Genomic DNA, 40509 nt, shown 5'->3' on the forward strand with positions numbered 1-40509 from the left:
CAGGCGGCACATACGACCGGTCGGTGCCGTCGGATTCGCGGTACCTGCTGACGTCGTCGCTGTTCCACATCACGAGCCTGCACAACACGATCGTTCCGCGCCTGGCGACCGGCAGCACCGTGGTGATGAACCAGGGCTGGTTCGGTGTGCGTCCGGTGCTCGAGCTCATCGAGGCGGAGCAGGTGACGCACTGGATGGCCGTGCCGTCGATGGCGGCGCGGATGCTCGAGGACGAGGATCTCGACCGCTACGACCTGACCTCCCTGAACCGCTTCACGTTGTCCTCGGAGCCGTCGACACCGGAGTTCAAACAGCGCCTGCGCGAAGGGCTCCCGTTCGGCAAGCACGCGATGGTCGACAGTTACACCATCACCGAGTGCAGCACGTCGATCGCCGTGGCCTCCGCCGCGGAACTCGAGGAGTATCCGGGCACGGTGGGGGCACCGATCATCACGGTGAGCCTGGAGATCCGGGACCGGACGGGCGCGTGGCTTCCGGACGGCCAGGTGGGCGAGGTGTGTGTGCGCAGCCCGTTCGTCATGTTGGGTTACTGGGACGACGAGGCCGCGACGGCCGAGGCGATCACTCCCGACCGCTGGTTGCGCACAGGAGATTTCGGCGTCGTCGAGAACGGCCGGCTGCGATTGGTGGGCAGGCGGGCCGATCTGATCGAACAGAACGGCGAGAGCGTCTACCCCTCGGAGGTCGAGGGCGTGCTGTCGCAGCACCCGGCAGTGCGCGAGTGCATGGTCACCGGCTCGCCGCACCCCGAGTGGGGACAGGAGGTCGCCGCGGTGGTCGTGCTCGTCGAAGGCCGTTCGGTCACCGCCGAGGAACTGACGACCTTCGCCTCCGAGCGGCTCGCGTACTTCAAGGTGCCGACGCAGTGGACGTTGACCCGTGAGATGTTGCCGCGCAACGCGACCGGGAAGATCATCCGCAAGGGCTGGCGCGACACGTCCGGACCCTGGTAGCCGCACGCATCCCTCTCACGAGCGCCGCCGGGTGGACCGGACCGGAGTCCGGCCCACCCGAACGGAATTCGCTCAGCTCAACCGCTCGAGCACCATCGCCATGCCCTGACCGCCGCCGACGCACATCGTCTCGACGCCGAACTGCTTGTCGTGGGTCTGCAGGTTGTTGATGAGTGTCGCGGTGATGCGGGCACCGGTCATGCCGAAGGGGTGACCGAGGGCGATCGCGCCACCGGAGACGTTGAGCTTGTCCTCGTCGATCTTCAGCTCACGCGCCGAGCCGAGCACCTGCACGGCGAACGCCTCGTTGATCTCGAACAGGTCGATGTCGTCGATGCCCATGTTCGCCTTGGCGAGAGCCTTGCGGGTCGCGTCGATCGGTCCGAGGCCCATGATCTCCGGCGACAAGCCCGAGACACCGGTGGAGACGATGCGCGCGAGCGGGGTGAGCCCGAGTTCCTTCGCCTTCGTGTCGGACATGATCACCAGAGCGGCCGCACCGTCGTTGAGCGGGCACGCGTTGCCGGCGGTCACCGTGCCGTCCGGGCGGAAGACCGACTTGAGCTGACTGACGGCCTCGTAGGTGGTGCCCGGGCGCGGACCGTCATCGGTGCTGACGACCGTGCCGTCGGCGAGGGTCACCGGGGTGATCTCCCGCTCGAAGAAGCCGCTCTTGATGGCTTCCTCGGCGCGGTTGTGCGACCGCACGCCCCAGCGGTCCTGGTCCTCGCGCGAGATGCCGGTGTGGGACGCGACGTTCTCGGCGGTCTGTCCCATCGCGACGTAGACATCGGGCAGCCGGCCCTCGGCGCGCGGGTCGGTCCACGGCACTCCGCCCTCGGCGAGCTTGGCGGTGCGCGCCTGGGCGTCGTCGAACAGCGCGTTCTTGGTGTCGGGCAGGCCGTCGGCATTGCCGGTCACGAAGCTCGACACCGATTCGACGCCGGCGGAGACGAACACGTCGCCCTCGCCGGCCTTGATGGCGTGCAGCGCCATGCGGGTGGTCTGCAGCGACGACGAGCAGTACCGGTTGACGGTCACGCCGGGAAGGAAGTCGTAGCCGAGCTGCACCGCGACCACGCGGGCGATGTTGAAGCCGGACTGTCCGGCGGGTTGGCCGCAGCCGAGCATGAGGTCGTCGATCTCGGTGGGATCGAGATCGGGGACCTTCGCGAGCGCCGCGGCGACCATCTGGGTCGCCAGGTCGTCCGGGCGGATCGACGCGAGCGAGCCCTTGCGTGCTCGCCCGATCGGCGACCGTACTGCGGACACGATTACTGCTTCGGGCATCTTTTCTCCTCGATGATCGGTCGTACTTCGACCCTACGGCGCTTCGACCCTCTGGGTCCGGCGGCTATCCTGTGCTAACTTACCAAGCAATCGCTTGGTTCGGTACAGACGTTAGGAATATGCCATGGGCATCACCTCGACCTCCGACAGCGCCGGTATCACCACGATCACCGTCGACTTCCCGCCCGTGAACGCTCTTCCCTCACAGGCCTGGTTCGACCTGGCCGAGGCGATCACCACGGCCGGGCGCAGCCTCGACACCCACGCGGTGATCCTGCGCGCCGAAGGCAGAGGCTTCAACGCGGGTGTGGACATCAAGGAAATGCAGGCCACCGAAGGGTTCGACGCCCTGATCGCCGCCAACCACGGGTGCGCCGCCGCATTCGCCGCCGTCTACGACTGCGAGGTACCGGTGATCGTCGCCGTCAACGGCTTCTGCGTCGGAGGCGGCATCGGTCTCGTCGGCAACGCGGACGTCATCGTCGCCTCCGACGACGCCGTCTTCGGCCTGCCCGAGGTCGACCGCGGTGCACTCGGCGCCGCAACACATCTCGCGCGCCTCGTCCCCCAGCACATGATGCGCACCCTCTACTACACGGCGCAGAACGTCACCGCGCAGCAGCTCGAGCACTTCGGCTCGGTGTACAAGGTCGTGCCGCGCAGCGAACTCGACACCACCGCACGCGAGGTCGCCGAGATGATCGCCGCGAAGGACACCCGCGTCATCCGCCGTGCGAAGGAAGCCATCAACCGCATCGACCCCGTCGACGTGAAGACGAGCTACCGCCTCGAGCAGGGTTTCACCTTCGAGCTGAATCTCGCCGGCATCGCCGACGAGCACCGCGACGAGTTCGTCGCAACAGGAAAGCCGCGCAGCAACAGCTGACGCCACACACACCACCAGGAGTTCGGAACACCATGCGTGACAAGAGAATGTCGCTCGACGACGTGGTCGGCGAGCTGCGCAGCGGAATGACCATCGGCCTCGGTGGCTGGGGGTCGCGCCGCAAGCCCATGGCCCTCGTGCGGGCGATCCTCCGCTCGGACGTGAAGGATCTGACCGTCGTCACCTACGGCGGCCCCGATCTGGGCCTGCTGTGCTCGGCGGGCAAGGTGAAGAAGGCCTACTACGGATTCGTCTCGCTCGACTCGGCACCGTTCTACGATCCGTGGTTCGCCAAGGCCCGTACGGGCGGCGAGATCGTCGCCCGTGAGATGGACGAGGGCATGATCAAGTGCGGCCTCGAGGCCGCCGCGGCACGCCTGCCGTTCCTGCCCATCCGCGCAGGCCTGGGCTCGGCCGTCGTCGACTTCTGGGAAGGCGAACTGAAGACCGTCACCTCGCCGTATCCCGGCCCGGACGGCACCGAGACCCTCATCGCCATGCCGGCGCTGAACCTCGACGCGGCGTTCGTTCACCTCAACATCGGCGACAAGCACGGCAACGCCGGCTACCAGGGTGTCGACCCGTACTTCGACGACCTCTACTGCATGGCCGCCGAACGGCGCTACGTCTCGGTCGAGAAGATCGTCGAGACCGAGCAGCTCGTGAAAGAGGTTCCGCTCCAGCAGCTCCTGCTCAACCGCATGATGGTCGACGGGATCGTCGAAGCACCGAACGGGGCGCACTTCACCCTCGCGGGCGACAGCTACGGCCGCGACGAGAAGTTCCAGCGCCACTACGCCGAGTCCGCCAAGGACCCCGAGGCATGGCAGGCATTCGTCGACCGCTTCCTCTCGGGCAGCGAGGACGACTACCAGGCCGCAGTCCAGAAGTTCGCACAGGAGCAGGCATGACCACCACCGAGACCGTGACCCGCGCCGAGTACTGCGCGATCGCATGCGCCGACATCTTCTCGGGTGCCGGCGAGATCATGGCGAGCCCGATGGCGACACTGCCGCAGATCGGTGCACGCCTGGCCAAGCTCACCACCGAGCCCGACCTGCTGATCACCGACGGTGAAGCACTCATCCTCGCCGACGTCCCGGCACTCGGCGCGAAGGCACCGATCGAAGGCTGGATGCCGTTCCGCAAGGTGTTCGACGTCGTCGCGTCGGGTCGCCGCCACGTCGTGATGGGCGCCAACCAGATCGACCGGTACGGCAACCAGAACCTGTCGGCCTTCGGTCCGCTCCAGCAGCCGACGCGTCAGATGTTCGGTGTGCGTGGGGCTCCCGGCAACACGATCAACCACGCGACCAGCTACTGGGTCGGCAAGCACTCCTCGCGTGTCTTCGTCGACACGGTCGACATCGTCTCGGGTGTCGGATACGACAAGGTCGATCCCGAGAACCCGGCGTACCGCTTCCTGGACATCGCGCGGGTCGTCACCAACCTCGGTGTCTTCGACTTCGGCGGCCCCGGCCACAGCTTCCGGGCGCTCTCGTTGCACCCGGGTGTCGAGGCCGAGACCGTCGCCGAGAACACGTCCTTCGAGGTCGCCGGTCTCGACGAGGCCGGTGTGACCCGCGAACCCACCGCCGAGGAACTGCGTCTGATCCGAGAGGTGATCGACCCCAAGGGACTCCGCGACCGTGAGGTTGCGCTGTGAGCACCCTGCGCACAGCACTGACGGAGCTCGTGGGCATCGAGCACCCCATCGTTCAGACGGGCATGGGCTGGGTGTCCGGCCCGCGGCTGACCGCCGCGACGTCGAACGCCGGTGGCCTCGGCATCCTCGCGTCGGCGACGATGACCTATCCCGAGCTCGAAGCGGCCGTGGCAAAGACGAAGTCGCTCACCGACAAGCCGTTCGGTGTGAACATGCGCGCCGACGCTTCGGACGCCGGCGAGCGCATCGACCTGCTGATCCGCGAGAAGGTCAAGGTCGCGTCGTTCGCGCTCGCACCGAAGAAGGAGCTGATCGCCAAGCTGAAGGATCACGGCATCGTCGTGATCCCGTCGATCGGTGCCGCCAAGCATGCCGTGAAGGTCGCCTCGTGGGGTGCCGACGCGGTGATCGTGCAAGGTGGCGAGGGCGGTGGCCACACCGGTCCCGTCGCGACGACCCTGCTGCTGCCGAGCGTCCTCGACGCCGTCGACATCCCCGTCGTCGCCGCCGGTGGTTTCTTCGACGGCCGCGGCCTGGCCGCCGCACTGTCCTACGGCGCGGCCGGCATCGCGATGGGTACGCGATTCCTGCTCACCAGCGACAGCGCCGTTCCGGATTCGGTGAAGCAGCAGTACCTTTCGCGGGGCCTGCAGGACACCACCGTGTCACTCAAGGTCGACGGCATGCCGCACCGCGTCCTGAACACCGACCTGGTGAACAGCCTCGAGAAGTCGAGCTACGCGAAGGGACTGGTCGCGGCCGCGCGGAACGCGACGAAGTTCAAATCGATGACGGGCATGAAGTGGTCGACCATCGTCAAGGACGGCCTCGCCATGAAGAAGGCGAGCGACCGCACCTGGCAGCAGATCATCATGGCCGCCAACACCCCCATGCTCCTCAAGGCCGGCCTGGTGGAGGGCAACACCGAAGCCGGTGTGCTCGCCTCGGGCCAGGTCGTCGGCATGCTCGACGACCTGCCGAGCTGCCAGGAGCTGATCGATCGCATCGTCGCCGAGGCCGTCGAGCGCATCGACGCCCTCTCGGCCCTGCGCGATCAGGGGCGTCCCGCCGCCTGATTCCGAGCTCTCCCTTCGACCCCGCCCATCCGCTCGCCGATTCATCATCCGCTACAGCGAATTTCCGTAGCGGATGGCCGGAATGCGAGCGGATGGGCGGGGTCGCTGCTATTCGGTGGTGAGCGCACTCAGCAGAGCCCTGGTGCGACGGAGCGAGGCTCGCTGGTCGTCGCCGACGGGGACGATCGCCGCCCAGACGTCGGTGACACCCGCATCGAGCAGTCCCTGCAGCTGCCGGCGCACCGACTCCTCGTCGCCGACTACGGCGATGTCCGCCGGGGTACTCGCGCCCGCCTCCTCCAGGACCCGCCGGTAGCTGGGCATTCCCGCGTAGGACGTGGCGGTCGCGGCGACCGCATCCCGCGCGGCGTCCGCGTCGTCGTGGACTGCGACGGGCAGTCCCGCCACGATGCGCGGCTCCGGTCGGCCGGCCCGCGCGGCGGCCGCGTGGATCGCAGGGGCGATCCGCGATTCGATCACCTTCGGCGCCGCCATCCACAGGACCGTCCCGTCGGCGTACTCCCCCGCGACCCGCAGCATCCGCGGCGACATGGCGGACAGCAGGACGGGCACCTCGTGCGCGACGGCGACCATCCGTCCCGCGCTGCGGGTGGACCATGCCTCGCCCCGGAAGTCCACCTCCTCACCGCGCAGGAGTGCAGTGATGATCCGGATATACTCCTCGGTGTTCTGTCCCGGGGTGTCGTACGACAGTCCGTAGACGTCCCGGACCAGTCGCTCGTGCGACGGTCCCAGCCCGAGCGTGAATCCCGGCCGGCCCATGGCCTCGGCGACGGCCGCGGCGCGGTTCGCTTGCAGCAGCGGGTGGCACGGGTAGGTCTGGAGCACGGCGGTGCCGAGCTCGATCGATCCGGTCTCCCGACCGGCCACCGCGAGAGCCGCCAGCGGGTCGCCCGCGACGGTGCTCGCGAACCACAGGGACGTGAATCCCTCGGCCTCCGCCTGCTGTGCCTGCTTCACGATCCTGTCCGTGGACGACGCTCCGCCCGTGAGCCCGATTCGCATCGACACCTCCGTGATCGCGTCCCCATTCGATGGGGAGAACAGTACTCTCAAACAAAGAGAGTATGGATTCCCGGCGGAAACTGTGATGGCCGAGTCCGGATAGTTCCCACGATCGGAACCGACGTTGTTGTCGATCCTTCCCGGGATCAACGACAACAACATCGGTTCCGATCCGACTGACTACGGTCGTTGACGGATCCGCCGAGCTCGCGTTACCGTGCGCGGAACTGTTTACCGCAGGCATGGGGGCCCGGTGAGATCACGCACGGTCGCATTCGTCGTGGCGGCAATGGCCGCCTGCACCATCACATCCACAGCACCGGCGACCGCCGATCCCACCGGTGGCGCCTCCGGCGCATCCTGGCAGAGCCTCGTCGATGCCCCCGACGCCTATCCCGACACCGCCGTCGAGTGGGACGTACCCATCACACTGAGCGACGGGACGGTGCTCCGCGCCAACGTCTTCCGTCCCGCACACGCCGACGGCACGCCGATCGACGAACCCACACCGGTCGTCCTCGGTCTCACGCCGTACACGAAACTGTTGTCGACGCTGGCGTCGGTGGCGATGGAGGACCCGCAGTTCGCCCCACTCGTGGACGAACTCGGATCCGTCCTGAACTTCGGTGCCCCCTTCGACGGCATCACCGAACTCGCCGCCCCGGCATCCCAACTCGGCCGCGCCTTCGGACTCAACCGCGATCTCGTGCAGAACGGGTACACGCAGGTGATCGTCGACGTGCGGGGCACCGGTTTCTCCCACGGACAGTGGGACGTTCTCGGTCCGCGCGAGCAGCAGGACACCGTCGAGGTCATCGACTGGGCGGCGAAGCAACCGTGGTCGAACGGACGCGTCGGAACGACCGGCGTGTCCTATTCGGCGATCAACCAGATCCAGGCCGCCGGCCTACGACCTGAGGCACTCGACGCGGTCTTCGCCGTCGAACCCGGCAACGACCTGCTGCGCGACATCGTGGGCACCGGCGGCGCCGTGGGCGTGGGCTTCATGCCCGCCTGGCTCGGGCTCGTCAACGGGCTCAAGTGGATTCCCGATATGCAAGCCCTCCTCCAGGGCCGGTTCGACGCGCAGTGGTTGCGCGACAGGCTCGCCGACCCCGCCACGAAGATCCCCGAACTCTTCGAGGTCCTCACCGCGCCGAGCATCGACGGTGTCTCCCCCGATGCCCTCGCGGTCGCTCAGGACGGCCCGTTCTACCAGGAACGGCAGGCCCGACTCGAGTCGATCGAGGTGCCCACCTTCGTGTTCGGGAACTGGCACGACATCTTCGCCAACAGCGAGCCCGACATCTACAACCGGATTCCCGTCGAACCCGGCCGCAAGCAACTGGTGATGGGCGACGGCTACCACGCGATCCTCGGTACCGGATTCGGCACCCCGGGACATCCGCCGAACATCACGGCGCTCCAGCACGCCTGGTTCGACCGCTGGCTCAAGGACATCGACAACGGCATCGACGAGTACGGCCCGGTCACCCTGCTGCAGCAGGGCGGCGGTTGGGTCACGAACGACGAGTTCCCACGCAGCCCCGTCGACCACGAGAAGCTCTTCCTGTCGGCGGCTCCGAGCGGCACGGCCGGGCACGCTCTCCACGACGGCACACTCGCGACGTCGGCGCCCGAAACCGCGCAACGACTCACCGTCGCCCCGGGACTGCGCGGCTTCTGTTCCCGTGAGGCCGCACAGGGCACCGCCGGCATCGCGGTGCTGTTGGGCGCCGGATGCACGAAGGACGCCCGGTTCAACGAGGTCGAGGCCCTCACGTTCACGAGCGAGCCGGTCACCGAACCGACCGTGTTCTCGGGACCGGTCAACGTGCACCTCGAGACCGTCCTCGACGCCACCGACGGATTCTGGTCGGTCTCCGTGAACGACGTGGCTCCGGACGGACGGTCCACCGTGCTCACCACCGGTTCCCTCGTCTCGTCGCTGCGGGCGATCGACGATTCGAAGAGCACGTTCACCGCCGACGGCGACTACGCGCAGGCACATCCGGTGCTGACCCTCGAGTCCCGGCAGCCGATCGTCCCGGGGCAACCGACGGCCCTCGACATCAGCACGCCGCCGACCGAGGCGGTGCTGCAACCGGGCCACCGCATCCGGGTGGACGTCTACGCCGCGAGCGTCCCGCGCTCGTTGCCGCTCGGCCCGATGCTGGTCGAGAGCGGACTGCGGCCACAGCACCTCGAACTGAACCCTGCCGCACCGAGTTTCGTAACGCTTCCGGTAGCGAAGTAGCCGGCGGGACGTTCCGCTCGGGAAATCGGGATCAGGAGAACGACCCGTGCCGACCCTCTCCGGACGCGAAGCGGGCGGCCCCACCGGCCGCATCGCTCTCGAGGGACTCCATGCCGACCGTGAACTCGAATGCGATCGCCTCCGATTCGGAACGGCCGGACTGGGCGCGGACCGACCGGCGATCGTTGCGCATACACGTCTGAGGGAAGCCGGCGATCTCCCGCGCCATGTCTTCGGCGGCCTCGCGCGCGGTTCCCGGTTCGACCACGCGGTTGGCCAGACCGAAGTCGAGTGCTTCCGCGGCATCGACCGGGCGGCCGGTCAGGATCATGTCCATGGCCCGGCTCTCGCCGATGAGGCGGGGCAGCCGAACGGTCCCGCCGTCGATCAACGGCACGCCCCATCGTCGGCAGAAGACACCGAACACCGCATCGGCGGACGCCACCCGCAGATCGCACCAGATCGCCAGTTCGAGTCCGCCGGCCACCGCGTAGCCCTCCACCGCCGCGATCACCGGTTTCGACAGCGCCATGCGTGTCGGTCCCATCGGTCCGTCGCCGCCCTCATCGAGGACATTCTGCTCCTCGGTGCCGATGGCCTCGAGATTCGCACCCGCACAGAAGTTCCCGCCCTCTCCGAAGAGGACTGCGACATCGGCGTCGGGGTCGGTGTCGAAGGTCCGGAACGCGTCGGCGAGTTCGGCGGCCATCGGACCGTCGACCGCGTTCCGGCGCTCGGGACGGGCCATGATCACGGTCGTCACCCGGTCGCGTGTCTCGACGCGGATCGACTCGTACTGCGTCATCCCTGCCCTCTCCCGTTCAGCAATCCCGGAGTTCAAAAGGTCTCGAATCGAACTCTGCTGCAACAAGTTTCGTGACGGTACCTGTCACCGGTCGCCGGGCCGACGCTCGAGAGCGTCCCGATCCCACGCACCGAGGCGGGCAGCGGCCTCGTAGGTGCTGTGCAGGAAGTCCATCAGTTCCGCATCGGGATCGGCCGCGGTCCGCACCGCCTCGTAGGGCAACACGAACTCCCCCAGCTCGGCGGAATAGTGGGCGGCGTCCGGCCGCACCGGGGAATCGTCGAAACCGTCGAGCCCCGGATAGACGTAGGAATAGAACGCTCCTTCGTCCCCACCACCCGGCCAGAACCCGCAGCTGCTGAGCTCGTGCGAGTAGGCCTCCGTCATCACCCGGTCGGGGCAGTTCGGGATCCCGCCGGGGTGCGGCGGGGCGGTACGTCCGGAGAACCGGGTGCACGCGAGGTCCATCGCTCCCCAGAAGAAGTGCACCGGACTGACCTTGCCGAGGAACTCCGCCCGGAACACCTGCAGGACGCGATGAGCCTGCACGAGCTGCCGCCAGAAGAGGTGAGCGGCCTCGCCGTCGTAGCTGTCGTGCTCACGGTCCCGAGCGAACGGGATCGCCGGATCCACCTCGTTGGGTGTGCCATGGATGCGGGTCGCGATGCCCAGTTCGTCCAGCGCTTCGAGGGTGCGGGTGTAGAACTCCGCCACCGGCTGTGCGACGAGAGGCACCGAACGACTGCGACCGTCGCCCGCACGGATGTGCAGACGGTGTTCGAAGAGGTCGAATTCCATGTCGAAGACGGTGCGCCCATACGGAATCGACGAGGTGCCCAGACCTCGTGGTGTGACGTACAGCGTCGTCTGCCACCAGTGGTTGACCGTCGGCGCATGCGCCATGCGGATCTTGCCGACGATCTGCAACCACATGTGGAGGGTGTCGCGTGTGTCGGCCCATTCCACCGTCCGCAGACTCGGCCACGCATCACCGGAAACAGGTACTGATTCGTGCACAACGCCTCCCACAGTGTCGAGGAATCGGGTCAGGAGAACGAACCGTGTCCACCTTCCCCTGGACGCGAACCGTGCGGCACCACCGGCCGCGTCGCTGCCGAGGGAATCCGTGCCGACCATGAATTCGAATGCGATCGCCTCGGGTTCGGAACGACCGAACTGCTCGTAGGCAGATCGACGATCGTTGCGGATACAGGTCTGTGGAAATTCGGTGATGTCACACTCGCGACGTTCCGATGCTCGGGGCGGGCCATGATGACGGTCGTTACCCGATCGCGCGTCTCGACGCGGATCGATTCGTACTTCGTCATGTCCGTCCTCCCCCGCTCAACAGCATCGGCTTCCCGGGTTCGCGTCGGCCGCGGCGTGCCGCTCCCGCCAGTAGTCGCGTTCGCTCAGCGGTGGTCGATCGGGATGCTGCCGGCGGTGCAGTTCGACGTACCGCGCGTAGTCGTGGTCGCCCATGACGGCACCGATCCACCACCACGCGCGGCGCAGCACGGCGATCACGACGGCCCTCCGTCCCCGTGGTGCGAGGCATGGGTGTGCGCGGCACCCGGAGCCCGGACCTTGCCCGACGCGATCAGCTCGTCCCACTCCTTCTGCAGTTCCCGCTCGGCCGGTGTGGGCACGAAACCGGCGGGCGCGAAGATCTTCGACGGGACGTCGGGTGTCTCGGTGGTGGGCATACCTCCGGCGCGGATCGATCTGATGCACACCACCACCCCGGCCACGACGACGATCAACACGAGGCCCGCGAACACGATCGACAGTGTGCCCTGGATGAACGTGTTGCGGATGACGGCATCGATCTCGTCGACCGTCTTCGCCGAACCGAATGTGGTTGCGCCGGAGTTCTTCGCGTCGACGAAGGCCCGGTGTTGGGCCCAGTACCCGACCGCGCGGTCGCCGGAGAAGATCTTCTGCCACGACGCCGTCATCGTCACGATCAGATCCCACACCAACGGCACACCTGGGATCCAGGCCCACTTCACCAATCCCTTCTTCACGACGATGGTGAGCACGACCGTCAGGGCGATCGCGGCGAGCAACTGGTTGGCGATGCCGAACAGCGGGAAGAGGGTGTTGATGCCACCGAGCGGGTCGGTGACGCCCATCAGCAGGATCGCACCCCACAGGCCGACGACCACGGCGGAGCACAGCCACGCACCGGGACGCCAGGACGGATCCTTGAAGCGACGGGCCGGGCCACCGAAGTTGCCGAGCGAATCCGAGAGCATGAACCGCGCGACACGCGTTCCTGCGTCGACGGTCGTGAGGATGAACAGCGCCTCGAACATGATTGCGAAGTGGTACCAGAACGATTTGAGGCTGTCGCCGCCGAACAGGTCGCTGAGTACCTGGGACATGCCGAACGCGAGCGTCGGTGCGCCACCCGTACGGGAGATGATCGACTCCTCCCCCACGCCCTCCGCGGCGGCGGAGATCTGCTCGGGCGTGATGTCCGGCGATCCCAGTCCGAGACCGTTGACGTAGGCGGCGGCGGTTTCCGGGGTGCCTCCGGTGACGGCGACGGGAGCGTTGAGCGTGAAGTACAGGTGCTGGTCGATGATGCACGCGGTGACCAGCGCCATGATCGCGACGAACGACTCGGTGAGCATGCCACCGTAGCCGATGAGCCGGATCTGCTTCTCCTTCTCGATCAGCTTCGGAGTGGTCCCCGAGGAGATCAGCGCGTGGAATCCCGAGAGCGCACCGCACGCGATGGTGATGAACAGGAACGGGAACAGCGATCCCGCGAACGCCGGACCGTCGCCGTCGATCGCGAACGACGTGATGTCGGGCATCTCCAGACTCGGGCGTGCGATGAGGATCCCGATGGCGAGCAGGACGATCGTGCCGACCTTCATGAAGGTCGACAGATAGTCGCGCGGGGCGAGCAGCAGCCAGACCGGCAACACCGACGCCGCGAATCCGTAGGCGATCATCAGCCACGAGATCGTCACCGGTGAGAGGGTGAACCAGTCGGCGCCCCAGTCGGTCTCGGCGACCCAGCCACCCGCGATGATCGCGACGAGCAACAGCACGACGCCGATCAGCGACACCTCCGCGACCTTGCCGGGACGCAGATACCGGAGGTAGACCCCCATGAACAGCGCGATGGGGATGGTCATCGCGATGGAGAACAGACCCCACGGGCTGTCGGCGAGCGCGTTCACAACCACCAGCGCGAGCACCGCGATGAGGATGATCATGATGACGAAGACCGCGATGAGTGCCGCGACACCACCGATCGGCCCGAGTTCCTCACGAGCCATCTGACCGAGGCTGCGTCCGCGGCGGCGCGACGAGATCCACAGGACGAGGAAGTCCTGGACCGCCCCCGCGAAGACCACACCGACGATGATCCAGATCGTGCCGGGCAGATAACCCATCTGCGCAGCGAGAACCGGACCGACGAGGGGGCCGGCGCCGGCGATGGCGGCGAAGTGGTGGCCGAACAACACCCGACGGTCGGTCGGCATGTAGTCCTTGCCGTTCTCCAGTTCCTCGGCGGGTGTCGCACGATCGTCGCGCGGCTGCACGATCCTGCGCTCGATGAACTTCGCGTAGAAGCGATAGGCGACGAGATAGGTGCAGACCGCAGCGATGACGAACCAGACGGCGTTGATCTCCTCGCCGCGTACCAGCGCGATGATCGACCAGGCGACCGCCCCCAGAATCGCGAGTACGAGAAAGACGATCCGCGCGGTGGGTGATATCGGTGTCCGGTCGACGACACCGACCGGTGGAAGATCGGGGTCGGTCCGGAGATATTCCACTTCGCTGCTGGTCGGCGGCGCCGGGTCCACGGCCATATCGGCTCCTCACCAGGCTCGCCGCGGATCCGCGGAGGTCGCGACGGGCCTCGAACGTGCTCGAATCTCGACCAGCGTCACGCTACCCGCGCGCGTCGATGAAGGAACCGGAATCGATCAGCCGCGTGCGGCGATCCTGGCTTGCACCTCGGGCCGACGCAGCGGTGGAACCGTCGGCGGTGGCTGCCGCCGTTCGGGAAGGGACTCGAGCAGTCTCGTCGTCGTTGCGGTCACTTCGGCGACGGCCTGTTCGAACGGCTCCCGGGTGGCGTCGGAGAGTTTGTGGATCCCGCTGACCTTACGGACGTACTGCCGCGCGGCCGCCTCGATCTCCTCGGCGGTCGCAGCCGGCTCGAGTCCGCGCAGCTCCGTGATGTTCCGGCACATGCTTCGAGGGTAGACGCCGCTCGAGGGCCGGACCATACAGTGCCGAACAGAACATCCGCGCGCCCGCCGTCCACCCGCTACCGCAATTGCTGCAGCGGATGACGAACGGGCGCGCGGATGTGAAGGGGTGGATCAGACGCGTTCGATGATGGTCACGTTGGCGGTGCCGCCACCCTCGCAGATGGTGAGCAGGCCGTAGCGGCCACCGGTGCGCTCGAGCTCGTTGAGCAGCGTCGCCATCAGCTTGGTGCCGGTCGCGCCGAGCGGGTGGCCGAGGGCGATCGCCCCGCCGTTGACGTTGACCTTCGACGGGTCGGCGCCGATCTCCTTGATCCACGCCAGGACGACGGGGGCGAAGGCCTCGTTGATCTCGATGAGATCGATGTCGTCGATCGTCAGACCGGTCTTCTCGAGGGCGTACTGCGTCGCCGGGATGGGAGCGGTGAGCATGAAGATCGGGTCGTCGCCGCGGGCGCTGAGGTGGTGGATGCGCGCGCGGGGCTTCAATCCGTACTTCTTCACGGCCTCGTCGGAGGCGAGCAGCACCGCGGACGCACCGTCGGAGATCTGGCTGGCGACGGCGGCGGTGAGACGACCACCCTCGACGAGCGGCTGCAGCGACGCCATCTTCTCGAGGCTGGTCTCGCGCGGGCCCTCGTCGACGGCCGCATCACCGAGCGGCACGATCTCGTTCTCGAAGCGTCCCTCGGCGATGGCAGCCTTGGCGCGCTCGTGGCTCTGCAGCGCCCACTTCTCGAGTTCCTCGCGGCTGAGGTCCCACTTCTCGGCGATCATCTCGGCGCCCTTGAACTGCGAGACCTCGTCGCTGCCGTAGCGCTCGGTCCAGCCGGTCGACCCGCCGAAGGGGGTGTCGAAGCCGTACTGCTGTCCGACGATCATGGCTGCGGAGATCGGGATCTGCGTCATGTTCTGCACGCCGCCGGCGACGATGAGGTCGGCGGTGTTGCTGAGGATCGCCTGGGCGCCGAAGTGCAGGGCCTGCTGGCTCGACCCGCACTGACGGTCGACGGTCACGCCGGGTACGTGCTGCGGGTAACCGGCGGCCAGCCACGCGGTGCGGGCGATGTTGCCGGCCTGGCCGCCGATGGCGTCGACGCAACCGAACACCACGTCGTCGACGTCGGCGGGGTCGATGCCCGTGCGCTCGACGAGCGCCTTGATCACGTGCGCGCCCAGGTCGGCCGGGTGCACGTCCGCGAGCCCACCCTTCTTCTTGCCGATGGGGGTGCGCACCGCGTCGACGATGTAGGCCTCGGTCATGATGTCTCCTTAGGAAGAATTCTGGTTCGACAGTCCGTCGAGAACGATGGAAAGGTATTGCTGGGCAACCTGGTCGATGCTGAGCGCGCCCCCCGGGCGGTACCAGCGGACCGCGACCCAGACCGTGTCGCGCAGGAACCGGAAGACGAGTTCGACGTCGAGATCCGGACGGAAGGAACCGTCGGCGACGCCGCGTTCGATCACGCCCACCCACAGGTCGCGGAACTCGATGTTGAGTTCACCGATGTAGGCGAAGCGGTCGCCTTCGAGATGCTTGGCCTCACCCTGGTAGATGGCGACGGCGGCGTGCGACCGGTCGATCGCCTCGTAGGAGGTCGTCACCAGCGCTGCGAGCGTGTCACGCGACGGCAGGTCGGACGCGACGATCTTGCGGTAGCTGTCGAACAGGTCGCCGAGGAATGCGCGCAGGATCTCGTCGACCATCGACTCCTTCGAATCGAAATGGTGGTAGAGGCTGCCGGAAAGGATGCCGGCGGCATCGGCGATGTCGCGCACGGTCGTGGCCCGCACACCGCGCGACGCGAACAGGTCGGCTGCGATGTCGAGCAGTTCCGCGCGGCGTCCGGACTTGCTGGAGGTGTCGTCGCGTGAGGGAGTCATGACGGACATCCTTTCAAGCCGACCGAGGGCGGGGTCATGCGCGCTGCGAGGAGACCGACACGACCTCGCCGGTCAGATAGGTCGTGTAGTCGCTGGCGAGCATCGCGATGGTCGCCGCGACCTCCCAGACCTCGGCGGCGCGGCCGTAGGCCTCACCGGCGGCGAGGTTGTCGAGCAGTTCCTCGCTGGTGACCTTCGCGAGGAAGGGGTGCCGGGCGATGGACGGGGCGACGGCGTTGATGCGCACGCCGTATTCGGCGGCCTCGATCGCGGAGCAGCGGGTCAAGGCCATGACGCCGGCCTTCGCCGCCGCGTAGTGCGCCTGCGAGTGCTGCGCGCGCCAGCCGAGGACCGACGCGTTGTTGACGAGCACTCCGTTGTGGTCGACCGAACGGAAGTAGCGCAGCGCGGCGCGGGTCGCGCGGAAGGTGCTGGTGAGGGTGATGTCGAGGACGCGATCCCATTCCTCGTCGGTCATCTCGACGACGGGCGTCTCCCCGCCGAGTCCGGCGTTGTTGACGAGCACGTCGATGCGGCCGAGCTGGTCGGCGGCGCCGGCGATGAGGGCGTCGACCTGCTCGGTGGACGACACGTCGCACACGATCGTCGCGACCTGCTGTTCGGGGAACTCGGCCGCGAGCTTCTCCGCGGACTCGCCGAGCCGGCGCTCGTGGAAGTCGGAGACGAGCACGTCGGCGCCCTCGAGCAGCGCGCGGCGCGCGGTGGCGAATCCGATGCCGGTGCCGGCGGCGGCGGTGACCACGACCTTCTTGTCGCGGAGCAGGCCGTGGCCGGGGGTCTCGACCGGCGGGGTCGCGAGCGGGGATGCGGGGCGGGGTGAAGCGGTCACGGACGTGCCTCCCGGGGAAGGCCGAGCACGCGCTCGGCGATGATGTTGCGCTGGATCTCGTTGGATCCGCCGTAGATGGTGTCGGCGCGGGTGAACAGGAACAGCCGCTGCCACTCTGCGAGCTCGAGATGCTCGGGATCGGTGATCTCGGAGGGATTTCCGGCATGGTCGTGATCGGGGCCGACGAGCGACGACGCACCCTGCACGTCCATGGCGAGCTGACCCAGATCGCGATGCCAGTTCGCCCACAGCAGTTTCGCGACCGACGCCTGACCAGGGTCGGCGTCGCCGAGGGTACGCAGGGCGTGGGCGCGCATGACCCGCAGTCCGATCCGCGCGCGGGCGATGCGCTCGCGGAGGTGCGGATCGTCGATCGCACCGTTGCTCTCGGCGACGGAGACGATGCCGTCGAGTTCGCGGGCGAAGCCGATCTGCTGCCCGAGGGTGGAGACGCCGCGTTCGAAGGTCAGCAGACCCATCGCGACCTTCCATCCGTCGCCGGGGGCACCGACGACGAGGTCGGCGTCGGTGACGGCGTCGTCGAAGAAGACCTCGTTGAACTCGGAGGTGCCGGTGAGCTGCTGGATGGGCCGCACCGTGACGCCGGGCTGGTCGAGGGGTACGAGCAGGAAGCTCAGGCCGTGATGACGGCTCGAACCGGGTTCGGTCCGCGCGACGACGAAGGCCCACTGTGCGACGTGTGCGAGCGACGTCCAGACCTTCTGGCCGTTGATCACCCACTTGTCGCCCTCGAGGCGGGCGGTGGTGGAGACGTTGGCGAGGTCGGAGCCGGCTCCCGGTTCCGAGTAGCCCTGCGCCCACAGTTCAGTGACGTTGCGGATGCCGGGCAGGAAGCGCTGCCTCTGCTCCTCGGTCCCGAACGCGATGAGGGTGGGCCCGAGCAGTTCCTCACCGAGGTGGTTGACGCGCGCGGGGGCGTTCGCCTTCGCGTACTCCTCGTGGAAGATCACGCGCTGATCCATGCTCGCGCCGCGACCGCCGTACTCGGTGGGCCAGCCGATGCAGGTCCATCCGGCAGCGGCCAGATGCCGGTCCCACGCGAGTCGCTGTTCGAAGAACTCGTGTTCGCTTCCGGGTCCGCCCTTGCCCCTGAGCTCGGCGAACTCGCCGGTCAGGTTGTCTTCGAGCCACTGCCGAACGGTGGCTGCGAACTCCGCATTTTCCTGGCTCTCGCTCTCGTGCACATCCGTACGATAACCTACCAAGCAATTGCTAGGTAGGGAGCTCTGTGAACACACGACCGAGAACCACTCCGGCCGCACTCGTACGTGCCGCCGACACCTGGCCGGACCTGCTCGCGATCGCCGACGGCGACACCCGGCTGACCTTCGCACAACTGCGCGACCACGTCCGCGATTTCGCCGCGGCGCTCGTCGCCCGCGGCGTCGAACGCGGTGCGCGCGTCGTCATCTGGTCGCCCAACACGTTCCACTGGGTGATCGCGGCCCTGGGCGCGCACTGGGCCGGCGGTGTCGTCGTACCCCTCAACACCCGCTACACCGGAAGCGAGGCCGCCGACGTCGTCGAGCGCGTCCGCCCCGAGGCTCTCGTCGTGGTCGGCGAGTTCCTCGGCAGCAACCGGTACACCGAACTGAGCAAGGCCGCGCCGGAACTGTCGATCCCGACGACCGTGCGGGTCCCGCTGGGCGGGAACGACGCGCCGACCGACGGGGTCGTCGAGTGGGCGGACTTCCTGTCCTCCGCCACCGACGCCGCCCGCACCGAAGCCGACGCGCGCGCCGCGGCCGTGACCCCCGACGACGTCTCCGACATCCTGTTCACCTCGGGCACGACCGGCCGCAGCAAGGGCGTGCTCAGCGCCCACCGTCAGTGCATCGGTGTCGCGCAGGCGTGGGCTGAGTGCGCCGAACTGACGACCGACGACAACTACCTGATCATCAACCCGTTCTTCCACAGCTTCGGGTACAAGGCCGGTTTCGTCGCCGCACTGCTCGAGGGCTCCACCGTCATCCCCCTCGCGACCTTCGACGTGGAGAAGGTCATGGCGATGGTCGCGGCCGAGCGCATCAGCGTGCTCCCGGGCGCCCCGACGATCTACCAGTCCATCCTCGACCACCCGCGTCGCGGCGAGTACGACCTGAGCAACCTGCGCATCGCCGTCACCGGCGCCGCACCCGTGCCCGTCTCCCTCGTCGAACGCATGCAGAACGAACTGAGCTTCGACGCGGTGCTCACCGCCTACGGGCAGACCGAGGCGGTCGTCGCGACGATGTGCCGCACCGACGACGATCCCGTCACCGTCTCCACTTCGTCCGGACGCGCCACCGCCGAGTTCGAGGTGCGCATCGGCGACAAGGGTGAGATCCTGCTGCGCGGCCCGAACGTCATGCTCGGTTATCTCGACGATCCCGAGGCCACCGCCAAGACCGTCGACGAGGACGGATGGCTGCACACCGGTGACGTCGGAACCCTCGACGAGCGCGGCTATCTCGACATCACCGACCGCCTCAAGGACATGTACATCAGCGGCGGATTCAACGTCTATCCGGCGGAGGTCGAAGCGGCACTGCTGCGTCTGCCGGGAGTCCACGAGGTCGCGGTGATCGGTGTCCCCGACGAGCGCATGGGTGAGGTCGGCCGGGCGTTCGTGGTCCCGCTGGACGGACATCCGCTCACCGAGGACGACGTGATCGCGTATGCCCGAGAGAAACTCGCCAACTTCAAAGCGCCGCGATCGGTTCGGTTCGTCGATGCGCTACCCCGAAATCCGTCCGGCAAGGTACTGAAGAACGTTCTGCGTGAGGAGAAGTCATGACCGTCCCGTTCGAGCCCGATGTCGTCACCTACGAGGTGCGCGACGGCGTCGCGATCGTCACTCTCAACCGACCCGACTACCGCAACGCCCAGAACTCGGTCATGACCTACGCGCTCGACGCCGCCTTCGAGAGGGCCGTCGAGGACGACGAGGTCAAGGTGATCGTGCTGGCCGGCAACGGCAAGCACTTCTCCGCCGGCCACGATCTGGGCACCCCGGGCCGCGACCACCACGTCCACTACGACAACAAGGCCGTGATGTGGTGGGACCACGTCGACAAGCCCGGCGGCGACCAGCGCTACGCCCGTGAGATGGAGGTCTACCTGGGGATGTGCCGCCGCTGGCGCGAGATCCCCAAGCCCACCATCGCGTCGGTGCAGGGCGCCTGCATCGCCGGCGGTCTCATGCTGGCGTGGGTGTGCGACCTGATCGTCGCGTCCGAGGACGCCTTCTTCTCCGATCCCGTGGTGCGCATGGGCATCCCGGGTGTCGAGTACTTCGCGCACCCGTGGATCCTCGGAACGCGCTTCGCGAAGGAGATCCTCTACACCGGCGACCGTTTCAGTGCCCAGCGCGCCTACGAGGTGGGCATGGTCAGCCGCGTCGTGCCGCGTGAGGAACTCGAGAACGAGACCCTCGCCCTCGCCGCCCGCATCGCGGAGATGCCGCGCTTCGGTCTCGCGCTCACCAAGCGCGCCGTCAACCAGTGCGAGGACCAGATGGGCATGCGCAACGGCATGGACTCGGTCTTCGGCCTGCACCACTTCGCACACGCGCACAACGCCGAGGTCGGAGCCGACTCGCTCGGCGGCATGAACGCCAAGTCGATGGCCGCGAGCGCCCGTCCGGTGGAAGGGGCGAAGTAGTGGATCTGCAGCTCGACGACACCACCCTCGCGTTCCGCGACGAGGTACGCGCCTTCCTCGCCGAGAACGTCCCCAAGACGCCGCTGAAGTCGATGGACACGGCCGAGGGCTTCGAAGAACACCGGCAGTGGGAGCGGACCCTCGCCGATGCACGCCTGTCGGTCGTCTCCTGGCCCGAGGAACTCGGCGGCCGCGACGCGACCCTCGAGCAGTGGGTCGTGTTCGAGGAGGAGTACTACCGCGCCGGTGCACCCGGCCGGGTGAGCCAGAACGGCATCTTCCTGCTCGCCCCCACCCTGTTCGAGCACGCCCACCCCGAGCAGCTCGCCCGCATCATGCCGCGCATGGCCCGGGCCGACGACATCTGGGCCCAGGCCTGGTCGGAACCCGAGTCCGGCTCCGACCTCGCGTCGCTGCGCTCTACCGCCACGAAGGTCGACGGCGGCTGGCTGCTCAACGGCCAGAAGACGTGGAGCTCGCGGGCGTCCTACGCCGACATGGGCTTCGGTCTGTTCCGCTCCGACCCGGAGGCCCAGCGGCACAAGGGCATCACCTACTTCATGTTCGATCTGCGGGCCGAGGGCGTCACCGTGCGACCGATCCCGCAGCTCGACGGTGAGCCGGGCTTCGCGGAGATCTTCCTCGAGGACGTCTTCGTCCCCGACGACCCGGAGCGTCCCGGTGAGTCCGGTGTGATCGGTGCGGTGAACGAGGGATGGCGGGTCGCGATGAGCACCGCCTCCAACGAGCGCGGTCTGTCGCTGCGTGCGCCGGGCCGTTTCCTGGCGGCCACCGACCGGCTGCTGCGCGCCTACGGCGAATCCGACCTCCACGGCGACACCGCGCTGCGCAACCGCGTCGCCGACGCGTGGATCGGGGCCCGCGCCTACGAGCTGTCGACCTGGGCGACCGTCACGCGCCTGACCGCAGGCGGGCAGCTCGGCGCCGAATCGTCGATCAACAAGGTGTTCTGGTCCGAGTGGGACATCGCCGCGCACGAGACGGCGCTCGACCTGCAAGGCGCGGACGCCGAACTCGTCGACGGCTGGACCGACGGTTATCTGTTCTCGCTGTCGGGCCCGATCTACGCCGGTACCAACGAAATCCAGAAGAACGTCATCGCCGAGCGGCTGCTCGGCCTTCCGAGGGGTGATCGATGAGATTCGCACTCGACGAGTCCCATGAGGACTTCGCGTCCAGTATCGACGCCCTGCTCACCAAGTCGGACATGCCGCAGGTGATCCGTGCATGGAACAGCGGCGACACGGCACCGGGTCTGCAGGTGTGGGAGCGACTGGCCGAGACCGGCGTCAACGGTCTGCTCGTCGCCGAGGAGCACGACGGCCTCGGGGCCGACGCGGTCGACCTCGTCGTCGCCGTCGAACAGCTCGGCCGCCACGCCGTACCCGGCCCGGTGGTCGAAACCGTCGCGGTGGCACCGGTTCTGCTCGCCGCCGTGGCACCCGAGCGTCTCGGTCCTCTTGCCGCCGGCTCGCTCGCCACCGTCGCGATGCTCCCCCACGCGCCGTACGCGGTCGACGCGCACGTCGCCGACCTCGCGCTGCACGTGGCCGGCGGCACCGTTTCGGTCGGCACCGCCGGAGACACGCGCGAGTCGGTCGATCGGTCGCGCACGCTCGCCTCGCTCACCGTCGGCGAGTCGCTCGGATCCGCCGATACCGCTGCGGCTTTCGACATCGGTGTCCTCGCGTCCGCAGCTCAGCTCCAGGGCCTGGGCCGGACCCTGCTCGACACCACCGTCGAGTACGCGCAGCAACGCAAGCAGTTCGGTCGCGCGATCGGCTCCTTCCAGGCGGTCAAGCACCATCTCGCCGAGGTGGCGGTCGCGCTGGAGATGGCACGTCCGCTGCTGCACGGCGCGGCCATCGCCGTCCGCGACGAGCTGTCCACCGCGTCCCGGGATGTCTCGGCCGCGAAGGTCGCGTGCGGCGACGCCGCCTATCTCGCCGCGCGTACGGCCCTGCAGGTGCACGGCGCCATCGGCTACACCCAGGAATACGATCTGTCGCTGTGGATCACGAAGGTCCGCGCGCTCGTCACCGCGTGGGGCACCCCCGACGAGCACCGGGCACGCGTGGTCGCGGCACTCGAGAGCGAGGCGTCGTGACGTTCGAGACGGAAGAGCGCGCCGCACTGCGGGACTCGGTGCGCACCCTGCTCGCCAAGCACTCCGATTCGGCTGCCGTCCGGCGGGCGATCACCACCGCAGGCGGGTACGACGACGAACTGTGGACGATGCTCGTCGAACAGGTCGGGGTCGCGGCCCTCGCCGTTCCCGAGGAATACGACGGTGTGGGCGCCTCGTGGGTCGAGACCCACGTGGTGCTCGAGGAACTCGGCCGCACGCTCACGCCGTCGCCGTTCCTGGGGTCGGCGGTGCTCGCGGCGCAGACCGTGCTGCTGTCCGGTGACGCCGACGCGGCGGCGCGTCTGCTCCCTGGTATCGCGGCCGGTGAGGTCGTCGCGGTGTGCTGGGCGTCGGCCGCCGGCTGGCAGCGTCCCGGCGTGAGCGCCGAGGGCGACGTGCTGACCGGGACCGCGCACTACGTGCTCGGCGGCGACATCGCGTCCACCCTGCTCGTGCTCGCCGCCGACGGTGACACGGTCGGCCTGTTCGAGGTCGATCCGGAGACCGACGGGGTGTCGCGGCGCCGCGTGCCCACGATGGATCCCACGCGTTCCCTCGCGGAGGTGTCGTTCTCGGCGGTGACCGGTCGTCGCCTGGCGTCGTCCGACGATCTCGTCGACCGGTTGCGGGCGTCCGCGGCGATCGCCCTGTCGGCCGAGCAGGTGGGCGCCGCGCAGGCCGTGCTCGACCTGACCGTCGACTACGCGAAGAACCGCAAGCAGTTCGGTCGCGCGATCGGGTCGTTCCAGGCGCTCAAGCACCGCATGGCCGACATGTACGCGCTCGTGGAGACGGCGCGGTCGATGTCGTATGCGGCTGCGTTGTCGCAGGATCCGCAGGACGCGTACGCGGCGAAGATCTACTGTTCGGAGGCCTTCCAGCAGGTCGCGTCGGAGGCCGTGCAACTGCACGGCGGGATCGCGATCACCTGGGAGCACGACGCGCAGTTGTTCTTCAAGCGGGCGCACGGCAGCGCCCAGTTGTTCGGGCAACCGCGCGAATACCTGAGCGCGGTCTCCGCCTGAGCAATATCGTCGGCGGCGATCCCTGCGAAAGATCGGTGATGCGCCTCCTCGACTCCTCGGTTCCACTTCCCGTTCGTCCCCGCCGCGTCCTCGTGGCGGGGACGTCCGGTTCCGGCAAGACGACCCTCGCCGCGAGGATCGGGGAGATCCTCGACCTTCCGCACGTCGAGATCGACGGGCTCCATCACGGTCCGAACTGGACGCCGCGTCCGTCCTTCCGCGACGACGTCGAGGAGTTCACCGCGCAGTCTCGCTGGGTGACGGAGTGGCAGTACACCGCGGTGCGGCCGCTGCTCGTCGAGCGCGCCGACCTGATGGTGTGGCTCGACCTGCCGCGGAGCACGGTGATGCGCCAGGTGGTGTGGCGGACGCTGCGACGCCGGGTGCGCCGGGAAGAACTGTGGAACGGCAACATCGAACCGCCCCTGCACACCTTCTTCCGCGATCACGACCACATCGTGCGCTGGGCGTGGCGCACCCACGGCGGGTATCGCGACCGCGTCCTCACCGCGCTCGCCGAGCGTCCCGAGCTGCCGGTCGTGCGGCTGACGAGCCGCCGGGAGGTCGAGGCGTGGGCGGCGCTGCTCGCGTCCCGTCCCCCGAGGTCCGGCGGATGAACTCGACGCCCGCCTCGACGCCCGCGGGCCGGAGAACACCTGATCGTCCGGGATTCCTCGCGCCCACCGCGGCGGCTCGCTAACGTCGGAGAGATGACACCTCCCACGATCACGCTGAATTCCGGAACGACGATCCCGCAGCTGGGCCTGGGAGTCTGGCAGGCCACCAACGACGAGACCGAACACGCGGTCCGATACGCGATCGACGAGGCCGGTTACCGGCACATCGACACGGCCGCGGCCTACGGCAACGAGGAAGGCGTCGGGCGCGCGCTCGCCGCGTCGTCGGTGCCGCGCGAGGACATCTTCGTCACCACCAAGCTGTGGAACTCCGATCAGGGTTACGAGCCGGCGCTGAAGGCCTTCGACACGAGCCTGAAGAAGCTGGGCACCGAGTACGTCGACCTGTACCTGATCCACTGGCCGCTGCAGGACCGCGAACGGATCCTGCGCACCTGGGACGCCCTCGAGAAGATCGCCGAGTCCGGGCGTGCGAAGGCGGTCGGAGTGTGCAACTTCGAACCGCACCACCTGCAGTTGCTGGTCGATCGCGGCGGGCTGCTGCCGGCGGTGGACCAGGTGGAGTTGCATCCGCACCTGTCGCAACAGGAGATCCGCCGGTTCGCGTCCGAACACGGCATCGCCGTGGAGTCGTGGAGCCCGCTCGGAGGCACGAGCAACTCGGGCTGGGGTCCGAACTCGAAGCCGAACACCCTGCTCGTCGACCCGATCGTCACCCGCATCGCCGACCGTCACAGCAAGTCGGCCGCGCAGGTGCTGATTCGCTGGCATCTGCAGAACGGGCTGATCGTCATCCCGAAGTCGGTGCACGAGCAGCGCATCTCCCAGAACATCGACGTCTTCGACTTCGAACTCGACGAGCTCGACCTCAGCGAACTCGACACGCTCGACGACGGCACGCGGGTGGGCGCGCATCCCGACGAGATGAATATCGGCGCCCCCGCCTGATCCCTTCCCTCCGGAACTGGAACGTGTTCTCATTGTCGGGGTACGCACGTCCGACTTCCGGAAGGCAGCGATGAGCGAGACGACGACGCATCTGGTGCTGGGCAAACCGGTCACGATGCCCGTGCAGGTCCGAACGGCCACGGCGTTCATGGGGATGTTCTCGGTTCCCGTGCGCCCCGCGCAGGAACTCGTCGCCCACACCGGGCTCGAGATCCTGCAGTACCGGCCGGGCCGCGGGATCTGCACGCTCGTCTTCGTGGACTACGTCGACGGGGACCTCGGCCCGTACAACGAGTTCGGGGTGTGCTTCCTCGTCCGCAACCATCACAACCGCGGCGACGGCATCGTCGGCGACTGGCGGAGTTTGGTCGGCGGGCAGGCCGGTGCACTCATCCACCACCTGCCCGTCGACGGAGACTTCACTCTCGCGGCGGGGCGCGGCATCTGGGGTTTCCCGAAGACCCTCGCCGACTTCGACGCCGACCACGACAGCAGCACCAAGCGCGGTTCGGTCTCCGCCGACGGAGCGCTGATCGCCGAACTGACCGTGGCGCCCGGACTCCCGGTGCCGGGCAAGGGTCTCGCCGCCTCGCTCGCTGCCTACTCGCACATCGACGACGTCACCCGGTGCACGACCTGGGAGATGAATCCGAGCGGGGTACGCACCCGGCTCGGCGGCGCGACCCTTCGGTTGGGGACGCATCCGATCGCCGACGAGCTGCGATCGCTCGGTCTGCCGCGACGCGCACTGGCCTCGTCGTCGATCCCCGATCTGCGGATGACCTTCGGCGACGCGACCGTCGTCTGACGATCCTCAGGACTCAGGAGAGCGCGCCCGAGACGGCGAGGACGATCACCGCGACACCCAGCAGGGTGTCGAGCACACCGCAGAACTCCGCCAGCGAGCGGGCGACCACGGTGTTCCGGCGGAAGTGGATGTAGTCCCACGCGGCGTGACCGAGCAGTCCGAACCCGACGATCACTCCCGCCGGGACGGGGGTGACCGTCACCGCGGCCACCGCGACGGCACCGAAACCCAGCATGGCCACGGCCGACGGCCTGACGAGCATCGCCCGGCCGGCCGGGGTGCGCACGAGTCCGTAGACGGCGCCGGCGGCACCGAGCGCGACCATCACGACGGTGATCTCGACCGGCACTCCGAACGCGACGACGGCGACCTTGCCGACGCCGATCAGCGCGACGGCGCCGAGGAACAGGGGCCAGGCCGCGCTGCGACGGCCCAGTACGGCGGCACCGAGATAAACCAGTGCCGCGCCGATGAGGATCGCCGGGAAATCGGTGCCCCCGTCCGCAAGGACGAACGCGGCGAGGGCGACTGCGACGAGGCTCGGCCACCGGCGCAGCACCCCTCGTAGCAGCGTCTTCGGGTCGATGCCGGTCGCAGGTCGATCGACGGGGACGGTGGTGATGTCGGAGCTCGTCATGAGGATCCGCCCTAAGTTGAACAGTGATGTTCGAGTTGATAGCCAGCGTAACCTGAACATCAGTGTTCGACAAGAGGAGGATCCGTGACCACCCACGAGGCATTCCCCCGTCCCGAATCCCCCCGTCCCGAATCCCCCCGTGCCAGGAAACGTGCGGACGCCGAGCGGAACATCGAGGCGATCCTCCACGCCGCGCGCATTGCGCTGAGCCGTGATCCCGACGCGAGCATCGGGGAGATCGCCAAGGCCGCCGGCGTCGGGCGTGTCACGCTCTACGGCCACTTCCCCACTCGCGCAGAACTCGTCACCGCCGTGGTGCAGCGCGCGCTCGCCGAGGCGGAGGAGACCGTGGACCGCATCGACCTCACGGGCGACCCCCGCGACGCCCTGCACCGCCTCATCGCGGGTTCGTGGTCGCTGACCGCCGACGCGGGGGCACTGCTCGCCGCCGCCGAACAAGCACTTCCCGCCGAGGACGTCCGCGCCGCCCACGACGGCCTGCTCGCACGCGCAACCGCCCTCATCGAGCGCGGTCGCGCCGAAGGGGCGTTCCGCACCGACCTGTCGTCGTCCTGGCTGGCGTCGGTCCTGCACAGCCTGGTTCATTGTGCCGCAACCGAAGTCGCGGCAGGACGGTTGTCGGCGGAGGACGCCGCCGACTACATCGCCGCAACGGCCCTGTCGTCGTTCACCCCGCCCGGCTGAGCGGTATCAGCCGGACGCGATCACGCCGTCGACGTTCTGACGCTCGCGGAGCCGGGTGACCGTGTCGTGCAGGTGCTCGTCGAGCAGGCGCCGCACCTCCTCCCGGTCGGCGGTGCGGATCGCCTCCCGCAGCACGACGTGCTCGTCCACCTGCACGTGCAGGTCGGGATAGGTGGTCTGCAACGCGCCGAGGCACATCCGCGTCTCGACGAGCAGCGTGCGGGCCGCCCGCACGAGCCGCGGACTGTCGGCACTGGCCACGAGGATCTCGTGGAAACGTCGGTCGCCGTCCGAGACACCGGTGGCGTCCTCGCGTTCGGCGGCCGTGCGCATCTCCTCGATCGCCGGTTCGAGGGCTTTCCACGTCTGTTCGCGACGGCCGTCCAGCACCAGGTCGAGGGCACCGCCCTCGATGACCCAGCGGCTGCGGTAGATATCGACGACGTCGTCGAAGGTGAGCTCGGTGACGAAGATGCCCCGGTTGCGGATGCTGTAGAGCAGACCTTCGGACAGCAACCGCTGCATGGCTTCTCGCAGCGGGCCCCGGGAGACCTGGAAGTGCGCCGCGAGTTCGGCCTCCCCCAGCTGTTCCCCGGGACCGAGCGCACCCCGGACGATGGCCGACCGGATCTGTTCGGCGATGAGCTCGGCCGTGGACGGCCGGGTGACAGGACGTAGATCTTCCAGATCACCGAGCACCATGATCGGTATCCTCCTCGAACAGTGAGCCCAGCTCCGGGCATTCCACTGTATATCCGGCGAGCTCCAGGCCGTGCCACACGGTGACCTGGTTGGCGGTCAGCACCGGCTTGCCGGTCTCCTTCCCGAGTTCCCGCATGATCCGCAGCGTGTGCATCGCGGTGTCGGGCACCAGGACCGCCTGCGCGTCGGGATGATCGTTGGTCCTCACGAATTCGAGGACGGCCTCGTCGGTCAGGGTGCCGACCTCGGCGGCGGTGTCGATGCCGGCGTCGGCGAGCGAGACGACGTCGACACCGGCGTCCGCGAGGAAGGCGACGAACAGTTCGGCGACGTCCCGCGGATAACTCGCCGCCACGGCCACCCGGCCGACTCCGAGCGCCCGTAGCGCGGCGACGAACGCGATGCTCGTGCTCGTCGTGGGCACGCCTCCCGCGTCCCGGGAGAGCTGCTCGACCTGGGTGCGTGCCCCCTCCGGTCCGTACACGAAGCTGCCCGACGTGCACGCCCACACGAGGGCGTCGAGGGGCTCGTCCGCGAACTGCGCCGCTCCCCCGGCGAGCTTGGCCGGACTCCCGAGGTCGAGGAGTTCCGGAACGGCGTGCAGATCGGTTCCGTAGATGTGGGCGACGGGCAGATTCACCCCCAGGAGTTCGGCGGCGAACGGGTAGTCGTCCTCGGCGGCATGATCCGGGTAGACGATCCCGACGGTCGTGCGGTCACGATGCATTCAGAACACTCCTCTCAACCACTTCCCCGGTCCGGTCATGGGCAACTTCATCCGTCCCAGGCACGCCCAGATGGTGAGCTGGTTGGCCGTGAGGACCGGCTTGCCGAGTTCCCGTTCGAGCGGCGCGATCAGGTCGTAGGTCGGCAGGTTGGTGCAACTGACGAAGATCGCCTGTGCGTCCGGGGTGTCGGCCGCGATGATGTGCTCGGCGATGGTGCGGTAGTTGACCTTCCAGATGCCGCCGCCGAGCCCGAGATGTGACGACCGGACGACCTCGGTTCCGGCCTCCTTCAGGAAGTCGTGCAGCAGGTCGGTGAGTTCCCGGTCGTAGGGGGTGATCACCGAGATGCGGGTGAGGTCGAGTTTGCGGAGGGCTTCGAGCAGCGCTCCGGAGGTCGTGACCGCGCACGATGCGCCCGCCTCGCAGATCGCGTCGCACAGGGCCTTCTCGTAGGCCACCCCGTTGACGAAACTGCCCGAGGCGCACAGATAGGCAACGACTTCCGGTTCCACCGACAGCACGTCACGGGTCGCGACCATCAGGTGCCGTCGGTCGGACACCAGCTCGGCCATGGCACGGCTGACCGGCACCGGCTCGTAGGGGGTTCGAGCGAGGTGCAGGGTGACCTCGAGCGGCGCCCATCGCCACAGTTCTCGTTCCAGGGCGAGATCGAAGGGTGCGATCACACCGATGCCCCGCTGAGCCAGAGGACCTTCGAATTCGGGAATGTTCAGTTCCATACGGTCCCTCGGCTTCGTCAAGAGTTCCCTCAGCCTTGAGGATTGTTGACAATAATACGAGGCACTCATACGGTGTCAACGTGGATGCCCAGCCGGTCGTTGCAGTGCTTCATGCCGAAGCCGTGCCGGATCGTGCGTGGATGGCCCCGGTGGCCGAACACGCCACGGTCCGCTACACCGACGCCGCCGGTCTGGCGGACGCGCTCGACGGCGCCGACATCCTCTTCGCGTACGACTTCCTCACCGACGCGCTGCCCGCAGCCTGGCACGCCGCAGCGTACCTGAAGTGGATCCATGTCGCCGCGGCCGGGGTCGACGCCCTCATGTTCCCCGAGCTGCGCGACAGCGACGTGGTCGTCACCAACTCCCGCGGAGTCTTCGACGGGGCGATCGCCGAATACGTGCTCGCCCAGATACTCTCCTTCGCCAAGGACATCCCCGAATCGCTGCGGCTCCAGCACGAGCACATCTGGAAGCACCGGGAATCCGAACGCATCGCCGGGCGCTCCGTGCTCGTCGTCGGCACCGGCCCGATCGGTCGCGCGATCGCCCGCCTGCTCTCCGCCGTGGGAATGACGGTCCGGGGCTCGGGCCGACGCTCTCGCGACGACGACCCCGATTTCGGCACCGTCACCGCGACCGCCGACCTTCCGGCCGCCCTGGCCGACGTCGATTTCGTCGTCGTGGCCGCACCTCTCACGGATCAGACCCGGCACCTGTTCGACGCCCGGATGTTCGCCGCGATGAAGCCGCAGGCGCGCTTCGTCAACGTCGGGCGTGGCGAACTCGTGCGCACCGACGACCTGGTCGAGGCACTGCGGTCGGGCACGATCGCCGGCGCCGCACTCGACGTGCTCGACGTCGAACCGCTCCCCGAGGGCCATCCGCTCTGGGACATGCCGAACGTCTCGATCACCCCGCACAATTCGGGGGATTTCGTGGGCTGGCGCGACGCGCTGGTGGACGTCTTCGTCGACAACTTCCACCGTCACCGCAGTGGCGAACCTCTTCGGAACGTGGTGGACAAGAAGCTGGGTTACGTGCCCGGCGCGTGAGAGTCGGCATCGTCCGACGAGAAGGAGGCACGATGGAGCCCACAGACATGACCGCCGTCGAACTCGTGTCGGCGTTCTCCTCGGGCGAGCTGTCTCCCGTCGAGGTGACGCGGGCCGTGCTCGATCGGATCGCGGCGCACGATCGCGAGATCAACTCGTTCTGCCTCGTCGACGAGGAGAAGGCCCTCGACCAGGCGCGCAGGTCCGAGGAGCGGTGGCGGACCGGCTATTCGAAGGGCCTGCTCGACGGGGTCCCCATCTCGATCAAGGACGTCTTCCTCACCGACGGATGGCCGACCCTGCGGGGTTCGCAGGCCATCGACGAGAACCAGGACTGGAACGTCGACAGCCCGGTCGCGGCCCGGCTGCGCGAGGACGGAATGGTGTTGGTGGGCAAGACCACGACCCCGGAGATCGCGTGGAAGGCGGTGACCGATTCGGCACTCTACGGGGTGACCACGAATCCCGCCGACACGACGAAGACCGCCGGTGGCTCGTCCGGAGGCAGCGCGGCGGCGGTCGCGGCCGGCTTCGGTCCGTGCTCCGTCGGCACCGACGGTGGGGGCAGCATCCGCATCCCCGCTTCGTTCTGCGGCGTCGTGGGTTTCAAGCCCACCCACGGCCGGATCCCGATCTTCCCCGCCAGCCCGTTCGGGCCGCTCGCGCACGCCGGGCCGATCACCCGGACGGTCGAGGACGCGGCGCTGCTCACTGACATCCTCGCGCTGCCCGACCCCCGGGACCCGACGGCCCTCGCGCCGCCGCTGACGACCTTCCGCGGAGGCCTCAACCGCGAAGTGGTGGGAATGGACGTCGCCTACTCCAAGACCCTCGGCTACGTCGACGTGGACCCCGAGGTCGGTGAGATCGTCGACCGGGCGGTCCGCGTCCTCGACGAGGCCGGACTGCGCGTGACCGCCGCCGACCCCGGTTTCACCGACCCGCTCGAGGCCTTCGAGAACCTCTGGGCGGCAGGCGCGGCCACGATGCTGAAGACCTTCCCCGAGGGCACGCGGGACAAGGTGGACCCCGGCCTCGGACGCGTGTGGTCCCACGGCGAACAACTCGGTGCCGTCGATTATCTCGAGGCCCGCGCGGTCGCCGCGGCGGTCGGCATCACGATGGGGATCTTCCACCAGAAGTACAACGTGCTGATCACCCCGACGATGCCGATCCCCGCCTTCGAGGCCGGCCACGACGTGCCTCCGGGTTCGACGTTGACCTCGTGGCCGCAGTGGACCCCGTTCACCTATCCCTTCAATCTCACGCAACAGCCGGCCATCAGCATCCCCGTGGGCACCACCTCGGCCGGTCTGCCCGTGGGTCTGCAGATCGTCGGGCCGCGGCATTCGGACGACCTGCTGCTCGCCGTCGCGCGGTTCGCCGAGTACGCGTTGAGCTGAGACGGGAAGAGCACCAAGGGAAACGGCACCGCACATTGTGTGCGGTGCCGTTTCCCCTGCAACGACCGTCTATGCGCGTGCGAAGCTCAACGTCTCCCCCACGACCCCCTGGATCCACAGGTCGTTGCACGCGACGGCAAGTTCGGGCAGGCCCTCCTCGATGGTCGCGAAGACGTTGCCCGGTACCCATCCCACATCGCCGTTGAGCAACAGATTGTTCCGGCCGTAGAACAACGCGAGGTCGGTCGCTCCCTGCTGCGCATGGGCCTGCGATCCGGGTTCGTAACCGTATGCGGGATTGCCGATCTCCCACGGTTCGAAGTCGAACAGGCACACATCCCCGGGGATCGGCGTCACCGTCGGGTTCTCCCGGTGCGGTGCCGCCGTGATCCTCGGGACGAGGGTGTAGAGCTCGTTGCGGGCGTACTTGGCGTGGAACGCCGAGCCGCTCTGCGGCAGGGCGTCCCACACCGCCGCGCAGGTCAGCGGCGCCTCGTCGTCGAGAAGCCGTGCTCTGCACGTGATGTCGCGCTTGTCGAGAGTGATCGTGATGTATCGGGGCACGCGGACTCCCTCGTTCGACGGATTATCGGACCTCGGCGAGGACCTCGGACCAGATCCCGAGCGCATCCTCGATCTGCTGGGTGGTGACGATCAGCGGTGGGATCATGCGCACCACGTTCATGTGTGCGCCGCAGGTCAACAGCAGCAACCCCTTCTGCGCGGCGAGTTGTTGCGCTGCGGTCGCCCGTTCCCGGTCGGGCGCTCCGTCGGTGGTGAACTCGAGGCCCACCATGAGACCGAGACCGCGCACGTCACCGATGAAGTCGGTCGTGTGCTCCCGTGCGCCGGAGAGCAGTTCACGCCCGCGCGCGGCGGCGTTGTCGACGAGCCCCTCCTTCTCGATCACGTCGAGAGTGGCGACGGCCGCCGCGCACGAAACCGCATTCGCCCCGTACGTGCCGCCCTGTGATCCCGGACGGGCGCGCTCCATGAGTTCCTCGGAGGCGGCGATACCCGACAGCGGGAAACCGCTCGCGAGACCCTTGGCGATGGTGATGATGTCGGGTCGCACGTCGAAATGCTGATGGCCGAAGAACTTTCCGGTCCGCCCGAATCCGGTCTGGATCTCGTCGAAGACGAGCAGGATGCCGTGTTCGTCAGCCCGCTGCCGCAGCCCCCGGAAGAACCGGGTGTTGCCGGGGATGTAACCGCCCTCGCCCAGGACCGGTTCGACGACGAAGGCCGCGATCTCGTCCGGTGCCACGAGGGTCGCGAACAGGTAATCCAGTTCCTGCAGGGCGAAATCGGTCGCCTCCTCTTCCGACCAGCCGTAGCGGTAGGCGGTGGGGAACGGAGCGACGTGCACACCGCTCATGAGCGGCGAGAACCCTGCGGAGAAGCGGGTTCCCGAGGTCGTCATCGTGGCGGCCGCAACGGTCCGGCCGTGGAATCCGCCGTGGAAGACGACGATTCCGGGTCGTCCCGTCGCCTGGCGGGCCAGACGCAGCGCCGCCTCGACGGCTTCACTGCCCGAATTGGCGAAGAACAGCGAGTCGAGTCCTTCGGGGAGCACCGCGCCCAGGCGTTCGGTGAGTTCGAGCAGGGGCCGGTGCATCACGGTCGTGTACTGCCCGTGGATGAGCGAGCCGATCTGCCGGCGGGCGGCCTCGACGACGTGCGGGTGACAGTGACCGGTACTCGTGACGCCGATGCCGGCGGTGAAGTCGAGATACCGACGTCCGTCGGTGCCGTGGACGTAACAGCCCTCGGCGTGGTCGACGGTGACGGGCGTTGCCTGCAGCAGGCGGGGTGAAAGACGGGTCATGACGATCCCTCCGAACAGCCGAGGGCGCGAACCCTCGTGCCGGTTGTCGGATTGTTGACAATATGGATAACACGTGGGGATGGTCGACGCAACGGCGAGCGGTGTAACGGCAGCGTTTCGTCACTCGCACTGGAGGGCATCCGCACAGCAGGAAGCCGCATCGCCCACGGATGAGGACATCATGATCAGCAACGACGACATCGACACCCTCGCTCGCGCCACCGCGTACGGACCGGACGGCGACAAGCTCGGACGAGTCGGAGAGGTGTACCTGGACAACGACACGGGCCGACCTGCCTGGATCACCGTCGTCACGGGTCTGTTCGGAACGCGCCGGCACTTCGCCCCCATCGACGAAGCCGAACTCGACAGCTCCGGAGTGCGCCTGCCCTTCGACAAGGACACCATCACCGGTGCGCCGAACATCGACGAGAACGGTGAGCTGACCCCGCTCGAGGAGGACGAGCTGTACCGCTACTACCGCCGGTTCGGGGACACCTCTGCCGAAGGTGGAACCACCGGCGACCGGGGCGGATTCACGGACGATCGGGGTGGACCGACCGACGACCGGAGCGGCCTCGACGAGCGGAGCGCGGCCGGTGGGGGTCTCGTCGGCGGCGCAGCCGGCGGTGGTCCGGCCGGTACCGGAGCACCGCACACCGGCGAGTCGTACGGCACCACCGCGCCGGTGGGAACCGGACAGTCGCCCACCGCGGGGACCGCGCAGTCGCCTACCGCGGGGACCGCGCACTCGCCGACAGCGGGCGCCGGGCATTCACCGACGCCGCCCGACGTCGCGCGTGAGGAGATCGCCGGGAACTACCGGCCGAGCGAGGGCCAGCGGGACGAATCGCTCGAGCACTCGATGCCCGGACATACCGCGTCGACGCCGTCCACACCCTCCGGCACCGCGCACTCGGCGGCGGACACCGCCCGCCACGCGGCTTCCGGCACCGGTACCGGCAGCGATCAGGAGATCGTCGGCCCGGGACCGACGGGACCGGCGCACTTCACGCCGCCGCAGTCGGCCGACACCGACACGAGCACAGCCGACGCGAAGGCTGACACGGCAGGCGGCGCGGACGCCGACCGGCCGCGCAAGCCGCGCCTGGTGCGCCGCGTCGTGACCACGGAGTACTACGAGGAGTCGCCGGACGACGCAACCGACACCGACCGTTCCTGATCCCCACACGAAGCCGGGACGACCACATCCGATGTGGCCGTCCCGGCTTCGTCGTGCGGTACTCACGGTCTACGATCTACAACCAGGTGTCCTCCGTGACAGAGGTGAGGAACGCTTCGAGATCGTCTCGCCAGGGCGCCGGAGTCGTCTTCTCCGGTTCGATCCCGGTGTACTGCCCGCGGTAGAAGAGCAGCGGGCGTTCCTTCTCGTCGCGCACCTCGCTCAGCGACGAGACGCGACCGAACACCACCCAGTGGTCTCCCCCGTCGTGCACCGTCTCGACCGTGCAATCGATGTGCGCGAGCGATCCCGTCAGGACGGGTGAGCCCAACGGAGAGGGTGTCCAGTCGAGTCCGGCGAACTTGTCGGGTTCGCGGGAACCGAACCGCGCGCAGGTCTCCTGTTGTTCCTCGGCGAGGACGTTGACGCAGAAGCGGCCCGCTCGTTCGATGGCCGCCCACGACCGCGACTGCTTCGTGGGGCAGAACAACACGAGCGGCGGGTCGAGCGACAACGCCGCGAACGACTGGCACGCGAATCCCACAGGCGTCCCGTCGTCCTCGGTGGTGGTGATGACGGTGACGCCGGTGCAGAACTGCCCGAGCACGGTGCGGAAGGCCCGCGGGTCGATCGCACCGTTCTCTCCGGCCTCCGGCGCGGTCATTACTGCATTCCCACCGAGAAGTCGTGGCCCCACAGGCTCACGGCCGTGGATTCACGGGCGATCCAGTCGTCGTCCTCGACCTGCAGCCCCTCGCAACCGAATTCGACGTCGAATCCGCCGGGGGTCTTCATGTAGAAGGACAGCATCTTGTCGTTGACGTGGCGGCCGAGCGTCGCCGACATCTTGACCTTCTTCCGCAGCGCGCGGTCGAGGGCGAGACCGACGTCGTCGGAGTTCTCCACCTCGATCATCAGGTGCACGATGCCCGACGGGGTGGGCATGGGCAGGAAGGCGAGGCTGTGGTGGCGCGGGTTGCATCCGAAGAACCTCAGCCAGGCCGGTTTTCCGTCGGCGGGCCGGCCGACCATCTGCGGAGGCATCCGCATGGAGTCGCGCAGGCGGAAACCGAGCACGTCGCGGTAGAAGCGCAGCGATTCCTCGTCGTCGCGGGTCGAGAGCACCACATGCCCGAGGCCCTGCTCACCGGTGACGAACTTGTGCCCGTACGGGCTGACCACGCGGCGGTGTTCGAGGGCGGCACCGTGGAACGCCTCGAGGGTGTTGCCCGACGGGTCCTGGAAGACGATCAGTTCGTCGACGCGACGATCGGCGAGCTGCTCGGCGGTGCCCTCCTTGAACGGGACACCCGCTGCGGAGAGACTGTCGCGAACCGACTGGAGGTCGGCGGCGTTCGCGGTCTCCCAGCCCGAGACGAGCAGCTTGTCGGACTCGTGCGGCTCGATGACGAGCCGGGCCGGGAAGTCGTCCATCCGCAGGTACAGCGCGTCGGTGTGGGTGCCCTTGCCCTCGATCATGCCGAGGACCTTGAGACCGTACTCGCGCCAGGCCGGGACGTCGGTGGCGCCGATCCGGAGATATGCCAGCGACCGGATACTCATCTATTCGACTCCATCCGTGAGGAAATCCACTGTCAGGCGGTTGAATTCGTCGAACTTCTCGAGCTGTGCCCAGTGGCCGCATCCACCGAACACGTGCAACTGTGCGCGCGGGATCATCTTCAGCGCGACGAGTGCGCCGTCGAGCGGGTTCACGCGGTCCTCGCGACCCCAGATCAGCAGCACCCGCTGACGGAGCTTGTAGGCGTCGCGCCAGAGCATCCCCTTCTCGAACTCGGCGCTGGAGAACGACTTCCCCATCGCCTTCGCCGCGGCGAGCGACTCGGGGGTGCTCGCCGACGCGAACCGCTCCTCGACGAGCTCGGGGGTGATCAGCGACTGGTCGAAGACCATGATCCGCAGGAACGCCTCGAGATTCTCGCGGGTGGGGTCGTACGAGAACCGGCCGAGATTCTTGACGCCCTCGGTGGGGTCGGGTGCGAACAGGTTGACGCTCAGCCCACCCGGTCCCATGAGGACGAGCCGTCCGGCGCGCTCGGGGTAGTCGAGCGCGAACCGCACGGCGGCACCACCACCGAGCGAGTTGCCGAGGAGATGGACGCGGTCGGTGATCCCGATCGTGTCGAGCAGGTCCTTCAGCGCGGACGCACTGTGCACGAAGTACTGCGGATGCTCGGTCGGCTTGTCGGACCTGCCGTAGCCGGGCTGGTCGACGGCCAGCACATGGAATCGTTGTGCCAGCACCGGAATGTTCTTTGCGAAGTTCGACCACGACGACGCGCCCGGGCCACCACCGTGGAGCAGGACGATCGTGGTGTCGTTGCCGACGCCGGCCTCGTGGTAGTGCAGGCGCAGGTCGTCGCGGACCTGCGCGAAACGGGAGGTCGACTCGTAGGTGATCTCGTCGATTGCGGTCACATCCACCCCTAGACCATCGTGTCGGTGATCGGCAGACCGAACTCGGCGGCACCGAACATCACGTAGGCACGCTCGGCGTCGTTGGCGGCGTGCACACGACCGGCGTGCGCGTCGCGCCAGAAACGCTGGATGGGTGTGCCGTCCGCGAGTGCGGTGGCACCCGAGTTCTCGAAGAGACGGTCGATCGACGTGATGGCACGGCCGGTCGCGCGGACCTGGTCGCGACGCGCCCGCAGACGAAGTTCCATCGGAACCTCCTCGCCGGCGAGGAGGTGGGCGTACTCGTCGGCGACGTTGCCCGACAGCTGGCGCCAGGCCGCGTCGATGTCGCTGGAGGCCTCGGCGATGCGCACCTTGGCGAACGGATCGTCCTTGGCCTTCTCACCGGCGTACGCTGCACGGACACGCTTGCCCTGGTGTTCGACGTGCGCCTCGTACGCGCCGTAGGCCATGCCGACGATGGGCGTCGAAATGGTCGTGGGATGGATGGTGCCCCACGGCATCCGGTAGACGGGCGCGGTGTTGCGCTCGAGCCCGGGCGAGGCGAGGTCGTTCATGGCCTTGAAGCTGAGGAAGCGGTGGCGCGGGACGAAGACGTCCTTCACCTTGACCGTGTTGGATCCGGTGCCGCGCAGACCGACCACGTGCCACACGTCGTCGATCTCGTACTCGGACCGAGGGATCAGGAAGCTGCCGAAGTCGACGGGGCGGCCGTCCTTGATGACCGGGCCGCCGACGACGACCCAGCTCGCGTGGTCGCATCCGGACGACCAGGCCCACGCACCGTTGACCTTGTATCCGCCGTCGACGACCTCACCGGCGCCCATGGGCGCATAGGACGAGGAGATGCGCACGTCGGTGTCGTCGCCCCAGACCTCTTCCTGGGCCTGCTGGTCGAAGAGTGCGAGGTGCCAGTTGTGGACGCCGATGATGCCGGAGACCCATCCGGTCGAGCCGCACGCGCTCGCGATGTTGCGCACCGCGGTGAAGAAGGTGACGGGATCGGCCTCGTATCCACCCCACTGGGCCGGTTGCAGAAGTTTGAAGAAGCCGGCCTCCTGGAGCTCCTTGATCGAGTCGTCGGGCACCCGGCGCAGATTCTCGGCCTCCTGCGCACGTTCTCGCAGCGTGGGCAGCAGAGCGTCGATCCGCTGCAGTACCTCGTGGCTGTCGTGGTCACCCACTGGACGCTCCCGTCTGTTCAGGAATTGATCGCTTGTACCGAGACTAGAACATGTTCTTATTCGTGTCGAGACACGCCACACTCGCAGGTAGACAATCCCTATGGCGGGACCAAAGTCCCCGAACCCTTCCCCTCGCGACGCGAATTCTATAACGTGTTCTAGAAGAGATTTCCGGAAGGAAGTGAGCGGACATGGCACAGATTCGCGAGATCGACGTCGGAGAGGTCCGGACGCGTTTCGCGCGAGGCTGGCACTGCCTCGGCCTCAGTCGCACGTTCAAGGACGGCAAGCCCCACGCCGTCGAGGCCTTCGGCACGAAACTCGTGGTGTGGGCCGACAGCAACGGCGACCTGAAGGTGCTCGACGCGTACTGCCGCCACATGGGCGGCGACCTGTCACAGGGCGAGATCAAGGGCGATTCGGTTGCATGCCCGTTCCACGACTGGCGCTGGGGCGGCAACGGCAAGTGCACGGACATCCCGTACGCCAAGCGTGTTCCCCCGCTGGCCCGCACCCGCTCGTGGATCACGATGGAGAAGCACGGCCAGCTGTTCGTGTGGAACGACCCCGAGGGCAACACCCCGCCCCCGGAGGTCACCATCCCCGAGATCGAGCAGTACGGCTCGGACGAGTGGACGGACTGGACCTGGAACCAGATCCGGATCGAAGGCTCCAACTGTCGCGAGATCATCGACAACGTCGTCGACATGGCGCACTTCTTCTACATCCACTACGCCTTCCCCACGTTCTTCAAGAACGTCTTCGAGGGGCACATCGCCGAGCAGTACCTCAACACCCGCGGCCGGCCGGACAAGGGCATGGCGACGCAGTACGGCCTGGAGTCGACGCTAGAGTCGTACGCGGCCTACTACGGCCCCTCCTACATGATCAATCCGCTCAAGAACAACTACGGCGGGTACCAGACCGAATCCGTGCTGATCAACTGCCATTACCCGATCACGCACGACTCGTTCATGCTGCAGTACGGCATCATCGTCAAGAAGCCGCAGGGCATGTCACCCGAGCAGTCCGACGTACTGGCCGCCAAGCTCACCGAGGGTGTCGGTGAGGGCTTCCTGCAGGACGTCGAGATCTGGAAGAACAAGACCAAGATCGAGAATCCCCTGCTGTGCGAGGAGGACGGTCCGGTCTATCAGCTCCGCCGCTGGTACGAGCAGTTCTACGTCGACGTCGCCGACGTGACGGAGAAGATGACGGGCCGCTTCGAGTTCGAGGTCGACACCGCCAAGGCCAACGAGGCCTGGGAGAAGGAGGTCGCCGAGAATCTCGAGCGCAAGAAGCGCGAGGAAGAACAGGGCAAGCAGGAAGCGGAGGTGTGACGATGAGCGCCTCGACCCGGCGGAGCAGATGGGCGAAGTCCCCGGACTTCTCCCAGTGGCCCGAGCGGGCCGAGGCCGTCGCCGCCCAGACCGCGATCGACAAGATCAATTATCTGGAGTCGGGTCAGCACGAGGTGCAGTGCCACGAGTGCGGCACGTGCGTGCTGGTGCGCAAGAACAGCCTGTCGCACACGAGCGTGCAGTGGCAGGACGATCCGGACACCGTGTGCCCGACCTTCCGCGAGACCGCCTCGCTCCGAGGCTCGTCCATCACACCGCGCGAAGGGTGTCCACAACTCCGGGAGAGCATCGACCGGGCCGTGCTCGACGGCACCCTTCCCGTACCGGACGGATCGCCCCTGTCTCTTATACACATCTG

General features: G+C 67.8%; 40 protein-coding genes (1 of these 40 only partly in view). 19 read left to right on the forward strand and 21 right to left on the reverse strand.

The genetic code is table 11. The features are described 5' to 3' along the window. On the forward strand, window positions 1–974 hold the 3' portion of the coding sequence (locus tag B9C99_RS08660) for a class I adenylate-forming enzyme family protein (RefSeq protein WP_088897574.1). 706 nt of this gene lie to the left of the window's left edge; 974 of the gene's 1680 nt are visible here — the last part of the coding sequence; its start codon lies beyond the left edge, outside the window; the stop codon is at window positions 972–974. 72 nt (window positions 975–1046) lie between these two features. Here B9C99_RS08660 and B9C99_RS08665 read toward each other — a convergent pair whose 3' ends face one another. Further along, window positions 1047–2264: an acetyl-CoA C-acetyltransferase gene (locus B9C99_RS08665; RefSeq protein WP_088897575.1), complete on the reverse strand. Its 1218-nt coding sequence runs from the start codon at window positions 2262–2264 to the stop codon at window positions 1047–1049. A 124-nt stretch (window positions 2265–2388) separates the two neighbouring features. Here B9C99_RS08665 and echA20 point away from each other — a divergent pair, with 124 nt between their 5' ends. Genes echA20 through ipdC form a run of 4 tightly spaced genes read left to right on the forward strand, consistent with a single transcriptional unit; the run spans window position 2389 to window position 5892 of the window. After that, window positions 2389–3150: a (7aS)-7a-methyl-1,5-dioxo-2,3,5,6,7,7a-hexahydro-1H-indene-carboxyl-CoA hydrolase gene (echA20, locus tag B9C99_RS08670; RefSeq protein ID WP_088897576.1), complete on the forward strand. Its 762-nt coding sequence runs from the start codon at window positions 2389–2391 to the stop codon at window positions 3148–3150. A 32-nt stretch (window positions 3151–3182) separates the two neighbouring features. Further along, window positions 3183–4061: a cholesterol ring-cleaving hydrolase subunit IpdA gene (ipdA, locus tag B9C99_RS08675; RefSeq protein WP_183070638.1), complete on the forward strand. Its 879-nt coding sequence runs from the start codon at window positions 3183–3185 to the stop codon at window positions 4059–4061. After that, the gene (gene ipdB / locus B9C99_RS08680; protein WP_088897577.1) at window positions 4058–4816 is read left to right on the forward strand and encodes a cholesterol ring-cleaving hydrolase subunit IpdB; all 759 of its coding nucleotides are present in this window, start codon (window positions 4058–4060) and stop codon (window positions 4814–4816) included. Before ipdA ends, ipdB begins: the two co-directional genes overlap by 4 nt. Next, complete coding sequence (gene ipdC, locus B9C99_RS08685; RefSeq protein WP_088897578.1) at window positions 4813–5892, forward strand: (3aS,4S,5R,7aS)-5-hydroxy-7a-methyl-1-oxo-octahydro-1H-indene-4-carboxyl-CoA dehydrogenase; 1080 nt, start codon at window positions 4813–4815, stop codon at window positions 5890–5892. Before ipdB ends, ipdC begins: the two co-directional genes overlap by 4 nt. A gap of 108 nt (window positions 5893–6000) precedes the next feature. Here ipdC and B9C99_RS08690 read toward each other — a convergent pair whose 3' ends face one another. Further along, entirely contained in the window at window positions 6001–6918 is a 918-nt protein-coding gene (locus B9C99_RS08690; RefSeq protein WP_088897603.1) for a TIGR03564 family F420-dependent LLM class oxidoreductase, read from the reverse strand. Between the two features lie 289 nt (window positions 6919–7207). Between B9C99_RS08690 and B9C99_RS08695 the strand changes: the two genes are divergently transcribed. After that, entirely contained in the window at window positions 7208–9175 is a 1968-nt protein-coding gene (locus tag B9C99_RS08695) for a CocE/NonD family hydrolase (RefSeq protein ID WP_253250014.1), read from the forward strand. Between the two features lie 31 nt (window positions 9176–9206). On the opposite strand, the gene B9C99_RS08700 is transcribed toward B9C99_RS08695, so the two are convergent. The 9 genes from B9C99_RS08700 to B9C99_RS08745 form a co-directional block, all read right to left on the reverse strand. Continuing rightward, entirely contained in the window at window positions 9207–9980 is a 774-nt protein-coding gene (locus tag B9C99_RS08700) for a crotonase/enoyl-CoA hydratase family protein (protein ID WP_088897579.1), read from the reverse strand. A gap of 84 nt (window positions 9981–10064) precedes the next feature. After that, on the reverse strand, window positions 10065–10997 hold the full coding sequence (locus B9C99_RS08705) for a DUF5996 family protein (protein ID WP_301179088.1): 933 nt from the start codon (window positions 10995–10997) through the stop codon (window positions 10065–10067). A gap of 327 nt (window positions 10998–11324) precedes the next feature. Beyond that, entirely contained in the window at window positions 11325–11504 is a 180-nt protein-coding gene (locus B9C99_RS08715) for a YbdD/YjiX family protein (protein WP_085989398.1), read from the reverse strand. Then, window positions 11504–13816 carry a carbon starvation CstA family protein gene (locus B9C99_RS08720; RefSeq protein ID WP_088897581.1) on the reverse strand — a complete coding sequence of 771 codons (2313 nt, stop codon included), beginning with the start codon at window positions 13814–13816 and terminating at the stop codon, window positions 11504–11506. Before B9C99_RS08720 ends, B9C99_RS08715 begins: the two co-directional genes overlap by 1 nt. Window positions 13817–13933: 117 nt before the next feature. Beyond that, window positions 13934–14203 (reverse strand): DUF2277 domain-containing protein, encoded by a 270-nt coding sequence (locus B9C99_RS08725; RefSeq protein WP_016694715.1) that lies wholly within the window; start codon window positions 14201–14203, stop codon window positions 13934–13936. A gap of 132 nt (window positions 14204–14335) precedes the next feature. Next, complete coding sequence (locus B9C99_RS08730) at window positions 14336–15484, reverse strand: acetyl-CoA C-acetyltransferase (RefSeq protein WP_088897582.1); 1149 nt, start codon at window positions 15482–15484, stop codon at window positions 14336–14338. A gap of 9 nt (window positions 15485–15493) precedes the next feature. Continuing rightward, window positions 15494–16105: a TetR/AcrR family transcriptional regulator gene (locus B9C99_RS08735; RefSeq protein WP_088897583.1), complete on the reverse strand. Its 612-nt coding sequence runs from the start codon at window positions 16103–16105 to the stop codon at window positions 15494–15496. A gap of 34 nt (window positions 16106–16139) precedes the next feature. Next, window positions 16140–16955 carry an SDR family oxidoreductase gene (locus B9C99_RS08740; RefSeq protein ID WP_088897584.1) on the reverse strand — a complete coding sequence of 272 codons (816 nt, stop codon included), beginning with the start codon at window positions 16953–16955 and terminating at the stop codon, window positions 16140–16142. Beyond that, a complete protein-coding gene (locus B9C99_RS08745; RefSeq protein ID WP_088897585.1) occupies window positions 16952–18160 on the reverse strand; it encodes an acyl-CoA dehydrogenase family protein in 1209 nt (402 codons plus the stop codon). Before B9C99_RS08745 ends, B9C99_RS08740 begins: the two co-directional genes overlap by 4 nt. 44 nt (window positions 18161–18204) lie before the next feature. Here B9C99_RS08745 and B9C99_RS08750 point away from each other — a divergent pair, with 44 nt between their 5' ends. The 8 genes from B9C99_RS08750 (at window position 18205) to B9C99_RS08785 (ending at window position 26186) form a co-directional block, all read left to right on the forward strand. After that, entirely contained in the window at window positions 18205–19752 is a 1548-nt protein-coding gene (locus B9C99_RS08750; protein ID WP_088897586.1) for a FadD3 family acyl-CoA ligase, read from the forward strand. Continuing rightward, complete coding sequence (locus tag B9C99_RS08755; protein WP_019290144.1) at window positions 19749–20618, forward strand: enoyl-CoA hydratase; 870 nt, start codon at window positions 19749–19751, stop codon at window positions 20616–20618. Before B9C99_RS08750 ends, B9C99_RS08755 begins: the two co-directional genes overlap by 4 nt. Beyond that, the gene (locus tag B9C99_RS08760) at window positions 20618–21778 is read left to right on the forward strand and encodes an acyl-CoA dehydrogenase family protein (protein WP_088897587.1); all 1161 of its coding nucleotides are present in this window, start codon (window positions 20618–20620) and stop codon (window positions 21776–21778) included. Before B9C99_RS08755 ends, B9C99_RS08760 begins: the two co-directional genes overlap by 1 nt. Continuing rightward, entirely contained in the window at window positions 21775–22746 is a 972-nt protein-coding gene (locus B9C99_RS08765; protein ID WP_088897588.1) for an acyl-CoA dehydrogenase family protein, read from the forward strand. Before B9C99_RS08760 ends, B9C99_RS08765 begins: the two co-directional genes overlap by 4 nt. Continuing rightward, the gene (locus B9C99_RS08770) at window positions 22743–23792 is read left to right on the forward strand and encodes an acyl-CoA dehydrogenase family protein (RefSeq protein ID WP_088897589.1); all 1050 of its coding nucleotides are present in this window, start codon (window positions 22743–22745) and stop codon (window positions 23790–23792) included. The genes B9C99_RS08765 and B9C99_RS08770 overlap by 4 nt, the downstream gene beginning before the upstream one ends. Before the next feature lie 38 nt (window positions 23793–23830). Continuing rightward, a complete protein-coding gene (locus B9C99_RS08775; protein ID WP_088897590.1) occupies window positions 23831–24409 on the forward strand; it encodes an AAA family ATPase in 579 nt (192 codons plus the stop codon). A gap of 93 nt (window positions 24410–24502) precedes the next feature. After that, window positions 24503–25378, forward strand: a complete 876-nt coding sequence (locus B9C99_RS08780; protein WP_088897591.1) for an aldo/keto reductase — start codon at window positions 24503–24505, stop codon at window positions 25376–25378. Window positions 25379–25448: 70 nt separating this feature from the next. Then, complete coding sequence (locus tag B9C99_RS08785) at window positions 25449–26186, forward strand: acetoacetate decarboxylase family protein (RefSeq protein ID WP_088897592.1); 738 nt, start codon at window positions 25449–25451, stop codon at window positions 26184–26186. Between the two features lie 13 nt (window positions 26187–26199). Here B9C99_RS08785 and B9C99_RS08790 read toward each other — a convergent pair whose 3' ends face one another. Beyond that, window positions 26200–26823: a hypothetical protein gene (locus B9C99_RS08790; protein ID WP_088897593.1), complete on the reverse strand. Its 624-nt coding sequence runs from the start codon at window positions 26821–26823 to the stop codon at window positions 26200–26202. 84 nt (window positions 26824–26907) lie between these two features. Between B9C99_RS08790 and B9C99_RS08795 the strand changes: the two genes are divergently transcribed. Further along, a complete protein-coding gene (locus B9C99_RS08795) occupies window positions 26908–27528 on the forward strand; it encodes a TetR/AcrR family transcriptional regulator (protein WP_088897594.1) in 621 nt (206 codons plus the stop codon). A gap of 6 nt (window positions 27529–27534) precedes the next feature. Here the strand turns inward: B9C99_RS08795 and B9C99_RS08800 are convergent, their stop codons facing one another. The 3 genes from B9C99_RS08800 to B9C99_RS08810 are packed head-to-tail and all read right to left on the reverse strand — an operon-like array spanning window position 27535 to window position 29698. Next, complete coding sequence (locus tag B9C99_RS08800; protein WP_006550439.1) at window positions 27535–28230, reverse strand: GntR family transcriptional regulator; 696 nt, start codon at window positions 28228–28230, stop codon at window positions 27535–27537. Beyond that, window positions 28217–28957: a maleate cis-trans isomerase gene (locus tag B9C99_RS08805; RefSeq protein WP_088897595.1), complete on the reverse strand. Its 741-nt coding sequence runs from the start codon at window positions 28955–28957 to the stop codon at window positions 28217–28219. The genes B9C99_RS08800 and B9C99_RS08805 overlap by 14 nt, the downstream gene beginning before the upstream one ends. After that, window positions 28958–29698: an Asp/Glu/hydantoin racemase gene (locus tag B9C99_RS08810; protein ID WP_088897596.1), complete on the reverse strand. Its 741-nt coding sequence runs from the start codon at window positions 29696–29698 to the stop codon at window positions 28958–28960. Between the two features lie 80 nt (window positions 29699–29778). Between B9C99_RS08810 and B9C99_RS08815 the strand changes: the two genes are divergently transcribed. Together B9C99_RS08815 and B9C99_RS08820 are read left to right on the forward strand one after the other, a co-directional pair. After that, window positions 29779–30753 (forward strand): D-2-hydroxyacid dehydrogenase, encoded by a 975-nt coding sequence (locus B9C99_RS08815; protein ID WP_088897597.1) that lies wholly within the window; start codon window positions 29779–29781, stop codon window positions 30751–30753. 32 nt (window positions 30754–30785) lie between these two features. Further along, complete coding sequence (locus B9C99_RS08820; protein WP_172414898.1) at window positions 30786–32156, forward strand: amidase; 1371 nt, start codon at window positions 30786–30788, stop codon at window positions 32154–32156. 69 nt (window positions 32157–32225) lie between these two features. Here B9C99_RS08820 and B9C99_RS08825 read toward each other — a convergent pair whose 3' ends face one another. Then, the gene (locus tag B9C99_RS08825; protein ID WP_088897599.1) at window positions 32226–32720 is read right to left on the reverse strand and encodes a DUF3830 family protein; all 495 of its coding nucleotides are present in this window, start codon (window positions 32718–32720) and stop codon (window positions 32226–32228) included. A gap of 22 nt (window positions 32721–32742) precedes the next feature. After that, window positions 32743–33984 (reverse strand): aminotransferase class III-fold pyridoxal phosphate-dependent enzyme, encoded by a 1242-nt coding sequence (locus B9C99_RS08830; protein WP_088897600.1) that lies wholly within the window; start codon window positions 33982–33984, stop codon window positions 32743–32745. Window positions 33985–34165: 181 nt separating this feature from the next. On the opposite strand from B9C99_RS08830, the gene B9C99_RS26015 reads away from it, so the two are divergent. Further along, a complete protein-coding gene (locus tag B9C99_RS26015; protein ID WP_216359292.1) occupies window positions 34166–35167 on the forward strand; it encodes a PRC-barrel domain-containing protein in 1002 nt (333 codons plus the stop codon). A 76-nt stretch (window positions 35168–35243) separates the two neighbouring features. On the opposite strand, the gene hsaB is transcribed toward B9C99_RS26015, so the two are convergent. The 4 genes from hsaB to hsaA are packed head-to-tail and all read right to left on the reverse strand — an operon-like array spanning window position 35244 to window position 38790. Continuing rightward, window positions 35244–35831, reverse strand: coding sequence for a 3-hydroxy-9,10-secoandrosta-1,3,5(10)-triene-9,17-dione monooxygenase reductase subunit (hsaB, locus tag B9C99_RS08840; protein WP_016693305.1), 588 nt, complete (start codon window positions 35829–35831; stop codon window positions 35244–35246). Continuing rightward, window positions 35831–36730, reverse strand: coding sequence for an iron-dependent extradiol dioxygenase HsaC (gene hsaC, locus B9C99_RS08845; protein WP_016693306.1), 900 nt, complete (start codon window positions 36728–36730; stop codon window positions 35831–35833). The genes hsaB and hsaC overlap by 1 nt, the downstream gene beginning before the upstream one ends. Beyond that, window positions 36731–37606, reverse strand: a complete 876-nt coding sequence (gene hsaD, locus B9C99_RS08850) for a 4,5:9,10-diseco-3-hydroxy-5,9,17-trioxoandrosta-1(10),2-diene-4-oate hydrolase (protein WP_088897605.1) — start codon at window positions 37604–37606, stop codon at window positions 36731–36733. An 8-nt stretch (window positions 37607–37614) separates the two neighbouring features. Next, window positions 37615–38790, reverse strand: a complete 1176-nt coding sequence (gene hsaA / locus B9C99_RS08855; RefSeq protein ID WP_016693308.1) for a 3-hydroxy-9,10-secoandrosta-1,3,5(10)-triene-9,17-dione monooxygenase oxygenase subunit — start codon at window positions 38788–38790, stop codon at window positions 37615–37617. 191 nt (window positions 38791–38981) lie between these two features. Here hsaA and B9C99_RS08860 point away from each other — a divergent pair, with 191 nt between their 5' ends. After that, entirely contained in the window at window positions 38982–40130 is a 1149-nt protein-coding gene (locus tag B9C99_RS08860; protein ID WP_016693309.1) for a Rieske 2Fe-2S domain-containing protein, read from the forward strand. Window positions 40131–40509: the final 379 nt, after the last annotated feature.

The organism is Rhodococcus sp. BUPNP1 (assembly GCF_002215235.1).
In the GTDB taxonomy this organism is placed as follows: domain Bacteria; phylum Actinomycetota; class Actinomycetes; order Mycobacteriales; family Mycobacteriaceae; genus Rhodococcus.

Excerpts from the sequence above, each read along its gene's own strand:
- B9C99_RS08775 (WP_088897590.1), top strand. The coding sequence starts at position 23,831 with ATGCGCCTCCTCGACTCCTCGGTTCCACTTCCCGTTCGTCCCCGCCGC.
- B9C99_RS08805 (WP_088897595.1), bottom strand. The coding sequence starts at position 28,957 with ATGCATCGTGACCGCACGACCGTCGGGATCGTCTACCCGGATCATGCC.
- B9C99_RS26015 (WP_216359292.1), top strand. The coding sequence starts at position 34,166 with ATGATCAGCAACGACGACATCGACACCCTCGCTCGCGCCACCGCGTAC.
- B9C99_RS08785 (WP_088897592.1), top strand. The coding sequence starts at position 25,449 with ATGAGCGAGACGACGACGCATCTGGTGCTGGGCAAACCGGTCACGATG.
- B9C99_RS08665 (WP_088897575.1), bottom strand. The coding sequence starts at position 2,264 with ATGCCCGAAGCAGTAATCGTGTCCGCAGTACGGTCGCCGATCGGGCGA.
- B9C99_RS08765 (WP_088897588.1), top strand. The coding sequence starts at position 21,775 with ATGAGATTCGCACTCGACGAGTCCCATGAGGACTTCGCGTCCAGTATC.
- B9C99_RS08735 (WP_088897583.1), bottom strand. The coding sequence starts at position 16,105 with ATGACTCCCTCACGCGACGACACCTCCAGCAAGTCCGGACGCCGCGCG.
- hsaB (WP_016693305.1), bottom strand. The coding sequence starts at position 35,831 with ATGACCGCGCCGGAGGCCGGAGAGAACGGTGCGATCGACCCGCGGGCC.
- ipdB (WP_088897577.1), top strand. The coding sequence starts at position 4,058 with ATGACCACCACCGAGACCGTGACCCGCGCCGAGTACTGCGCGATCGCA.
- B9C99_RS08780 (WP_088897591.1), top strand. The coding sequence starts at position 24,503 with ATGACACCTCCCACGATCACGCTGAATTCCGGAACGACGATCCCGCAG.
- hsaC (WP_016693306.1), bottom strand. The coding sequence starts at position 36,730 with ATGAGTATCCGGTCGCTGGCATATCTCCGGATCGGCGCCACCGACGTC.
- B9C99_RS08690 (WP_088897603.1), bottom strand. The coding sequence starts at position 6,918 with ATGCGAATCGGGCTCACGGGCGGAGCGTCGTCCACGGACAGGATCGTG.
- B9C99_RS08695 (WP_253250014.1), top strand. The coding sequence starts at position 7,208 with ATGGCCGCCTGCACCATCACATCCACAGCACCGGCGACCGCCGATCCC.
- B9C99_RS08820 (WP_172414898.1), top strand. The coding sequence starts at position 30,786 with ATGGAGCCCACAGACATGACCGCCGTCGAACTCGTGTCGGCGTTCTCC.
- B9C99_RS08860 (WP_016693309.1), top strand. The coding sequence starts at position 38,982 with ATGGCACAGATTCGCGAGATCGACGTCGGAGAGGTCCGGACGCGTTTC.
- B9C99_RS08830 (WP_088897600.1), bottom strand. The coding sequence starts at position 33,984 with ATGACCCGTCTTTCACCCCGCCTGCTGCAGGCAACGCCCGTCACCGTC.
- B9C99_RS08730 (WP_088897582.1), bottom strand. The coding sequence starts at position 15,484 with ATGACCGAGGCCTACATCGTCGACGCGGTGCGCACCCCCATCGGCAAG.
- B9C99_RS08700 (WP_088897579.1), bottom strand. The coding sequence starts at position 9,980 with ATGACGCAGTACGAGTCGATCCGCGTCGAGACACGCGACCGGGTGACG.
- B9C99_RS08800 (WP_006550439.1), bottom strand. The coding sequence starts at position 28,230 with ATGGTGCTCGGTGATCTGGAAGATCTACGTCCTGTCACCCGGCCGTCC.
- B9C99_RS08810 (WP_088897596.1), bottom strand. The coding sequence starts at position 29,698 with ATGGAACTGAACATTCCCGAATTCGAAGGTCCTCTGGCTCAGCGGGGC.
- B9C99_RS08790 (WP_088897593.1), bottom strand. The coding sequence starts at position 26,823 with ATGACGAGCTCCGACATCACCACCGTCCCCGTCGATCGACCTGCGACC.
- B9C99_RS08720 (WP_088897581.1), bottom strand. The coding sequence starts at position 13,816 with ATGGCCGTGGACCCGGCGCCGCCGACCAGCAGCGAAGTGGAATATCTC.
- B9C99_RS08755 (WP_019290144.1), top strand. The coding sequence starts at position 19,749 with ATGACCGTCCCGTTCGAGCCCGATGTCGTCACCTACGAGGTGCGCGAC.
- B9C99_RS08725 (WP_016694715.1), bottom strand. The coding sequence starts at position 14,203 with ATGTGCCGGAACATCACGGAGCTGCGCGGACTCGAGCCGGCTGCGACC.
- ipdA (WP_183070638.1), top strand. The coding sequence starts at position 3,183 with ATGCGTGACAAGAGAATGTCGCTCGACGACGTGGTCGGCGAGCTGCGC.
- echA20 (WP_088897576.1), top strand. The coding sequence starts at position 2,389 with ATGGGCATCACCTCGACCTCCGACAGCGCCGGTATCACCACGATCACC.